The following is a 56,909-nucleotide window of genomic DNA, read 5'->3' on the forward strand; positions in this document are numbered from 1 at the left end:
TTCGACCGCGACGATGCCCGCCTCGTGCAGCACATCGCGCAGCCGTTCCTGCTGCGGGGAGCGCATCCGCACGTAACTGCGGGAATTCTGGTGGATGAAGTCGGCCATCGAGGTGTCGGCGAGCAGTCGGCCCTGGCCGATGACGATCAAGTGTTCGGCGGTGAGCGCCATTTCGCTCATCAGATGCGAGGAGACGAAGATCGTCCGGCCCTCCGCCGCGAGCGTCTTCATCAGATTGCGGATCCAGTGAATTCCCTCGGGGTCCAGACCGTTGACGGGCTCGTCGAACATCAGGATCTCGGGGTCACCGAGCAGCGCGGCCGCGATTCCGAGCCGCTGTCCCATTCCGAGGGAGAACGACTTGGACTTCTTCTTCGCCACCGCGCTCAGACCGACGGTGTCGAGGACTTCCGGGACGCGGCTCTCCGGGATGCGATTGCTCTGCGCGAGACAGAGCAGATTGTTGTACGCGCTGCGTCCCCCGTGCATCGACTTGGCATCGAGCAGCGCACCGATGTGCTTCAGCGGCTCCGACAGCTCACGGTAGTGCTTGCCGTCGATCCGCACCGATCCGCTGGTCGGGTTGTCGAGACCGAGCATCATCCGCATCGTGGTGGACTTGCCCGCCCCGTTCGGGCCCAGAAAACCCGTCACCATTCCAGGTCTGACCTGACAGGAAAGGTGGTCGACGGCAACCTTGTCACCGAAGCGCTTGGTGAGGCCATCAAGCTCGATCATGCGTTCACGCTAGAACGGCCACGCGCCCGGCGCCACCACAAGGGCGGAACCGGGCGCGCAAAGGGTACAGCTGAGGTACCGCGGCGTCAGCGGGTCTGCTGAGCCGGGACCCCACGGGTGACCGGCTCGTCGTCCACCGGCGAACTCGCGGCGGCCACCGCGGCACCGGTCAGCGTCGCCAGCATCTCGCGGACGTTGGTCAGCTGCGCGTTGATGGAGTCGCGGCGGTTGGTGAGCGCCGCCAGCTCGCGCTCCGATTCGCTGCGGATCCGGTCGGCCTTGGCGTTCGCGTCGGCCACGATGTCCTCGGACTGGCGCTGCGCGGTCTCCACGGTCTGACGCGCCCGGCGCTCGGCGTCCGTACGGAGCTTCTCGGCCTCCAGGCGGAGCTGCTCGGCGCGGTGCTCGATCTCGGCGAGGCGCTTCTCGGCCTTGGCCTGACGGGACGCGAGGTCGCGCTCCGACTGGTCGCGGCGCTTGGCCAGGTTGGTCTCGAAGTCCGCGGCGGCCTGGGCGGCCTTGGCGCGAGTCTCCTCGAAGAGGGCGTCGGCCTCCTCGCGCTTCTGTGCCGCGTCCTTCTGGGCCTCGGTACGCAGCGCGTTGGCCTCACCCTTGGCCTTCTCGACGATGCGGACGCCCTCGTCCTCGGCCTTCGCCTTGCGCTCGGCGGCGAACGACTCGGCGTCGTTGCGCACCTGCTGGGCGGCCGACTCGGCGAGTTCGCGGTGCTGCTCGGCGGCCCGACGGGCCTCCTCGCGCAGATCCTTCGCCTCCTCCTCGGCGAGGCGGAGAATCTTCTCCACACGCGCACCGAGACCCGCGTACGACGGCTCCGCGTCGTTCACCTGGGCCTGGGCGTTCTGCGTTTCGAGGTGGAGCTCCTCGATGCGCTTTTCCAGAGACGTGATACGGGTCAGAGCACTATCACGGTCGGCGACGAGCTTGGTAATGCGGTCATCCACCTGACCGCGGTCGTAACCACGCCGTACGAGCTCGAAGCCGAAGGGGGAGGAAGGGTCACTCATGGGGTTCCTGTCGAAGTAAGACCGGTGAGGTGATAGAGGGAATCCTAGGCGCCCGAGCGGCGTGTCATCGAGTGGATGCCCGTTTGATCTGGAGAATGACACCCCTTTTGGGTGGCAAGCCCCCTGAACCCTTGCCACTCGGAGGGTTGAACGTCCCTGTCGAAGCACGTGACACGGTCGGTCGACTACCTCTCGGACGACTTGCCACTCGATCGAGTGCCTGCCGAGGCTCCGGCTTTGACGCCGCCGCTGGACCCACCGCCCGCACCCTTCCCGCCGGCCGTCGGCGCCTCGAAGGACTCCAACGCCTCCAGTACATCCTGGACACGGGAGATCTCCGTGTTGATGTCCTCGCGCCGGCGCACCAGGACGTCGAGCTCGCGCCGCCCCTCGTCGACCGTCCGCTTCGCCTCCTGCTCGGCGTCGGCCCGCAGCTTCTCGGCCTCGCGGACCATGGTGGCCTTCTTCTGCTCGGCCTCCTTCAGCAGCGACTCGGCCCGCTTCACCGCGGCGATCCGGACCTTGCTCGCCTCCGAATTCGCCTCCGCCAGCAGCTCCTTCGCCTTCGCCGCGGCCTCCTCGCGCTGCTCGGTCGCCGCCTTCATCAGCTTGTCGACGCGCTCGCCCGCCGTCCTCATCTGCTCGGAGGTCTCCCGCCGGGCCCGGTCGTGCAGCTGCTCGATCTCGCTCTCCAGACGCGCCCGGAGCTCCTCCGCCCGCTCCCGAATGGCCGTGGCGTCCCGGCGCGCACCGACCAGCAGCTCGTCCGCGTCCGTGCGCGCCCGCTCCACCAGGGTGTTGCCCTCGACGGTCGCCTCGGAGGTGATCCGCACGGCCTCCTTGCGGGCCACGCCGACCATCGTGTCGGCCTGCTCCTCGGCCTCGGTGGCGGCGCGCAGCGCCTCCTCCTGGGCCTTGTTCATGAGCTGGTCGGCCTGCTCGGCTGCGTCCGCACGGCGCTTCGCCGCCGCCTCGCGCGCCTCGTCGAGCAGCCGGTCCGCCTCCGCGCGGGCCTCGCCGCGCAGCTGCTCGGCCGCCGCCTCCGCGTCGGTGCGCACCCGCTCCGACTCCTCGCGGGTGCGTGCCGCGTGCTCCTGCGCGGAGCCGACAGTGGCCGTTGCCTCCGCGCGCAGCCGCTCCGCCTCGTCGGTCGCCTCGCCGAGGAGCTGGTCGGCCCGGGCCGTGGCGTCGCTGACGAGGGTCGTCGCCTGTTGCGTCGTCTCGGTACGGATCCGCTCGCTCTCGCCCGTCGCCTCGCCGATCAGCCGGTCGGCCTGCGCCGCGGCGTCCGAACGCATCCGGTTGGCGTCCTCGCGGGCCTCCGCACGACTGCGGGAGGCGTCCTGCTCGGCCGAGGCCAGCGCGTCCGAAGCCTCGGTGCGCATCCGCTGGCTGTACTCCGCGGTGTCCGCGCGCAGCCGCTCCGACTCGGTGATCGCGTCGCTGACGGTCCGTTCGGCCATTGCCTTGGCGGCCTCGGACTCCTCCCGCGCCTCCTGGCGGATCCGGCTCGCGTCCTCGCTCGCCCGCTCCCGCTCCGCGTACGCGTCGGCGCGGACCCGGTCCGCCTCCTCCTGCGCCTCGGCCTTCGTCCGCTCCGCCACGTGCTCGGCGGTGGAACGCAGCCCGGCGATCTCGGCCTCGGCCTGCTCCTGGAGTCCGGAGACCGCGTCCCGTACCTGCTGGGCCGTCTGCTCGGCCGCGGAGACCATCTCGGTCGCCCGCGCGTCCGCCTCCTCGACCAGCCGGTGCGCCTCGGCCTGCGCCTCCTCGACCCGCTTGCGGGCGGAGGCGAGCAGCTCCTCGCTCTGCTCGCGGGCGCGCTCGCGCTCCAGGTTCGCCTCGGTGCGCGCCGCGTCGAGGGTCTCCTCCGCCTCGCGGCGGCGCCGGTTCGCCTCCTCCTGCGCGGCGGCCAGCGCCTCGGCGGCCTCGGTGCCCACGCGGTCGGCGGCGGCCGCGGCCTCGGCCCGCACCCGGTCGGCGCTGTCCTGGGCCTCGGACTTGAGCCGTTCCGCCTCGGCGGCCGCCTCGCTGCGCAGCCGAACGGCGACGGACTCGCCCTCGGCACGCGACTGCGACGCATCCGCCGCGGCCTCGTCGCGCAGCCGCTCGGCCTCGGCCTCCACCTGCGTCTGCAGGGCGCGCAGCCGCTCGGCGGCCTCCGCGCGCAGCCGCTCGGACTCCTCGTTCGTCTCGAGACGGATCCGCTCCGCCTCGGCGCGCGCCTCCGCCAGCGCCTGTTCGGCGGCGGTGACCCGGGTCTCGGCCTCGGTGTGCAGCCGGGTCAGCTCGTCGGCGGCCTCGGACTGCCGGGCGGCGACCGCACGGTCGGTCTCCTCCCGGAGCTCGGCCGCCGCCTGCTCGGCCGCGGCCGTGGTGGACTCCGCCTGCTCCTCGGACTCGGTACGCAGCCGGTCGGCCTCGGCACGGGCCCGCTCCAGCGCTTCCTCGGCCTGGTTGCGCAGGGCCGTGGCGCGCTCGACGGCCTCGGTACGGACCCGGTCGCTCTCGGTGCTCGCGGCGGTCCGCAGCTCGACGGCGTCCGCCTTCGCCTTGGACAGCAGCTCTTCGGCGGTCTTCGCGCCCTCCTCGATCTGCTGGACGGCCTCGCGGCGGGCCTCGCCCCTGATCCGCTCGCCCTCGGCGACCGCCTCGGAGCGCAGCTGCTCGGCCTCCCCGCGCAGCCTGCGGGCCTCCTCCTGCAGCTCGACGGTCCTGGCCCGGTACTCCTCGGTGTCGTCCTTGGCCGCGCCCTTGAGCTGGTCGGCCTGTTCGGCGGCCTCGCCGCGCAGCCGGTCCGCCTCGGCCTCCGCCTCGCGGCGGATCCGGTCGGCCTCCTCGCTCGCCGCCTTCGTGGTCGACCGTGCGTCCTCGGACGCCTTGGTCAGCACCTCCTCGGCGGTCCTGGCCGCCTTGGCGAGCTGGGCCGCGGTGTCCTCGACCGCCGCCGTGCGGGCCTTCTCCGTCGCCTCGGCCTTGATCCGGTCCGCCTCGGCGCGGGCGTCGGCGAGCGCCTGCTCGGCCTCCGCCTTCAGCGCCTCGGCGTCCTTCGTGGCCTCGCCGACAAGCCGGGCGATCTCCGACTTGGCCGTACGGGTGCGCTGCTCGTTCTGCGACTCGGCGCCGGCCAGCCGCTTGACCGCGGCCTCCTTCGCCTCGGCGAGGACCTTCTCCGCCTCCAGGCGCGCCTCGCGCAGCTGCGTCTCGGCCTCCTGCATGCGCTGCTCGGCGGCCCGGTTCAGCTCGGCGGTCCGCTGCCGGGTCTGCTCGGTCTCCGCGGTCGTCGACGTACGCAGCTGTTCGGCGTGGCTGGTGGCCTCCTGCGCCTGGCTGGAGGCGGCGCCCAGCAGCCGCTCGGCGTCCTTGCGGGCGCGCAGCAGGATCGCTTCGGCCTCGGAACGGGCGGACTCGGCCTCGGAGCCGAGCCGCCGCCGGGTCTCGTCGGCGAGCCGCGCGGTCTCGGCGCGGGCGGCCGCCAGGGACTGCTCGGCCTCGGCCCGGGACTCGTCGAGCAGCCGGCGGGCCTGGGACTCGGTCCTGGCCCGGAGCTGCTCGGCCCAGGCGACGTTCTCGTTGACATGCGACTCGACGGTCTGGCGGCGCTCCGCCAGCTCCTGGTCGAGACGCTGTCGTCGCTGCACGGCCTCGTTGTGCAGCTCGGCCTGCAGCCGTGCCTGGTGCTCGGCGTGCTCCTGCAGGATCCGCTGCGTCTGCGCCCGGGCGTCACGGAGCTCGCGCTCGGCGTCGGCGCGCAGCTGCTCGGCCTGGATCTGGGCATTACGGAGAAGCTGTTCGGCCTGGTAGCCGATGTCCGCGCTGTCGTAGGCGGGACGGGTCGCGAGATTGCGCCGAGCCTCGTGCAGCTTGGCGCGCAAGACCTCGACCTGGTAACCGAGGTCCTCGGCGTGCTGGACGGCCTTCTCCCGGTCGGTCTTCAGCCGGTCCATCTTGGCTTCGAACCGAGAGAGATGGTCGTCTTCAGCTCGGTGGCTCTCCTGGCGTTCGTAGCCCCGCACTGCGCGGTCCCATCCGTCCCCTGGTCGCAACTCTCCAAACGAGTACCGCTCGCCGGCGAACGGTCCCCCGGGGAATGGTGACAGATCAACGGCTGAGGACGCGGCGCGGCCCCGACCCGGCCCCGGCCCGGAACCGCCCACTCTACCGGGCCGGGTATCCGGAGGTCAGTGCTCCGCTGCGGACGTGACCAGTTCGGTGAGAACGCCGTGGCAGTCCTTGGGGTGCAGGAAGGTGATCCGCGACCCCATCGACCCGGTCCTGGGTTCGTCGTACAGCACCCTGACCCCCTTGGAACGGATGTCCGCGGCGTCCGCGTCGACGTCTGCGGTGCCGAAGGCGATGTGGTGGACCCCCTCGCCGTTCTTGGCCAGCCATTTCCCGACCGCCGAGTCCTCGCGGGTGGGTTCCAGGAGCTGGAGGTACGAGGCACCGCCGTCCGAGGTCTCGTTGATCTTGAGCATGGCCTCGCGTACGCCCTGCTCCTCGTTGACCTCGGAGTGGAAGACTTCGAAGCCATAGGTCGAGCGGTAGAACTCGACAGTCCTGTCGAGGTCGGAACAGGCGATCCCGATGTGGTCGATTCGCGTCAGCATGGACAACAGTGGAGCGCTCCACCGATGGTTACGCAACGTGCGCGCGATCACACCCGCTGCAGGATGACGGGCGGGGTACCGCTCAGTACATTCGAGTAAACCCTCGTTCACATCTAATCCAAGGGGCCGTGCCTCATGTCTGGAACGACCGGTACCACCTCAGTGATCGTCGCGGGCGCCCGTACGCCCATGGGCCGTCTTCTCGGCTCCCTGAAGAGCTTCTCCGGAGCCGATCTCGGCGGCTTCGCCATCAGGGCCGCCCTGGACCGGGCCGGCATCGGCGGCGACCAGGTCGACTACGTGATCATGGGTCAGGTGCTCCAGGCCGGGGCGGGGCAGATCCCGGCACGCCAGGCCGCGGTCAAGGCCGGTATCCCGATGAACGTTCCCGCGCTCACCGTCAACAAGGTCTGCCTCTCCGGCCTCGACGCGATCGCCCTGGCCGACCAGTTGATCCGCGCGGGTGAATTCGACGTCGTCGTCGCCGGTGGCCAGGAATCCATGACCAACGCCCCGCACCTGCTCCCGAAGTCCCGCGAGGGCTACAAGTACGGCGCGATCGAGATGCTCGACTCGATGGCGTACGACGGTCTGACCGACGCCTACGAGAACATCCCGATGGGCGAGTCCACCGAGAAGCACAACACCCGCCTCGGTCTGAGCCGCGCCGACCAGGACGAGATCGGCGCCCTGTCCCACCAGCGCGCCGCCGCCGCCCAGAAGAACGGTCTCTTCGAGGCCGAGATCACCCCGGTCGAGATCCCGCAGCGCAAGGGCGACCCGATCCTCTTCTCCAAGGACGAGGGCATCCGCGCCGAGACGACCGTCGAGTCCCTCGGCAAGCTCCGCCCGGCCTTCACCAAGGACGGCACGATCACCGCGGGCACCTCCTCGCAGATCTCCGACGGCGCCGCCGCGGTCGTCGTGATGAGCAAGGCCAAGGCCGAGGAGCTGGGCCTGGACTGGATCGCCGAGATCGGCGCCCACGGCAATGTGGCGGGCCCGGACAACTCGCTCCAGTCGCAGCCGTCCAACGCGATCAAGCACGCGCTGAAGAAGGACGGCCTGAGCGTCGAGGACCTCGACCTCATCGAGATCAACGAGGCGTTCGCGGCCGTCGCCGTCCAGTCGATGAAGGACCTGGGCGTCTCCCCGGAAAAGGTGAACGTCAACGGCGGCGCCATCGCGCTCGGCCACCCGATCGGGATGTCCGGCGCCCGCGTGGTCCTGCACCTGGCGCTGGAGCTGAAGCGGCGCGGGGGCGGCACGGGTGCGGCCGCACTGTGCGGTGGCGGCGGTCAGGGCGACGCGCTGATCATCCGCGTCCCGGGCAAGTAGTCCTCGTAACGTACGCACAGAGCGATTCGAACGGAGCGGTGATGGTGGACGTCCCCACCTTGGTCGAGCAGGCCCGCGAGGGCCGGCCGCGGGCCGTGGCCCGGCTCATCTCCCTGGTGGAGGGGGCGTCGCCGCAGTTGCGCGAGGTGATGGCGGCCCTCGCGCCCCTGGCCGGGAACGCGTACGTCGTCGGGCTCACCGGTTCACCGGGTGTCGGCAAGTCGACCTCGACCTCGGCGCTCGTCTCGGCGTACCGGCGGGCCGGCAAGCGGGTCGGCGTCCTCGCAGTCGATCCGTCGTCGCCGTTCTCCGGCGGCGCGCTCCTCGGCGACCGCGTCCGGATGTCGGAGCATGCCTCCGACCCCGGCGTCTACATCCGCTCCATGGCCACCCGCGGACACCTGGGCGGCCTCGCGTGGTCGGCACCGCAGGCGATCCGGGTGCTGGACGCGGCGGGCTGCGACGTGATCCTGGTGGAGACGGTCGGCGTCGGTCAGTCGGAGGTGGAGATCGCGTCCCAGGCCGACACCTCGGTGGTGCTCCTCGCGCCCGGCATGGGCGACGGCATCCAGGCGGCGAAGGCCGGAATCCTGGAGATCGGCGATGTGTACGTCGTCAACAAGGCCGACCGGGAGGGCGCGGACGCCACCGCGCGCGAGCTCAACCACATGCTCGGGCTCGGGGAGTCCCGCGGCCCCGGCGACTGGCGGCCGCCGATCGTGAAGACGGTCGCCGCCCGGGGCGAGGGCATCGACGAGGTCGTCGAGGCCCTGGAGAAGCACCGGGCGTGGATGGAGGAGCACGGAGTGCTCGCCGAGCGGCGCATGGCCCGCGCGGCCCACGAGGTCGAGACGATCGCCGTCACGCGGCTGCGTGAGCGCATCGGCGATCTGCACGGCGACCGCCACATCGGCGCGCTGGCCGAACGCATCGTGGCGGGCCGCCTGGACCCGTACGCGGCGGCGGACGAGCTGGTGGCGGGGATCACGGGCGAGTCCTGACAGACGGGTACCGACGGGCGGGGGGCGGCGTGCGGGCCGCCCCCCGCCCGCTCGCCCTCGTCAGCCGTTCGGGTGAGTCGTCCGCATCGCTGCCCCGTGCGGGCCGTGATCGGCGCATGGCAGGATGACGTACCAGACGTGTCATGCACACCGGGGGGAAGCGACACATGCTGGGGCCGCTGCGTGGGGACTCGCCCGGACGGATCGGACCGTACGAGATTCGGGCCCGGCTCGGCGCGGGCGGTATGGGAGAAGTCTTCCTCGGAGACCGGGGAGACGGCGGGGATCCCGTCGCCGTCAAGACGGTGCGCCGCGATGTGGCGCGGGATCCCGGCTTCCGTCACCGCTTCCGCCGCGAGATCGCGGTCGCCCGCTCCGTCACCAGCCCCTTCCTCGCCCCGCTGCTCGACGGGGACGCAGACGCCGAAGTCCCCTGGCTGGCCACCGGATATGTGGCCGGACCGACCCTGTCCGCCGCGGTCCGCCGGGACGGTGCGATGGACGAGGGCGAGGTGCGGATGCTCGGCGCCGGGCTGGCCCGCGCGCTCGCGGCGGTCCATGCGGCCGGGGTCGTGCACCGGGATGTGAAGCCCGGCAATGTGATGCTCGCCGAGGACGGTCCGCGGGTCATCGACTTCGGGATCGCGCGGGACGGCAGCGCCGCCCCGCTGACCACCACCGGCCGGATGGTCGGCAGCCCCTCCTTCATGTCCCCGGAACACGTGGCGGGCAGCGGGCGCGTCACCTTCGCCTCCGACGTCTTCTGTCTCGCTTCCGTGCTCTGCTTCGCCGCTACCGGCCGCGATCCCTTCGGCGACGGGCCGGTCGCCGCCGTGCTGTACCGGGTCAAGTACGTCGAGGCCGATCTCGAAGGCGTGCCGGACGCGCTGCGCGCCGTTCTCGCCGACTGCCTGACCGCCGAGCCCGCCGACCGCCCGACCGCCGCCGAACTCGCCGAGCGGCTCGCCCCGGGCGCGGCGCGGCAGTGGCCCGAGACGGTGCGGCAGCACATCGCCGAGTACGGCAGGGAACTGGCCCGGGTCCGCGCCCTCGACGGACCGTTGCTTCCCGGCTGCACGCCGACCGAGGCGGCCACCGGCAGCCGGGCGCTGATCCATCAACTTCCGACCCAGGGAACTGATTTCGCTCCCGGTCTGCATGCCGCGCCTACGCAGGGCCCCGGACTCCCCACGCCGGAACCACCCCGACGCAGCCGCCGCGCCCTGGTGGCCGCTCTGGTGGCACTGGTCCTCGCGGGTGCGGCGACAGGCGCGATCCTGGCCCTGCGCAACAACGACGGTGGCAAGGACACCGCTTCTTCCGGGGTGAGTTCGCCCGCGACCGTCGCCATGGTCGCCGGAGTGGACGAGGACGGTGGACCGGACGGCTCGGGCACGGTTGCGTACGGCCGACAGGTCCGTCCCGCGGGATGGAAGCCCTGGCGGGGGAAGTTCACCAAGGCTCCGCTGGGCTGCACGGCGGGCAACCGCGTGGTCGTGTGCCGGATGGTGGACGGCACCTATGAGGCACTGTCGGCAGCCGACGGCAGGCATGTGTGGTCCCGGGACACGGGGGAGACCGGACTGTCCGCCGGTTACGGGCCGCGCGGCCAGTTCTTCATGCCCGCGGGTGCCACCCGTCCCGCCGTTTTTGGCGACACGGTCGTGATCGTCGCGGCGCAGCGGGTGCAGGTCCTGGACGCCAGGACCGGCAAGGTCCGCTGGGACGCGCGGGCCGGCGGGGCCTATACGCCGGAGAGCAAGCCGCTGGTCGCCGACGGCATGGTCTTCGTCGCGTCGCTGCAACTGCCCGAAGGCACAGAGCTCCTGGCGTACGACCTGCGGACCGGGACCGAGAAGTGGCGTGCACCGCTGGCCAAGAAGGAGCTGGCCTTTTTCGAGAAGCGCAACTACTGGCCGCTCGCCGCCCAGGGCGGGGCGCTCTACGCCCTGACATCGGATGGTGTGAGGGCCTATCGGATCAAGGACGGCACAGTGCTCGGCACGGCCGCCGGACGGACTGCGCAGATCACCGGTGACCGGATTCCCGACAGCGGGTGCGGCTCCGTCAGAGTGCGCGGATCCGCGGTCTTCTGCCCGACCTACGTGTCCACCGGTGAACGCGGCGACTTCCGGGACGACCTGACCCTTCTGCGCCTGAAGGGACCGGGGCTGGGCGAGCCGGACGAATACCGGCTGCCCAAGGAATCCGTCGCCGACACGCTGCTGGGCGCGGTCGCCGACAACGTCGTGACCTTGCGGCGGCAGTCGCTCAAAGCCACCGACAGGGCCGGTGCCGCCCAGCCGGAGTTGATGGTGGTCGGCGGGGCGGACGGGAGCGCCGTCGGCCGGTACCCGCTGAAACTGTCGGCGCCGGGCGGCCGTTCGAACCCCACCTCCGCCCCCATGATCGTGGCGGGCCGGGTGGTGTGGGCGGACAGCTCCGCGCTGTACACCGTGCCGCTCGGCAGGGACGGCAGGCCGGGAGCGGTCCGCCGGACGGTGCTCGACGGGGCGCCGGGCCCGACGGTCGCGCCGGCGTACGACGCCGTCACGAACGGCGTGGACTTCGAGAAGGAGCTGCTCGACCCGGTCCTCCTGCCGGTCGGCGGCGTGGTGCACGTGATCTACGACCAGGGCATGGCGGTCTCCGTGCCGCTGCCCGAATGAGCCGTCCCCGGGTGAAGTGGAGTGCGCGGTGATCGAGCCGCTTCCGGCCGGACAACGCCGGGTGATCGGTCCGTACCAACTGCTCGGGCTGCTGGGCGCGGGCGGCATGGGCGAGGTGTATCTGGCCAGGCCGGTCGTGCCCGAGGAGGGGCGTCTGGTCGCGCTGAAGACCATCCGCGCCGATCTCGACCTCGACGACGGTTTCCGCATCCGTTTCCGCCGCGAGATCGATGCCGCCGGGCTGGTACGCAGTCCGCACACCGCGGCCCTCGTCGGTGGCGACCCGGGCGACCGGCTGCCCTGGCTGGCGACGGAGTACGTCCCCGGTCCCTCGCTCGCCGAAGCGGTCACGCGCAGCGGTCCGCTGCCGGAGCCGGTGGTACGGGCGCTGGGCGCCGGTCTTGCCCGGGCGCTCGCCGACATGCACGCCGTGCGGGTGCTCCACCGCGATCTCAAGCCCGGCAATGTGCTGCTGGGCGCCCACGGGCCGAAGGTGATCGACTTCGGGATCGCCCAGGCCTTCGACGCCACTCAGCTGACCCGGACCGGCGTCGTGGTGGGCAGCCCGGGCTACATCTCGCCCGAGCACGTGGGCGGCTCGCGGGCGCTCGTACCGGCGTCCGATGTGTTCTGCCTCGGCGCGGTCCTCGCCTTCGCGGCGAGCGGACGGGGGCCGTTCGACGACTCCGACATGGCGGCCGTGATCTTCCGGATCTCCCAGGGGGATGCCGAACTGGCCGGTGTGCCGGCGCGGTTGCGTGCGGTGATCGAGCGATGCCTCAGCAGTGGCCCTGCCGACCGCCCGACCCCGCAGGAACTGATCGCCCTGTTGCAGCCGGGGGAAGCGGCGCCGAGGGCATTCGTGTGGACGGACGGGGTGCGGGCGCAGCTCGCCTCGTACGAGGCGGATGCCCGCGCCTGTGCCGACGCGGCTCCACCGGCGTGGGCGGACCGGCCGATGCCCGCGCCTGTGCCCCCTTCCCACACGCCGACCTTCCCCGGGTACGCCCCAGCGGTGGGCACGACCGCGGCGGGGGGTGCATCCCGGAGCAAGCGGCTGCGCAGGGGAGCGGCGGTCGCCGCTGTCGTCGTATGTCTCGTGCTCGGCTTCGTGCTCCTGCCCGGTCTGTTCAAGCCGGACGGAAGCGGCGGTGGTGCGGCGACCGGTGCGGACCCGAGCGAGTCCGCGGCCACGCCCGCCGCGAAACGGCCGACCGGACCGGTCGTCGTTCCCGCCGCGGACGCGGGGCACACCGGAGACTTCGGGAGCGCGGGCGCGGACCGTTCGCTCCGGTCGGCCGACTGGCAGCCCTGGAGCGCGAAAGTCGCGGACGGCGAAGTGGGATGTGTGCTGGCGAGCGCGGCACTGGTCTGCGCCGGTACCGGGGGCGTCACCGCGCTGAATGCCGCGGACGGCTCACAGCTGTGGAAGACGGGTACGGGGACGGGTACGGCGCTGATGGGTGGGGCCGTGAAGGACACGGCCTACGCCTTCGTGGACGGACGCCTTGTCGGGTTCCGCGTCCGGGACGGTCACGAGGTGTGGAGCCTGCCGCTTCCCGCCGGGCAGCGCGCCACCACCGCCGTCGAGAAGGACGGCGTCCTTTTGTACGTCACCCAGGACGAAGGCGCGTCGGCGGGGAAGCTGTATGCCCGTCGACTCACCGGCGACCGCGCGCAGCTGTGGACGCGCCCGGTCGACGGGGGCGACGTCACGCTGGCCGCCGCCGGGGACCGGGTCGTCGTGGTGGGCCGTTCCCTCGACGTTCTGGACGCCGCGAGCGGCCGGCCGACCGGACGAGTCGAGAACGGTGGAGACCGGTGCGGCTCACCGGTGCTCGCCGGGCACGAGCTGCTCTGCACGGCCGACGCCGACGGCCTGAACGTCATCGATGTGAACTCCCCGCAGCGGGGTGGGCGGACGATTGCCGCAGGGATCCATGCCATCAGGCGGCCCGCCGTCTCGGACGACGGCACGGTCGTCGTGACCGCCGAGAACCAGGTGTACGCGTACGGTCTCGCCGACGGCGGACTGAAGTGGACCAGCGGTGACACACTCGGCTTCGACGGCACGCCCCATGTGGTGGGTGACCAGGTCGTTGTCACCACAGAGGAGTCGATGAAGTCGTACGACCTGCACGCGGAGGGGAACAACGGGAGCGGGAGCGGGAAGCGCTACACCGGCTGGCCCGAGAAGAAGACCGAGCCGGTGCTGATCGCGAGCGGCGACATGAACTTTCTGATCTTCGCCACAGGGCTGGTGGTCTCGGGGTACGGCCTCTGATCAGTCGTCGCCGTGGTCGTCCCCGTGGCGGCCGTCGTCCGAGCGGTCCGCGGAGACCGCAGCGGTCTTCGCGTCCACACGCAGCTTGTGATGCTTGCCGTCCTTGCCCTTGATGCCGACCTCCCAGCGCAGCGCGCCGCTGCGGCCGACGGCGTCGTCCAGCTCGATCGAGACGACCGTGCCCGGCGCCGTACGCAGTGCCGCGTCGGCCGCCGCGCCGAGCGGGACCGGCGCCGAGCGGGGGGCGTGCCGGTCGCGGTCGTCGTTGTCGTCGGAGGCGTGCGTGCCGAGCACCTTCGCGCTTCCCGCGTGGACCGTCACGTCGTGCCAGGTCCGGTCGGAGCCGTACACGTCGAGTTCCCAGACGGGCCTGCCGTCCTCGTTGTCCCGCTCGGCCTCGGTGACCGTGCCGGGGACCGCTTTGACGGCCGCCGCGACGGCCTCGTCCAGGCCGACGCGCGCGGTGGCGTCCTGGCTGCCGTCGTCCGGGCCGACGCGGGTGGTGGCGTCCTGGCCGCTGTCGTCGTGGACGGTCCGGCCGTGGTCGTCCCGGCCGTGGTCGTCCGCGAAGGCGACGGCCGTGACGGTCCCGCCGCCCATGAGTACGGCCGCGGCAACGGCGGCGATGGCGATCTTGCGCTTCATGAGGGTTCCTCCCCGATCGGGTGGCCGGTGTGCGATGTCCTCCACACTGCCGGGGTGATGCTGAACGCGGGCTGAAGCCACCTGAAGCCGTCTTCAGGTTCGGTTTGCGACGCTGTGCGTATGCGCCTGTTGATCGTGGAGGACGAGAAGCGGCTGGCGATGTCCCTGGCCGGGGGACTTACCGCCGAGGGCTTCGCCGTCGATGTCGTGCACGACGGCCTCGAAGGGCTGCACCGGGCGGGCGAGGGGGCGTACGACCTCGTGATCCTCGACATCATGCTGCCCGGGATGAACGGCTACCGGGTCTGCGCCGCCCTGCGCGCCGCCGGTCACGAGGTGCCGATCCTGATGCTGACGGCGAAGGACGGGGAGTACGACGAGGCGGAGGGGCTCGACACCGGCGCCGACGACTATCTGACCAAGCCGTTCTCGTACGTGGTGCTGGTCGCCCGGATCCGTGCGCTGCTGCGGCGCCGCGGCGGCGGTTCCGCCTCGCCCGTGATCGCCGTCGGCGCGCTGCGGATGGACACCGCGGCCCGCCGCCTCCTTCTCGGCGAGGACGAAGTCACGCTCACGGCCAAGGAGTTCGCCGTACTTGAGCAACTGGCGCTGCGGCCGGGCCAGGTGGTGAGCAAGGCGGACATCCTGGAGCATGTCTGGGACTTCGCGTACGACGGGGACCCGAACATCGTCGAGGTGTACGTCAGCGCACTGCGGCGCAAGCTCGGCGCAGCGTCCATCCGGACGGTGCGGGGCGTCGGCTATCGGTTGGAGGCGCGGTGAGGTCGGTACGGGCCAGGGCCGCGGCCGGCGCCACGGTGGTGGTCGCCGTCGCGCTGATCGGCGCCGGGATCGCCGTACTCCTCGTGCTGCGCGCCAACTTGACCGACCAGGCCGGACTGCAGGCGGAGGTGGCGGCACGGGAGGTCGCCGGGCAGCTGGCCCTCGATGTGCCGTACGGCCGGCTGGACCTGCCCGACGAGGAGGAGCACCCCGTCCAGGTGACCGACGAGGACGGGCGGCTGGTCGCCGCGTCCAAGGGCCTGGAGGCGGTCTCCGGGACCGGTACGGACCGGGTCACGCCCAACGCGTCGCAGGCGCCGGGAAGTTCCGGCAGTGGCGACGGCACCGACGACGACGGAAGCGGCGACCGCCACGGCGGCGACGACGACCGCGACGACGACGCGAACACCCCCGGCCGCGGTGAGGTGTCCACCGGCGACCCGGACTTCAACAACGGCACCGCCACCGTCGACGGCGACACGGCCGCCTACCGCTTCGCCGCCGTCTCCGCGACCACCAGCACCGGTGTGACCCTGACCGTCCACGCGGGCGCCCCGCTCGCCACCGAACAGAAGGCGGTGGGCAGTGTGCGCGCAGCGATGCTGATCGGGCTGCCCGTCATGCTTCTGGTCGTGGCCGCGGTGACCTGGCTGGTGACGAGGCGCGCGCTGCGGCCCGTCGAGGGCATCCGGGCGGAGATGGCCGCGATCACGGCGTCCGAGGACCTGTCCCGGCGGGTGCCGGAGCCCGGCTCGCGCGACGAGATCGCCCGGCTGGCCCGTACCACCAACGCAACCCTGACCGCGCTGGAGGCCTCCGCCGGCCGGCAGCGCCGCTTCGTCGCGGATGCCTCGCACGAGCTGCGCAGCCCGATCGCCTCGCTGCGCACCCAGCTCGAGGTGGGCGCGGCCCATCCGGAGCTGCTGGACCTGCCCGGCGCGGTCACCGACACCGTACGACTCCAGGCGCTGGCCGCCGATCTGCTGCTGCTGGCCCGGCTCGACGCGGGGGAGCGGCCGGGGAACACCCGGGTGGACCTGGGCGCGCTGGTCCACGAGGAGGTCTCGCAGCGCACCGGCGACCGGATTCCGGTGGCGATGTCGGTGCCGGAGTCGGGAGCCCTCGAAGTCGTTGGCGCGCGCGGGCAGTTGGCACGCGTGATCGGCAACCTGCTGGACAACGCGGAGCGTCACGCCGAGAGTTCGGTGGCTGTGTCGGTCCTCACGGATCGCGGCAGCGTGGTGGTCACGGTCACCGACGACGGGGCGGGCGTCCCGGAATCCGAACGCGAGCGCGTCTTCGAACGCTTCGTCCGCCTCGACGACGCCCGGTCCCGGGACGAGGGCGGCGCGGGTCTGGGACTTGCCATCGCGAGGGACGTGGCCCAACGGCACGGAGGCACCCTGACGGTGACCAGGGCCGCGGAGGGCGGCGCCTGCTTCGCACTGCGCCTGCCCGGACCGGAATCAAGCCCGTGCGGCGATTGAGGTGGGCGCGCTCACCCCGAGCAACGCCGCCCCCGCACGCGCGCTACGGCTTGCCCCGCCGCCCCCGCAAGTGCTCCGCGACCGGCGTCAGCGCCGCGTGCAGGTCCGCCAGTGCCTCCGGCGTCAGCAGGTCCATGAAGTGCTTGCGCACCGATGCGACATGGTGCGGCGCGACCTTCTGCATCGTCTCCGCGCCCGTCTCCGTGAGCACCGCGTACAGACCGCGCCGGTCGGACTCGCAGTTCTCCCGGCGGACCAGCCCCGCCGTCTCCATGCGGGTGATCTGGTGCGAGAGCCTGCTCTTGGACTGCAGTGTGGCCGTGGCCAGGTCGCTCATCCGCATGCGCTGGTCCTCCGACTCCGAGAGGTTCACCAGGATCTCGTAGTCGTTGTTGGTCAGGCCGAACGGCTGGAGGTCCTTCTCCAGCTGGTGCATCAGCAGCCTGCTGACGTCCAGGTGGGTGCGCCAGGCGCACTGCTCCGCGTCGCTCAGCCACTGGGTGGCCGTCTCGGTCTCCATATGTGGATTCTACCTAAGAAGTTGAAAGCTGGACGAAGTGGAGTGCTGTGACGCCGGGCACCGGCCTGGGGCACCGGCCCCGGAAACGGCTCCGGGACCGGTGCCGACGCTGGGCGCAGGCATTCTAGGTCACGCTCCGCAGACTACCGTTCACAGACCGAAGCGACGCTGGAGGTCCCCCAGCTGGCCGGGCAGGCGGGGGGCGGCGCCGGGTTGCCCCGCACCGCCGCCCGGAACCCCTGCCTGCTGCGGCGTCGCCCCCGTCGGCTGCTCCGCCATCAGGACCTCGGTCGACTGGAGCAGCACCGTACCGGCGCCGACGAACTCGAACTGATGCTCCTCGCCCGACGTCCCGCCGATCCCGGTCAGCGACCTGAGCCCGCCCATCACGCCCGTCATATAGCCGTGGTCGTAGTGGTGGCACGGCGAGGGGCAGTCCGCCCAGCCCACCAGCGCCTGCGGATCGACCCGCAGCGGCGGCTCCATGAAGACCACCGGACCGTTGGACGCGGCCACGAACTTCCCCGTGCCGATCAGCGTGAGAAAGCCCGGCACGATCGACTGCTTGAGTGCCAGCGTCGGCTGGTACGCGAGGAGGTTGCCGGAACGGATCGTCAGGTTCCCGTCCTCCAGGTCGTACGAGTTCACGTCGAACGCCCGGTCGGCGAGCAGCATCTTGCCGCTGCCCTCGGCCACCACCCAGTCGCTCGCGTGCAGCGGGGAGTGGAAGCTCGTACGGATCAGCCGCTCGAAGCGGCCGTGGCCGATGCCGTTGAACTCGATCCGCCCGTAGTAGGCGATCATCTTGCCCTTCTGCAGGAACCACTGGCTCCCCTTGAGCTCCACGCAGAAGGTGTAGGCGTTGACGTTGTCGTCCGACGGGAGCGTCATCGGGTCAAAGATCACGGGCGTGCTCACAGCTTCTCCTCCGACGCCTGGACGTACACCGCGCCACTGCCGCTCAGCTCCAGCTGGAACGCCTCGCCGCTGCCGCGCCCCACCATGTCGCGCCAGCCGAGGGCGGTGGAGAGCTTGTTGCGTACGTCGCCGTGGTGGGCGACGTACGCCTGCGGGTCCACATGCACCTCGCGGCCCGGCGTGATGGGCAGCTCGATCACCCCGCCGTGAGCCATCACCGCGACCGCGCCATGACCCTTCAGCGTCGTGGTGAACAGGCCCTGCCCGGTCACCTGGCCGCGCACCATGCCCATGACCCCGCCCTGCGACCCCATGAACATCGTGCCCTGTTGCAGCGTCCCGTCGAAGGCGAGCAGCCGGTCGGCCTCCACGTACAGGGTGTCGCCGGCCAGGTTGATGACCTGGATGTGATGGCCGCCGTGGCCGAACATCACCGTGCCGCTGCCTTCGACCGTCATCAGCGGCGTCGCCTCATCGGCCATCCGCCGGCCGATCATCGACATCACGCCGCCCTGGCCGCCCTGGATGTTCGGGGTGAACGACACCTCGCCGCGGTACGCGAGCATCGCGCCGCGCTGGCTGTACATCTTCTGGCCGGGGATGACCGTCGCCTCGACCATCTTCGAGTTGATCTCACGGAACGGCATCAGACATCGCCCCCGATGGTGTTCCGCTCGCTGGGCTGCACGTAGACGAGCCCCTCGCCCTCGAATCTGATCTGGAACGACTCGCCCGAGCCCTCGCCCATCAGCGTCCGGAAGTTGACCCCGGACTGGAAGTGCTGCTGCAGATTGCCCTGGTGGGCGATGTACGCGCCGGGGTCGACGAACAGCGGGTACTGGGCGGTCACCCGCAGCACCACGGCCGAACCGTCCGACATGATCGCCGCCTGGCCGGTGCCCTCGACGGTGGTGGTGAACAGGCCGTTGCCGGTCGCCCCGCCACGCAGCCCGGTGAAGGTGGTCCCGGTGCGCAGCCCCGCATCGGTGCAGAGCAGGTTGCTCGCCTCCACGTAGAGCTTCTCGCCGCGCAGCGAGACGAGGTTGATCTCGCTCGCGCGGTCGGCGAAGTAGCAGGTGCCCTGCCCGCTCACCTCCATCACGGTCATCTGCTCGCCGGTCAGCCGACGGGTCACCATGCCGCGGATGCCCTCACCGCCGCCGGACATCTTCTTGAACGCCATCCGGCCGTCGTACGCGACCATCGAGCCGTTCTTCGCCTTGACGGCGTCGCCGGTCAGATCGACGGCGAGCGTCTTGCTGCCTTGGAGTCGGAACATTGCCACCCTGTGACGGTAGCGGCAGGGGGCCTGGGCCCGACAGGGTCTCCGGGCCTATCCGGACCCTGAGTCGACCCTGATATGCGCCGATACGTTCCCCGGAGTGTCGACCGGCCCCCGCCCCCGGACCCGGTGGGTGACGATGCCACAATGGGACACGCTTGTGCCTGTATTCACAAGCTGTGACGACCCTCCCACCGAAGGTGCCCTCGTGGACATCAAGACCGCTACCGCCCTGCACCGGCTGCGCCTCATCTCGATTCCCGAGGCGCTCTCCTTCCCGGCGCTGATCATCTTTGGCTCGATCCTCAGCCGCGTCTCGGACATCGACTTCCTGATGATGCCGCTCGGCATGCTGCACGGCGTCCTCTTCGTGACCTACGCCGTCCTGCTGCTGGACGTCTGGTCCAAGACCAAGTGGCCGTTCAAGCGCGTCGCGTTCTTCTTCCTGCTGGCGCTGCTGCCGTTCGGCGGGCTGTACGGCGACAAGGCACTGAAGCGCTACGAGGCCGACGGCGTCATCGCTGCCCGCGCCCGCCGGGAAGGCGTGGTCAGCGCATGATCGTCGCCTTCTCCGTCAGCCCGCTGGGGGTCGGCGAGGACGTCGGCGAGTACGTGGCCGACGCCGTCCGGGTCGTCCGCGAGTCGGGGCTGCCCAACCGCACGGACGCCATGTTCACCTCAATCGAGGGTGAGTGGGACGAGGTCATGGACGTCGTCAAGCGCGCCGTCGCCGCCGTCGAGTCCCGCGCCGGACGCGTCTCCCTCGTCCTGAAGGCCGATATCCGGCCCGGTGTCACCGACGGCCTGACCTCCAAGGTCGAAACGGTCGAGCGGTACCTCGCCGACTGACGCCCCTGCGCTCCCCCCGCAGACCCCTCTCGCCGCACGGCGAGGGGGGTCTCCGTCACCCGGAGTGCGTCTCGGGCTCCACCGCCAGCGCGATCCCGAGCGGAGTCCGCTCGTACAGCACCTGGTGCCCGTACCGCCGCGAGGTCAGCAGCCCGGCCGCCCGCAGCACGGACAGATGCTCCGACACGGAGGACGGCGCGAGGCCGAGCCGGTGGGCGAGTGCACTCGTCCCCGCCGGTTCGTCGAGCATGCACAGGACATCGGCCCGGGCCCGCCCGAGCAGCCGCGCGAGCGTCTGCGGCGTACGGTCGGCGGGTTCCGTCCACAGGCCACCGATCCCGCGCGCCGGATAGATCACCGCGGGCTGGTAGGGCGGCTCGTACCCGCTGACCACATCCGGCCAGGCGAAGACGCTCGGCATCAGGACGAGACCCTGCCCGCCGAGCACCCGGGAGTGCCGGCCCCGCGTCCCGACGAGCGTGAGCGTCGAGTCCGCCCAGCTCAGCTGGGGACTCAGCTCACCGAGCAGCCGCGCGAAGCCGACCGCGGCGAGCCGGCGCGAGTGGTACGCGATGTCCGCCTCCAGCAACGCGCGCAACCGCGGCCAGTCCGGCTCGACCAGGACCCGCCACGCCTGTTCCAGCAGCGCGGACAGCTCCCGCTGCGCGCGGGCGGGGTCGTCGAGCACCGCCCGTCCGGCGGGGGAGTCCAGCGCCCCCGGCACACAGGCGAGCGTCAGAGTCAGATCCTCACGGACGAGCTCGGGGTCGATGGCGCGTACCCCGGCGATCTCCTCCTCGAACGAGGCATACGGCCCGAGCGGTGGCGGGCAAAGAAAGTCCGGATTGTGCCCGCTCTCCGGCATCAGCGACCACAGCGGCCCGAGGTCGAGCCCGGCGGCGGCGCTCCGGATGCGCCGCAGCCACGGCTCGTGGTAGCCGTGGTTCCCGGGGCGCAGGAGGGTGCGGACCGCCTGTTGCGTCTCCCAGAGCGGGGAGAGGGCGAACCTGCAGCGCAGCAGATCGGTCTCGTCGAAATGCAGGTGGAACGGCATCGGCGGCCTCGCGAAGATTCGGTGTCAGCCGAAAGTCTAGGGAGTGCGGGCCCTCCTCCTCCACGCTGCGTCCATGCCGAGCAACAGCCCCGCCCCGGCGGGCAGCCCCCGCGACGCGGTGGACACCCCGAGCGACCCGACGGGCACATCGCCCCACGACCCGTCAGCCGCACACCGCGTGGCGAACGCCCACCCCGCCCGAGCGGCGCAGTCCCCGGCACCGTCCCCGGAGCGCGCCGACCCCATTGACCCGAACCCGTCGCCCGCGCTCCGGGCTCCGGCTTCCGTCCCGGACCCGAGCACGCCCGGCGGTTACCGCGCTGTCTTCGCCGTACGGGAGTTCCGGGCCGTCTTCGCCGCGCATCTGCTCTCCCTCCTCGGCGTCGTCGTCAGCGAGCTCGCGCTCACCGTCCTCGTCTACGACCTCACCGGCTCGCCCCTGCTCAGCGCCCTGACCTTCGCGCTGGGCCTCCTCCCTTACCTGATCGGAGGCACCCTCTTCGCCGGGGTCGCCGACCGCTACCCCGCCCGCCGGGTCCTGGTCACCTGCGATCTGCTCTGTGCGGGCTGCGTCGCCGTCATGGTGCTGCCCGGCACTCCGGTCGGCGGGCTCCTCGCCCTGCGCTGTGTCGTCGCCCTCGTCTCGCCCGTCTTCACCGGGACGCGGACGGCTGCGCTCACCGACATCCTCGGCGAGGGCGACCTCTATGTACTGGGCCGCTCGCTGCTGCGGATCGTCTCGCAGAGCGCACTGCTGATCGGCTTCGGCGTCGGGGGGGTGCTGCTCGCCGCGGTGTCCCCGCGCGGAGCGATCACGATCACCGCCGGGACTTTCCTCTGCTCGGCGGCGCTGCTCCGCTTCGGCACCCGCGACCGGCCCGCCCGGGTCGGCGGCGACGGCGGTGGCGGCGCTCTGTTCAAGGACTCGCTCGCCGGCGCCCGAACCGTCCTCGCCGATCGCAGGATCCGCGCGCTGATGCTGCTCTTCTGGGTGCCGCCGATGTTCGTCGTGGCACCGGAGGCGCTCGCCGCACCGTACGCGGACGAGATCGGCGCCGGCTCGGCCGCGCTCGGGCTGCTGATGTGTGCGATGCCGGCCGGTCACATCGGCGCCGAGCTGTACGCCGGCAGCGTGCTCTCCCCGCGCGCCCGCTCCCGGATCGTGCTGCCGATCGCCGCCGCCGCCCTGCTGCCGCTCCTGCTGTACGCGTTCCGCCCCGGCCTGGTCCTGACACTGGTCGCGCTCGCGCTGGCCGGGGTGGGAGCGGCCTACGTCATCGGCCTCGACCAGTGGTTCGTCGACGACGTCCCGGAGGAGCTGCGCGGCCGGGCCATGACCCTGCTCACCGCCGGGCTGATGACGTTCCAGGGCATCGGGATGGCCCTCGCCGGGCTCGCCGCCGAGTTCGTCCCCGTACATCAGGTGGTCGCCGGGGCCGGTGTGATCGGTACGGTGTGCACGCTCCTGCTCGTCCGCGAGGTAAGGAACACCGAGCCCGCGCACGGTCTTCGGACCGAAGTTCGAGACGGGGCTGACCAGCATATGACCAGTGGGTAAGGTCGATGCCGTGCCGAAGCCGCTCAGTCTCCCGTTCGACCCCATCGCCCGCGCCGACGAACTCTGGCAGCAGCACTGGGGTCCCGTCCCCTCGATGGGGGCGATCACCTCGATCATGCGTGCGCAGCAGATCCTGCTCGCCGAGGTCGACGCGGTCGTCAAACCGTACGGGCTGACCTTCGCGCGGTACGAGGCGCTGGTGCTGCTCACCTTCTCCAAGGAGGGTGAGCTGCCGATGTCCAAGATCGGCGAGCGGCTGATGGTCCACCCCACCTCCGTCACGAACACCGTGGACCGGCTGGTCAGGTCCGGTCTGGTCGACAAGCGCCCCAACCCGAACGACGGCCGCGGCACCCTCGCCTCGATCACCGACAAGGGCCGCGAGGTCGTCGAGGCGGCCACTCGGGACCTGGTGGACATGGAGTTCGGGCTCGGGGTGTACGACGCCGAGGAGTGCGCGGAGATCTTCGCACTGTTGCGCCCGCTGCGGATCGCGGCCAAGGACTTCGAGGAGAAGTAGCACCGCGCGCCCCGGCCCGCTGCAAGATCGCCCCCGGTGCCCCGTTACGCTCCATGTCATGAAACGCAGTGTGTTGACCCGGTACCGGGTGATGGCCTACGTCACCGCCGTCATGTTGCTGGTGCTCTGCACCTGCATGGTCTTCAAGTACGGCTTCGACACCGGTGCGGGGCTGACGCTCGTCGTCTCCCAGATCCACGGTGTGCTGTACATCATCTACCTGATCTTCGCCTTCGACCTGGGCTCCAAGGCGAAGTGGCCGCTCGGCAAGCTCCTGTGGGTGCTGATCTCCGGCACGATCCCGACGGCCGCGTTCTTCGTCGAGCGCAAGGTCGTCCAGGAGGTCGAGCCGCTGATCGCGGACGGCTCCCCGGTGACCGCCAAAGTCTGACCCGCCCCACCCGAACCGCCCCGCGCAAAGCGCCGGGCGGTTGGTCATCGACATTTACTAGGACGTCCTAGTAAATTGGGATCCATGGACGCTGACGCGATCGAGGAAGGCCGCCGACGCTGGCAGGCCCGTTACGACAAGGCCCGCAAGCGTGACGCGGACTTCACCACGCTCTCCGGGGACCCGGTGGAGCCCGCGTACGGGCCCCGCCCCGGGGACACGTACGAGGGGTTCGAGCGGATCGGCTGGCCCGGTGAGTATCCCTTCACCCGGGGTCTCTACCCGACCGGCTACCGCGGCCGCACCTGGACCATCCGCCAGTTCGCCGGCTTCGGCAACGCCGAGCAGACCAACGAGCGGTACAAGATGATCCTCGCCGCGGGCGGCGGCGGGCTCAGTGTCGCCTTCGACATGCCGACGCTGATGGGCCGCGACTCCGACGAGCCGCGCTCGCTCGGCGAGGTCGGGCACTGCGGTGTCGCCATCGACTCCGCCGCCGACATGGAGGTCCTCTTCAAGGACATCCCGCTCGGCGACGTCACGACATCCATGACGATCAGCGGACCCGCCGTCCCCGTCTTCTGCATGTACCTGGTCGCCGCCGAGCGCCAGGGCGTCGACCCGGGGGTGCTCAACGGCACGCTCCAGACCGACATCTTCAAGGAGTACATCGCGCAGAAGGAGTGGCTCTTCCAGCCCGAGCCCCATCTGCGCCTGATCGGCGACCTGATGGAGCACTGCGCGCGCGACATCCCCGCGTACAAGCCGCTCTCGGTCTCCGGCTACCACATCCGCGAGGCGGGGGCGACGGCCGCGCAGGAACTCGCGTACACCCTCGCCGACGGCTTCGGGTACGTGGAGCTCGGCCTCTCCCGGGGGCTCGACGTCGACACCTTCGCCCCCGGTCTCTCCTTCTTCTTCGACGCGCACCTCGACTTCTTCGAGGAGATCGCCAAGTTCCGCGCCGCCCGCCGGATCTGGGCCCGCTGGATGAAGGAGGTGTACGGGGCGAAGACCGACAAGGCGCAGTGGCTCCGCTTCCACACCCAGACCGCCGGGGTCTCCCTGACCGCCCAGCAGCCGTACAACAACGTCGTACGGACCGCGGTCGAGGCGCTGTCCGCCGTCCTCGGCGGCACCAACTCGCTGCACACCAACGCCCTCGACGAGACCCTCGCGCTCCCTTCCGAGCAGGCCGCGGAGATCGCCCTGCGCACCCAGCAGGTGCTGATGGAGGAGACCGGCGTCGCCAACGTCGCCGATCCGCTGGGCGGTTCGTGGTACGTCGAGCAGCTGACCGACCGGATCGAGGCCGACGCCGAGAAGATCTTCGACCGGATCAAGGAGCGCGGCACCAGGGCGCACCCGGACGGGCAGCACCCCATCGGGCCCATGACCTCCGGCATCCTGCGCGGCATCGAGGACGGCTGGTTCACCGGTGAGATCGCCGAATCCGCGTTCCGGTACCAGCAGTCGCTGGAGAAGGGTGACAAGCGCGTCGTCGGCGTCAACGTCCACCACGGCTCGGTCACCGGCGACCTGGAGATCCTGCGGGTCAGCCACGAGGTCGAGCGCGAGCAGGTGCGCGAGCTCGCCGACCGCAAGGCCGCGCGGGACGACGCCCGGGTCCGCGCCTCGCTGGAGGCGATGCTGGCCGCCGCCCGCGACGGCTCGAACATGATCGGGCCGATGCTGGACGCCGTCAGGGCCGAGGCGACGCTCGGTGAGATCTGCGGGGTCCTGCGGGACGAGTGGGGCACGTACACCGAGCCGCCCGGCTTCTGAGGGCCTTCGGGGCCGCCCGCTACGTGGCGGCTGCCGCACCCAGCCCCGCAAGCAGCAGAACGGTGAAGCGCCGGGCCCAGTCCTCGTCGACGGGCTCGGCGCTGACCAGCGTCCGGTGCACGACCGCACCGGCGATCACATCGAAGATCAGGTCGGCGGTCGAGGCCGCCGTCGCCTCGTCCGGTTCGACGGGCAGCTCGCCGCGCTGCTGCGCCCGTCGCCGTCCCAGCAGCACGAGCCGCTTCTGCCGGTCCACGATCGAATCGCGGATCCGGGCCCGCAGCGCGTCGTCACGGGTCGACTCGGCGACCACGGCCATCAGCGCCGTCCTGGTCTCCGGGCGGTCCAGCAGCGCCGCGAACTGCAGCACCACGTTGTGCACATCGGCCGACAGGCTGCCCAGGTCCGGCAGTTCCAGTTCGTCGAAGAGGACCGCGACGGCGTCCACGACCAGTTCGTTCTTGCTCGCCCAGCGCCGGTAGAGCGTCGTCTTGGCGACCCCGGCCCGCGTCGCCACATCACCCATCGTCAGCTTCGACCAGCCGAGGTCGACCAGGGACGCGCGGCAGGCCTCCAGGATCGCCTCGTCGGCCGCGGCACTGCGCGGTCGTCCCGTTCGCGCGGGTTCGGGGTGGCCGGGGCTCAGCATGCCGTGACCATACCCGCCAGTAAGAGGCCGCGCAGACAGGTGGGGTGGCGGCGCCGCCCCTCGGCACGCGACGCCGCCCCACCTGTCTGCGCGGCCTCTAAGGAGAACCGGCCGGTCGCGTTCGCCGTGAGACAGATCACCGGACGCTCCCGTGCGCGAGGGGTGCGGGACAGTTACGCTACGGGTCGTAGCGTAAGGACGACGGCCAGTCCGTTGTCACGCCGTGAGCGAACGACAGCCACACATGCCGGGTGGGGACCCGGCGCCGAAAAACAGGCCCTTCGAGGGTCGTCGAGCCGTGGAGGTCCGCGCGTCCCGCACACCGGCGGGTACCACGGACGGATGCGGTTCCCGGATCGCTTTCCGGAACAGCCTGCCGAGGGGGGAGGATGTACGTATGCAGCCTAGGAACATGTCCATGAGCGGCGTCGTCGACCTCGCCGCGGTGAAGGCGGCCGGCGAGGCCAAGGTGAAGGCGGAGCAGGCCCGTGCCGAGGCCGCCCGGCAGGGTGGCGGCGGCGCCGTCCCCCCGTCCTCCCTGGTGATCGATGTCGATGAGGCGGGCTTCGAGCGCGATGTCCTCCAGCGCTCCGCCGAGGTCCCCGTCGTCATCGACTTCTGGGCCGAGTGGTGCGAGCCGTGCAAGCAACTGGGCCCGCTCCTGGAGCGCCTGGCCCACGAGTACAACGGCCGCTTCGTACTGGCCAAGGTCGACGTCGACGCCAACCAGATGCTGATGCAGCAGTTCGGCATCCAGGGCATCCCGGCGGTCTTCGCCGTCGTCGCCGGGCAGGCCCTCCCGCTCTTCCAGGGCGCGGCCCCCGAGACCCAGATCCGGCAGACGCTGGACCAGCTGATCCAGGTCGGCGAGGAGCGGTTCGGGCTCACCGGGATCGCTGTCGACCAGGAGGCCGCCGGCCCGGACGCCGGGCAGGGACCGGCCGAGGTGCCCGCAGGACCGTACGACGCACTGCTCGAAGCGGCCGTGCAGGCGCTGGACGCCAATGACTTCGGCGGCGCCGTCCAGGCGTACAAGAACGTGCTCGCCGACGACCCGGCCAACACGGAGGCCAAGCTCGGCCTGGCCCAGGCCGAACTGCTCGGCAGGGTGAGGGACATGGACCCGCAGCAGGTCCGCGACGACGCCGCCGAGAAGCCGGCCGATGTGGCGGCGCAGATCGCCGCCGCCGATCTGGATCTGGTCGGCGGTCATGTCGAGGATGCCTTCGGGCGTCTCGTCGAGACCGTCCGCCGGAATTTCGGCGAGGACCGGGACGCGGCGCGGCTGCGGCTGCTGGAGCTGTTCGACGTCATCGGCCCCGACGATCCGCGCGTCGTCGCGGCGCGCACGGCGCTGGCGCGCGTCCTGTTCTGATGTGACAACACGGCCGTGGCGTCCCTGGGGCGTCACGGCCGTTTTCGCGATCGGGCGACAACGGCCGCCCTCGCTTTACCAAATCTTGATAAAAGCACGGGCTGTTACTGCCAGTAAATCGTGCATGGGGTTCTGTCCGCTTTGGGGCCTCAATTCCCCCTTTTCTCCTTGCGTGCGACGCCACCCTGTGTGGCCGGGTGGCGCCGCCTTGTCGTGCCTTGGTTATCGGGCCGTTACTAGCGAGTAACGAACCCCCTTGTGCCGCGGGCGCTAATGCACCACGATCGGCCACGCTCGGTCCAATGACGCCAGCCCGGCCACCAGTCGGCGCGGCGGCCGATTTGGGTCCCCATCGAGTGGGTCGGCGGCAGTGGCGCCGACCGCGGACAGGGGGGTTCCTGCCGTCCGGCAGGGCCTGTCCGAACAGGTTGCGCGAACGCGTGGCCAGTGGTTGTCGCTCGGGGGTGATCGCCAGTGATTCGGACGCGGTTGACGCCTCCGGTTCCGGCGCTCTCCTTTCCGGGGACGTAGCACTTCTCCCATCCCAGGACGGGCTCCGGCCCGGACCGGAGATGTACGTCCGAGAAGGAGGAAAGTCATGGAGTCCCAAGTTCGTGGCGGGACCAGATGGAAGCGGTTCGCTCTCGTCATGGTTCCGAGTGTGGCCGCGACGGCCGCCGTCGGTGTGGCCTTGGCGCAGGGCGCGCTGGCCGCGTCGTTCAGCGTCTCCGGCCAGTCGTTCAAGGTGACGGCGCAGCACCTGGACGGCAAGGGCTTCTCGCAGTACGGCGGCATAGACGTCGGCTACGCGGAGCTCGAGGGTGACAAGAAGACGGTGCACCCTGTCGCGATCTCGTCGTTCAAGTCGGCCGACATCACGGGCATGTGCCAGTCCGTCGTCACGCCGGACATCCCGGTCCTCGGGTCCGTCAGCCTCATGCTGAAGGCCGGCGGCAGCGGTACCCCGGTCCACGCCGAGAACCTGTACCTCGATGTCGCGGATCTGGACGCCGACGCCAAGTTCAAGAACATCGACATCGGTGTTGCGACGAAGGACGCCTCCAAGGGTCCGGCCATCAAGTCCGGCGAGAACGTCAAGGAGAACGGCTTCGCCCAGCAGGCGGACCGCGCGATTCTCGACAACGTGAAGCAGAGGGCGTGGGCCACCACAGCCGGCACCTTCAATCTCAGCGGGCTGAGCATGCGCCTCTACAACGGCGTCAAGGAGTGCTACTAAGCACTCCGTCCGGGCGGGCGGAGGAGCGGCCACGCTGCTCCGCCCGACCGGCTCCCTCTTCTTTTCTTTCACAGCAATACCGGTTCCAGGGAGCTGTTTTCCATGAGCGCCGACTCCACGGGGCAGAACGAGCACTACACCCGCGTCCTTCGGCAGCGTTTCCGTGCCTGGCGGGGCAGCCGGCCGTTCTGGGCGGGCCTGCTCACCGCACTCGGTGGGGCGCCGATCGCGTACTTCCCGTACGCCAATTTCAAGATCGGCCACCTCACGCTGGCCATGGCGACCACCGCGGGCGCGGGCTCACTGATCATCGGTGTACTGCTGGTCACGCTCGGTCTGACCATGTGGTTCCACCAGATCGTCCGGGTGTTCGCCGGTGTCGCCTCGATCCTGCTGGCGCTGGTCTCCATTCCGGTGTCCAACCTCGGCGGTTTCGTGATCGGGTTCCTGCTCGCCATGATCGGTGGCTGCCTCGCCCTTTCCTGGGCACCGGGCACGCCGGTCGCCGGGCAGCCGGCCGGGCCCGAGGCCGGACGTTCCCCGAAGGGCCCGGCAGGGCCCGAGGGCGCGCTGCCGGACGGTGCCGGCCCGCACCACGGTGCCGCGGGGACGTTCAGCCCCGGTCCGGCTCCGTGGAACGACGACAGCACGAACGGCAAAGTCGACGCAGGCGGCGGGAGGAACAGTGCGGGGTGACGAGACGCAGCTGAACTCGACCGGGGGAGAGGATCTCCGGGCGAGAAGCGGGCCGCGCCACGCGGCCCCGAGGAAGTCGCTGCTGACGAAGCTGCACATACCCGCAGGCAAGGCCTTCGCGCTCGCCGCGATGCCGACGGCTGTCTTCGTCGGGATGGGACTCACCCCCAAGCTCGCGCTGGCCGACGACGCGACGGACATCCCGTTCGCGCCGGGCCCCTGCGTGACACGTTCGGACGAGCCGAGCCAGTCGCCGGAACCCTCGGCGTCCGCGTCGGAGACGAAGACACCGTCCCCGTCCGCCAGTGCGTCCACCGGGGCCGCCGACAGCGGTGCGGACCAGAGCGCCGAAGCGACGCCGAAGCCGTCGGCGACCCCGTCGGCGAACGGAGCGGCGGACCAGCAGAGCGTGGCGCCCGCCGCGACGCCGAGCGCCTCCCCGTCGCCCACGGCGACGAACAACCCGCTCGACCCACTGGGCGTCGGCGACGCGCTGGGGGACCTCTTGGGCGGACCGGACCAGGAGACGGCGAGCCCGTCCCCGAGCGCCACCACCGCGTCCCCGAAGCCGTCGGCGTCCGCGACGAGCGAGCCCGCAGCGAAGCCCGTATCCAAGGTGACGGACGCCGCGAAGGACACCGTCGACAAAACCGCCGACGCCATCCGCGGCGCGGCCGACAAGGCGGGCACGTCGGTCGAGGAGCTCGACGAGAGCGCCAAGGGACTCGACCCCAAGAAGGACGACGACATCCCGGACGGCGCCAAGCAGCCGTTCCCGTGCCCCACCGCCGACCCCAAGGCGCTGGCCGCGGCGGACCTGGAGCAGGGCATTCCCAGGGTTCCGAACCAGCCGTGGATCCTGGAGAGTTCGCTGCTCACCCTGAACGGGCTCGACTACAAGGGCATCGTCGAGGTGGAGAAGGGCGACGGCACGACGAAGAAGGTGCTGAAGTTCACCGCGTCGTCCATCGACATCAAGGACCTGCACCAGCTGATCGAGGGTCCGGCCGGCACCACCGGCCACGTCCAGGCGCGGAAGGGTTCGACGTCCACCATCCGCGACGGCACGGTGACGATGTACACGGAGGAGCTGAAGGGCAACCTCTTCGGCCTCATCCCGATCACGTTCAGCCCCGAGACCCCGCCGCCGCTGAACGTGCCGTTCGCGTTCTTCACCAACGTGAAGGTGACCCAGGCCGGCCAGTTCGGCGGCACGCTCACGGTGCCTGGGCTGCACAACTACTTCACCCGCGGCAACAGTTGATGAAGTGACCCAGACCGACCGGCAATTGGGGGGTGGGTGAAGGTGCGTGCCCCAGCCCCGTGACGCCGCCCCCCATTGCCGGTCGGTCTCAAGAACCCGTCAGGGAGCCGCACAAGGCTGTGGCCCGCACCTCCGTCGAAGGGGATGCGGGCCACAGTCGTATGCCGGTGCGGCCGGCTCGTCAGCCGCGGTCGCTGCCGCCCACGTGGTGCACCCGGACCATGTTGGTGGTGCCCGGGACGCCGGGGGGCGAACCGGCCGTGATGACCATCGTGTCGCCGGCGTTGTAGCGGCTCAGCTTGAGCAGCTCCGCGTCGACCATGTCCACCATGGCGTCGGTGTTGTCCACGTGCGGCACGACGTGGGCCTCGACGCCCCAGCTCAGCGCGAGCTGATTACGGGTGGACTCGTCGGTGGTGAAGGCCAGGATCGGCTGCGCGGCGCGGTAGCGGGAGAGCCGGCGGGCCGTGTCACCGGACTTGGTGAAGGCGACCAGCGCCTTGCCGTTCAGGAAGTCCGCGATCTCGCAGGCCGCGCGGGCCACCGAACCACCCTGGGTCCGGGGCTTCTTGCCCGGAACCAGCGGCTGCAGGCCCTTGGAGAGCAGCTCCTCCTCGGCGGCGACGACGATCTTCGACATCGTCTTGACCGTCTCGATCGGGTACGCGCCCACGCTGGACTCGGCGGACAGCATGACCGCGTCGGCCCCGTCCAGGATCGCGTTGGCGACGTCGGACGCCTCGGCGCGGGTCGGCCGCGAGTTGGTGATCATCGACTCCATCATCTGGGTCGCCACGATCACCGGCTTGGCGTTCCGCCGGCAGAGCTCCACGAGGCGCTTCTGCACCATCGGGACCTTCTCCAGGGGGTACTCGACGGCCAGGTCGCCACGGGCGACCATCACACCGTCGAACGCCATGACGACGCCCTCCATGTGCTCGACGGCCTGCGGCTTCTCGACCTTCGCGATGACGGGGACCCGGCGGCCCTCCTCGTCCATGATCTTGTGGACGTCCTTGACGTCGTCGGCGTCGCGCACGAAGGAGAGGGCGACCAGGTCACAGCCCATCCGCAGGGCGAAGCGGAGGTCCTCGACATCCTTCTCGGACAGGGCCGGGACATTGACCGCCGCACCCGGCAGGTTGATCCCCTTGTGGTCGGAGATCACCCCGCCCTCGATGACGATGGTCTTGACCCGGGAGCCCTCGACCTCGACGACCTTCAGCTCGACGTTCCCGTCGTTGATCAGGATCGGGTCGCCCATGTCGACGTCGCCCGGCAGTCCCTTGTACGTCGTACCGCAGATCGACTTGTCACCGGGGACGTCATCGGTGGTGATGGTGAACTCGTCCCCGCGGACCAGTTCGACGGGGCCCTCGGCGAACTTCGCCAGGCGGATCTTCGGGCCCTGGAGGTCGGCGAGTACACCGACCGCCCGGCCGGTCTCGGCGGCGGCCCGGCGGACACGGTCGTAACGGCCCTGGTGTTCCTCGTGGGAGCCGTGGCTGAAGTTGAATCGGGCCACGCTCATGCCGGCCTCGATCAGAGCGACGAGCTGCTCGTGGGAGTCGACGGCGGGACCGAGGGTGCAGACGATTTTGGAACGGCGCATGAGGCGGATCCTATCGGTTTGTTTCACTGCGGAATATTCCGACTGGTGGAAGATACAAAGGGGCGCGGGGGTGCTCAGTTGTCGACCTGTCCGAGCGGTTCGGCCTGCCCGGGCTGCGCGGTCCGTCCGACCTGTTCGACCAGCGCAAAGGTCTGGCCGGCGATCTCCAGCTCCTCGTCCGTCGGCACCACGGCGACCGCGACCCGCGCATGGTCCGGCGAGATCAGCCTCGGTTCACCGGACCGTGCGGCGTTGAGACCGGCGTCCACCGCGAGACCGAACTCTTCGAGACCGGCGATCGCAGCCTCCCGTACGGGCGCCGAGTTCTCCCCGACCCCCGCCGTGAACACCACGGCATCCACCCGCCCGAGGACCGCCGAATAGGCGCCGATGTACTTCTTCAGCCGGTGCACATAGATGTCGAACGCCAGCGCCGCCTGCTCGTCGCCCTCGTCGATCCGGCGCCGGATCTCCCGCATGTCGTTGTCCCCGCAGAGCCCGACCAGACCGCTCTTCTTGTTGAGCAGGACGTCGATCTCGTCGGCCGACATCCCCGCCACCCGCTTCAGATGGAAGGTGACCGCCGGGTCGATGTCCCCGGACCGGGTCCCCATCACCAGCCCCTCCAGCGGGGTCAGTCCCATCGACGTCTCCACGCATCGGCCACCCGCCACGGCCGAGGCCGAGGCGCCGTTGCCCAGGTGCAGCACGATGACGTTGACCTCCTCGGGGGTGCGTCCCAGCAGCTCGGCCGCCTTGCGGGAGACGTACGCGTGCGAGGTGCCGTGGAAACCGTAGCGGCGGATGCGGTGGGCGTCGGCGGTCTCCACGTCGATCGCGTAGCGCGCGGCGTACTCCGGCATCGTCGTGTGGAACGCGGTGTCGAAGACGGCGACCTGGGGCAGGTCGGGGCGGAGCGCCTGCGCGGTACGGATCCCGATGATGTTCGCCGGGTTGTGCAGCGGCGCCACCGGGACGAGCCGCTCGATCTCCGCCAGCACCTCGTCGGTGATCACGGTCGGCTCGGTGAAACGCAGGCCGCCGTGCACCACCCGGTGGCCGATCGCCGCCAGCTCGGGGGAGTCCAGCCCCAGCCCGTCCGCGGCCAGCTCCTCGGCCGCCGCCTTCAGCGCCGCCGTGTGGTCGGCGATCCTGCCCGTCCGCTCGCGTGTCCCGGCGCCTCCCGCCCGTCGCCCACCACCACCCTCAACGGAGGCCCTTCGGGCCCCCTCTTCTGATTCGATCAGCGGGGTGTGCAGCAGGCGAGAGGTGTCCTCGCCGATCCGCTCGACCAGGCCGATCGCGAGCCGGGAGCGGTCGTTCATGTCGAGGAGCTGGTACTTCACCGAGGAGGAGCCGGAGTTGAGGACGAGGACACGACGGGCCTGCACGGCGGCGGAACCTTCCTTCGTGGGGGTGGTCATGCGGATCACTCCTCGCCCTGCGCCTGGATCGCCGTGATCGCCACGGTAGTGACGATGTCCTGGACGAGCGCGCCGCGGGAGAGGTCGTTGACGGGCTTGCGCAGCCCCTGGAGCACCGGGCCGACGGCGATCGCGCCGGCCGAGCGCTGCACGGCCTTGTACGTGTTGTTGCCGGTGTTCAGGTCCGGGAAGATCAGCACGGTCGCCTGCCCCGCCACCTCCGACCCGGGCAGCTTGGTCGCGGCGACGCTCGGCTCGACCGCCGCGTCGTACTGGATCGGACCCTCGATCCTGAGATCCGGCCGGCTCGCGCGCACCCGGTCCGTCGCCTGCCGCACCTTGTCGACATCGGCGCCCGTGCCCGAGGTGCCCGTCGAGTACGAGAGCATCGCGATCCGCGGCTCGACACCGAAGCGGGCGGCGGTGGCGGCGGACTGGACGGCGATGTCCGCGAGCTGCTCCGCGTCCGGGTCCGGGTTGACCGCGCAGTCCCCGTACACCAGGACCTTGTCCGAGAGGCACATGAAGAAGACCGACGAGACGATCGACGCGTCCGCCGTCGTCTTGATGATCTCGAAGGCCGGGCGGATCGTGGCCGCGGTGGAATGCACGGTCCCGGAGACCATGCCGTCGGCCAGGCCCTCCTCGACCATCAGCGTGCCGAAGTAGTTCGCGTCCGAGACGACGTCGTACGCCAGCTCCACCGTGACCCCGCGGTGCGCGCGCAGCTGTGCGTACCGCTCCGCGAACGCCTGGCGCAGCTCCGAGGTCTGCGGGTCGATCAGCTGCGTATCGGCGAGGTCGACGCCGAAGTCGGCGGCCTTCTTTCGGATGGTGTCGACGTCGCCGAGCAGGGTGAGCTCGCAGACGTCGCGGCGCAGCAGCACATCGGCGGCGCGCAGCACCCGCTCCTCGGTGCCCTCCGGCAGCACCACGCGGCGCCGGTCCGAGCGGGCCTGTTCCAGCAGCTCGTGCTCGAACATCATCGGCGTGACGCGGCCGCTGCGGGCCACCGAGATCCGCTCCAGCAGGGCGGCGGTGTCGACATGGCGCTCGAAGAGGCCGAGTGCGGTCTCCGCCTTGCGGGGCGTCGCCGCGTTCAACTTGCCCTCCAGCGCGAAGAGTTCGGCCGCGGTGGGGAAGGATCCGCCGGCCACCGACACGACCGGGGTGCCCGGTGCGAGGCGTGCGGCCAGCTTGAGTATCTCCTCGCCGGGGCGCTCGTTCAGGGTCAGCAGCACACCCGCGATGGGCGGGGTCCCGGCGCTGTGCGCCGCCAGCGAGCCGACGACCAGGTCCGCCCGGTCCCCGGGCGTGACCACGAGACAGCCCGGCGTCAGCGCGTTGAGCAGATTCGGCAGCATCGCCCCACCGAAGACGAAGTCCAGCGCGTCCCTGGCCAGCCCCGCGTCGTCGCCGAGCAGGACCGTTCCGCCGAGCGCCGCGGTGATCTGGGCGACCGTCGGCGCGGAGAGCGACGCGTCGTCCGGCAGCACCGAACAGGGGACGGGCAGCCGCGCCGCCAGCCGCTCGGCGATGACATCGCGGTCCTCGGCGGCCACCCGGTTCACCACCATCGCGAGGACGTCGCAGCCCAGCCCGGCGTAGGCCCGGTAGGCATTGCGGGTCTCGGCCCGCACGGACTCCGCGTCCTGCCCCTTCCCGCCGACCACCGCGATCACGGAGGCGCCGAACTCATTGGCCAGCCGGGCATTGAGCGCCAGCTCGTCGGGGAGCTGGGTGTCAGCGAAGTCCGTGCCGAGGACCAGCACCACCTCGTACGAGCGGGTCACCTGATGGAAGCGGTCGACGAGCCGCGAGACCAGTTCGTCGGTACCCTTCTCCGCCTGCAGCGCGGACGCCTCCGCGTAGTCCAGGCCGTAGACCGTCGACGGGTCCTGGGAGAGCCGGTAGCGGGCCCGCAGCAGCTCGAACAGCCGGTCGGGGCTGTCGTGGACCAGCGGCCGGAACACCCCGACCCGGTCCACCTGACGCGTCAGGAGCTCCATGACTCCCAGATCGACGACCTGGCGGCCGTCTCCCCGGTCGATCCCTGTCACGTACACGCTGCGCGTCACGCGTGCTCTCCCGTCGTTCTGTCCGGTTGAAGCGATATCGCCCTGTTGACGATACCTGCGGGAGCGGATACGCCGCCCGCCGGACGAAAGGCCCTGATCGGGTGCGGGAAGACCCCCGTCGCCGCCGGTGCTCCGCCCGGTGCGGTACCGGAGGAGGAGTCGGAAGCGCGAGGTCCAGACCTGACGTGGGACAATCGTTGTGGCTCACGGTACGGGGGATTCTGTAGTCGCCCCCGGAATGCACGGCACTAGCGAGCAGGAGATACAGCACGATGCGCATCGGAGTTCTCACCGCAGGTGGCGATTGCCCGGGCCTGAACGCAGTGATCCGGTCGGTCGTGCACCGCGCCGTGGTGGGTCATGGCGACGAAGTCATCGGTTTCGAGGACGGGTTCAAGGGACTCCTCGACGGTCACTTCCGCGCCCTCGACCTCAACGCGGTGAGCGGCATCCTCGCCCGCGGCGGCACCATCCTCGGTTCGGCCCGGCTGGAGCGCGACCGGCTCCGCGAAGCGGCCGAGAACTGCGAGGAGCTGAGCCGCCGTTACGGCATCGACGCGCTGATCCCGATCGGCGGCGAGGGCACCCTCACCGCGGCCCGGATGCTGTCGGACGCGGGAATGCCCGTCGTCGGCGTCCCGAAGACCATCGACAACGACATCTCGTCCACCGACCGCACCTTCGGCTTCGACACGGCGGTGGGCGTCGCCACCGAAGCCATAGACCGCCTGAAGACCACGGCCGAGTCGCACCAGCGGGTCATGGTCGTCGAGGTGATGGGCCGGCACGCGGGCTGGATCGCGCTGGAGTCCGGCATGGCGGGCGGTGCGCACGGCATCTGTCTGCCCGAGCGGCCGTTCGAGGTCGCGGACCTGGTCAAGATGGTCGAGGAGCGCTTCGCACGGGGCAAGAAGTTCGCGGTCGTCTGCGTCGCCGAGGGCGCGCACCCGGCCGAGGGCTCGATGCCGTATGCCAAGGGCGAGATCGACCAGTACGGCCACGAGCGCTTCCAGGGCATCGGCAATCGCCTCGCGGTCGAGCTGGAGACCCGGCTCGGCAAGGAGGCCAGGCCGGTCATTCTCGGCCACGTCCAGCGTGGCGGCACGCCGACCGCGTACGACCGGGTGCTCGCCACCCGCTTCGGCTGGCACGCGGTCGAGGCCGCGCACCGGGGTGACTTCGGCCGGATGACGGCGCTGCGCGGCAACGACATCACGATGGTCCCGCTCGCGGACGCGATCACGCAGCTGAAGACGGTGCCGAAGGACCGGATGTACGAGGCGGAGTCGGTGTTCTGACCGGTCCCGGGCACCGGACGGGCCCGTGACGCCCGGCCCCACCGGCCCGCGAGCTCGTCCGCGGCCAGGCCCCGGGCCACCCGCTGCTCCCGCAGGGAGCGGGCGGCGGTCAGCAGGCCGCCCGGCGCGCGCCACGGGACTCCGGCCGGCGCCGTGAGTTCGTACTCGCTGGGCAGCGCGCTCCCGGGCGGCGACGGTGTCCGCGCTGATCCGGAGTCCGTACTGCGCGCCGAGACCGTACGCGACATGGCCGGGCGCCATCCCCAGGGCCTCGCGCAGTCGGTGCGCGGCGGGGGCGTCGAAGGGCGGTGTGGGGTGCACGGCCCACCCGTAGGAGTCAGCACACGGCCCGACTACGGTGTGTTCGGCCGATATCACGGATCGTAGGAACGTCCCAGGTCGCCGGCGTCCCCCGCCGGTGCCCGCTCATCCCTTGACCGCGCCGCCCAGGGCGAACCCCCCGCCCAGTCGGCGCGAGATCAGGACGTACAGCAGCAGCACCGGCGTCGAGTACAGGATCGAGAACGCCGCCAGCTGCCCGTAGACCACCGAGCCGTAATTGCCGAAGAACGTGAAGATCGAGACCGATGCCGGAAGCTGCTCGGGGGAGAGCAGCAGCATGAAGGGGACGAAGAAGTTCCCCCACAGCATGATGAACGTGTAGATCGTCACCACGCCGACCCCCGGTCCCATCAGCGGCAGCACCACCCGGACCAGGGTCTGCATCATCGACGCCCCGTCCGTCCAGGCCGCCTCCTCCAGGACCTTCGGCACACCGTCCATGAAATTCTTCATCAGCCAGATGGCGAAAGGCAATTGGGCGGTGGCGAGGAAAAGCGCCGTCCCGTACATCGTGTCGATCAGATCGACCTGGACGAAGAGTCCGTACACCGGCACCATGATCGCCGTGATCGGGAGACACGTCGTGAACAGGATCGTCAGCAGGTACGGGCGGTTGAACCGCGAACGGTAGCGGGACAGCGGATACGCGGCCAGCGCCGCGCACACCACGGTCAGCAGCGTCGCACCACCGCACAGCAGCAGACTGTTGAGCATCGGTGTGAAGGTGATCTCGTCGGTGAGTACCGCGTCGAAGTTCTCCAGGGTCGGTGAGGACGGTGGCCGGACCCGGAGATCGGCGCCGCTGTCCACGGAGGCGAACAGCAGCCACAGCAGCGGCAGCGCGAACGCCGCCGCGACCAGCAGCAGCGCTCCGTCGGACGCCAGGCGCGCCCGGGTGCGACGGGACGTCATCACACCTCCACCTTCATCAGCCGCAGATAGACGACCGAGAACAGCGAACCGACCAGAAGCAGCAGCAGCGCCACCGCCGTCCCGTAACCGATCAGGCTGTTCACGAAGGCCTGGTCGTACATGAACACCGGCAGCGTCTGGCTGCGGTTGCCAGGACCGCCGCGGGTCATCGCCCAGATCAGCCCGAACACGGAGAGCGTGGACAGGGTGTTGAGCATCAGATTGGTGCCGATGGAGCGGCGGATCATCGGCAGCGTGATGTTCCACAGCCGGCGTGGCCCGCTCGCCCCGTCGACCTGGGCGGCCTCCGTGATGTCCTGCGGGATCTCGGCCAGCGCCGCCGAGTAGATCAGCATCGAGAACGCCGTCCCGCGCCACACATTGGCGAAGGACACCGCCAGGATCGGCAGCGTGAACAGCCAGTTCTGGCCCGGAAGACCGAGCCCGTCCAGGATCGCGTTCAGCGTGCCCTCGCGGCGGAAGAACGCGTAGAGCAGGAAGGCCGCGACGATCTCCGGCAGCACCCAGGCCGTGATGACGAGCGCGCCCGTGACCGTCCGCACCGGACGGGACGCCGCCCGCATCAGGCCGGCGAGCGCCAGCCCCAGCGTGTTCTGCCCGACGATCGACGACAGGAAGGTGAAGACGAGCGTCAGCTGGACGGCGTTACGGAAGTTGTCGTCGGCGAAGGCGCGGCGGAAGTTGGCGAGGCCGACGAAGTCGGAGGAGGACGAACCCGTCAGCTGGGTGTTGGTGAAGGCGATCCAGACGCAGTAGCCGATGGGGCCCGCGAGGAAGAGCAGCAGCAAGGCGGTGGCGGGGGCGATCGGCAGCCACCGCCCCGCACGCCGCCACCGCCACGGCCCGGTTCCCGTCGCGCGGTCGCTCACTTCGTGGTGACCGCGCCGTCGACGATCGTCCCCAGCTGCTCGTCGTACTCCTTCGCCGCCGACTCCGGTGATCCGTCGCCCGTCGTCACCTTCTCCATCGCCTCACCGATGGCCGTCGACACCTGCGGATAGACGGGCAGCGCCGGACGGTAGTGGGTGTACTGGACCAGGCCCGTGAAGAAGTCGATGCCGGGCATCGACTTCAGATATTCCGGATTCCTCGCCACGTCCTTGCGTACCGCGATCTGGGCATCCACCACATCCCACTTCGCCGCGTTCTGCGGAGTCTGCATCGTCTTGATGAACTCCCACGCCAGATCGGCGTTCTTGGCCTTCTGCGGGATCGCCCACGTCCAGCCGCCCGACATGGACACCTTCCCGGGCGCCTGACCGTTCTGGGTGGGCATCGCGGTCTGGGCGAGTTCCGTCTTCCACCCGGGCCATGCCTTCGGTCCGCCGTTGACCCAGTTCTGCCCCATCCAGGAGCCGTCCAGCGAGATCGCCAGCTTGCCCTCGGGGAACCATTCGGTGGCCACCTGCGTGCCGATATTGGGGTCGAGCGCGTCCGACGGATCCGGGCCGAGCTTCTCCCCGTACACCGTCCGTACGAAACCGAGCGCGTCCCGGAACCCCTGCCCACCCGCCACCCACTTCTTCGCGGTGGGGTCGTAGAGCGGGTCCGCGCCCGTGCCGTAGAGCAGCATCTCGAAGCCCTGCATCACGGCAGCCTCGCCGGGGCCCTTGCCCGTGTACACGTTCAGCGGGATGACGCCGGGGACCTTCTTCTTGATCGCGCGGGCCGCCGTCAGGATGTCCGCCCAGCTCTTCGGCTGCCAGTCGGCCGGCAGTCCTGCCCTGGCGAAGATCTTCTTGTTGAACCAGAGCCCGCGGGTGTCGGTGCCGTCCGGGACGCCGTACGTCTTGCCGTCCTCGGCCTTCGCCGCGGCCTTCGCCGTGTCCACGAACTGGTTCCAGGTGTCCCACTCCGCGAGGTACGTGTCGAGCGGACGCAGATAGCCCGCCTTGATGTCGGAGTTGATCCGGAACGTGTCCTCGTAGACCAGGTCCGGAGCCGTCTTCGGCGAGCGCATCATCTGCTGCGCCTTGGTCGCGTAGTCGTTGTCCGGCGCCTGGATCGGAATCAGCTTGATCTTCTTGCCGGGGTGTTCCTTCTCGAACTGCTTCTTCATCGATTCGAGGAAGGCGTCCTTGAACCGGATCTTGTTGTCCGTGGAGCGGTTGTACGCGACCTTCACGGTGTCCGGGTCACTTCCGGAACCGGAGGAGCACGCGGTCAGCGAGCCGGCAGCCAGAACGGTGACTGCGGCGGCGAGGATCAGTGGGGCGGTGGGGCGCACGGGCACGACCTCCTCATAGCCACGAAGGCTGAGACCGTGACCGTAGGACCGGTCCGTCGGCAAGGTCAATGCCCGTGCAGGAAGCGCCTGTTGTGCCTCCACGGGCTTTTCGGATCAGGTCCCAGGGGCGTGGTCGCGGGCCTTCAGCGAGTTTCGGCCACCCACCGGTAGTGCAGCTCCGGTCGTCCGATCTGCCCGTACTGGGGGCTGCGGACGGCGCGTCCCGTCGACACCAGATGCTCCAGATAGCGGCGGGCGGTGATCCGCGAGATGCCCAGCTCCACCGCGGCGGCCGCCGCCGTCACCCCGTCCGGGGAGGCCCGCAGCGCACGCGTCACCGCCTCCAGCGTAGGGCCGCTCAGCCCCTTGGGGAGCCGGACCGGCTGCGGCGCCCGCAGCGCGCCGAGCGCCCGGTCCACCTCGTCCTGCCCGCTCGCCTCACCGGCCGCCGCACGGAACTCGGCGTAGCGGACGAGGCGGTCGCGCAGGGTGGCGAAGGTGAACGGCTTCAGCACGTACTGGACGACACCGAGCGACACCCCCTCCCGGACCACCGCCAGATCACGCGCCGACGTCACGGCGATGACATCCGCCGCGTGCCCGGCCGCGCGCAGCGAACGCAGCAGTTGCAGGCCGTGCCCGTCGGGCAGATACAGATCCAGGAGCAGCAGGTCGATGGGCGTACGGTCCAGCGCCCGTACCGCCTCCGCACGCGAATGAGCGACCGCGGCCACGGTGAACCCGGGGACCCGGCCCACGTACAGCTGATGGGCGTCGGCGGCCACGGGATCGTCCTCGACGACCAGCACCTGGATCATGGGATGGGCTCCTTGGGGGCGTGCGTGGACTCGTGCGGCGTCGGTGCGGGCGGCAGCGGCAGTCGTACGGTGAACTCCGCGCCGCCGTCCGGGCCCCCGCTCAGGGTGACCGTCCCACCGCCCCGGTGCACGGCCTGCTGTACGAGCGCCAGACCGAGCCCGCGACCGGCGCCGTGCGTCGACCAGCCGCGGTCGAACACCTGCGCCACGTCACCGGGATCGACCCCGGCACCGGTGTCGGCGACCCGCAGCAGCAGCTCGCGGTCATCGGCGAGCGCGGTCACGGTGACCCGGGCGCGGACCGGGCGGCCCGCCACACGACCCCGCTGACCGGGAACGCCCCCGGCTGGGGACGGGCCCGTCGCCGCCTCGGACGCCGCATCCACCGCGTTGTCGATCAGATTGCCGAGGATCGTCACCAGATCACGCTGCGACAGCGTTTCGGGAAGCACCCCGTCGTCGATCATGCTGTCGTCCGCGAGCACCAGCTCCACTCCCCGCTCGTTCGCCTGCGCCGCCTTGCCCAGCAGCAGGGCCGCCAGCACCGGTTCGGCGACGGCGCCGACGACCCGGTCGGTGAGGACCTGGGCCAGCTCCAGCTCCGCCGTGGCGAAGCCGACCGCCTCCTCGGCCCGGCCGAGCTCGATCAGCGAGACGACGGTGTGCAACCGGTTCGCCGCCTCGTGCGCCTGCGAGCGCAGCGCCTGGGTGAACCCCCGCTCCGAGTCCAACTCGCCGGACAGCGCCTGAAGTTCCGTGTGGTCGCGGAGGGTCACGACCGTGCCGCGCTGCTCCCCGCCCACCACCGGGCGGGTGTTGACCACGATCACCCGGTCCGCCGTCAGATGCAGCTCGTCGACCCGCTCCTCGGAGGCGAGCAGTGCCCCGGTCAGCGGCGGCGGGAGCTCCAGATCGGCGACCCGGCGCCCGACCGCGCCCGGCGGCAGCCCGAGCAGCTCCCGGCCCGCGTCGTTGATCAGCGCGATCCTGCGCCGCCCGTCGAGCATCAGCAGCCCCTCGCGCACCGCGTGCAGCGTGGCCTGGTGGTAGTCGTGCATCCGGCTCAGCTCGGCGGCGTTCATGCCGTGCGTGTGGCGCCGCAGCCGGGCGTTGATCACATACGTACCGACGCCGCCGAGGGCGAGCGCCCCGCCCGCCGCCAGCCCCAGCGCACCGAGCTGCGCCCGCACCTGCGAGGAGACCCGCTCGACCGTGATGCCCGCGCTGACAAGGCCGGTGATCCTGCCGCCGTCCCGGACCGGGGTCACGACCCGGATCGACGGGCCGAGTGTGCCGGTGTACGTCTCCGTGAACGTCTCGCCGCGCAGCGCCTGCGCGGTGTGCCCGAGGAACTTCTCGCCGATCCGGTCGGTGTCGGGGTGCGTCCAGCGGACCAGGTCCGGGCTCATGATGGTGACGAAGGCGATGCCGGTGTCCCTGCGGACCTTCTCCGCGTACGGCTGCAGCGCGGTGGAGGGGTCCGGGGTGCGGATCGCCTCCCGTACCGACGGAGAATCGGCCACCGCCAGCGCCGCCGCCCGGACCTGCCGGACCGCGGTCTGCTCCGCCTGCGCTCTCCCGGAGACGTACGCGAAGAAGGCGCATCCGGCCACCACGGCCGCCACCAGCACCACCTGCATGGCGAAGAGCTGACCGGCCAGGCTGCGCGGACGGGTGCGGGGGATACGCATGGCCCCAGTGTGCCTGGCCGAAAACATATGAACGAAATGTACGTAAGGGTGACCGCCGTCACAGGGGACGGGATATTCGCCGAGACCCCCAGGGACGGGGGACGGATCGGGACGAGCCGAGGAGAACCCTGTGGGAGTGCCAGCCGCTAAGCGGGACCGTACGCATTATCTGTATCTCGCCGTGATCGGCGCTGTGGCACTCGGCATCCTGGTGGGCTTCGTGGCCCCCGGGGTCGCCGTGGAGCTCAAGCCGATCGGTACCGGCTTCGTGAGCCTCATCAAGATGATGATCGCGCCGATCATCTTCTGCACGATCGTGCTGGGCGTCGGCTCGGTCCGCAAGGCCGCCAAGATCGGCAAGGTGGGGGGCCTCGCGCTCGGCTACTTCCTGGCCATGTCGGTGGTCGCGCTGGCGATCGGCCTGGTCGTCGGCAATGTGCTGCACCCCGGCGAAGGCATGCACCTCACGCAGTCGGTGAAGGATGTCGGTCACACGGCGGCGAGCGACGCCGCCGAAGGGCCGGTCGACTTCCTGCTCGGCATCATCCCGACCACCTTCGTGTCGGCCTTCACCGGTGGCTCGGTGCTCCAGACCCTGCTGGTCGCGCTGCTCGTCGGCTTCGCGCTGCAGGCCATGGGCACGGCCGGTGAGCCGGTGCTGCGCGGGGTCGAGCACATCCAGAAGCTGGTCTTCCGCGTCCTGGCCATGATCATGTGGGCGGCCCCGGTGGGCGCGTTCGGCGCGATGGCCGCCGTCATCGGTGAGACCGGCGTGGACGCGCTCAAGGCGCTCGCCACGATCATGCTGGGCTTCTACGTCACCTGCATCCTGTTCGTGGTCCTGGTGCTCGGCACCCTGCTCCGCCTGGTGACCGGGGTGAACCTCTTCCACCTCTTCAAGTACCTGGGCCGCGAGTTCCTGCTGATCCTCTCCACGTCCTCCTCCGAGTCGGCGCTGCCGCGCCTCATCGCGAAGATGGAACACCTGGGTGTCAGCCGCCCGGTCGTCGGCATCACCGTGCCCACCGGGTACTCGTTCAACCTCGACGGCACGATGATCTACCTGACCATGGCGTCGCTGTTCATCGCCGACGCGATGGGCCAGCCGCTGGCGCTGGGCCAGCAGGTCTCGCTCCTCCTCTTCATGATGATCGCCTCCAAGGGCGCGGCCGGTGTCTCCGGTTCCGGCATCGCCGTGCTGGCGAGCGGGCTCCAGTCGCACAAGCCCGCCCTGGTCGACGGCGTCGGCCTGATCATCGGCATCGACCGCTTCATGAGCGAGGCCCGCGCCCTCACCAACTTCGCGGGCAACGCCGTCGCCACGCTGCTCATCGGCACCTGGACCAAGGAGATCGACCGGGAAAGGGTCGAGCAGGTGCTGGCCGGCGCCATCCCGTTCGACGAGAAGACGCTCACCCATAACGCGGAGCACGGCGACGGCGCGGACAACGTTCCGGAGCCGCGGGACGGTGGCCAGGAGCCCGCCGTGGCGAAGGTCTAGGCGCCGAACACCCAGCACACCGACAGGGCCGTCGCGGGAGCTCCCGCGACGGCCCTTCACGCTTGCCCTGACGTCCGCGTACTTGCCTTGACGTCCGCGTAAAGGTCTACCGTCGCAGACATGCGAATCGGGGAGCTGGCCGAGCGGGCCGGGACGACCACGCGGACTCTGCGGTACTACGAGTCACGCGGACTGCTGCCTGCGCGGCGGGCCGGAAACGGGTACCGGGCGTACGACGAGGACGATCTGCGTCTGGTCCAGCAGATCAGGACCCTCCAGGACTTCGGCTTCGAACTGGAGGAGACCCGGCCGTTCGTCGAGTGCCTGCGCGCCGGCCACCCGGCCGGTGACGCCTGCCCCGCCTCGCTCGCCGTCTACCGGCGCAAGCTCGGCGAGCTCGACTCGCTGATCGAGCAGCTCCAGGCGGTACGCGTCCAGGTGGGCGCGCAGCTCGCGAGGGCGGAGCTGGAGGCCGCGGCAGAGCTTCCTGGCGGCCCGGAACCACGTTGTGAACTGGGAGGATGACAGATGATTCATGCAGAGGGTGTGGCCGAGGTCACCGACACCACCTTCGACGGGGAGGTGCTGGGGGCCGAGCTCCCCGTCCTGGTCGAGTTCACCGCCGACTGGTGCGGACCGTGCCGCCAGCTCGCCCCCGTGCTCAGCGCCATCGCGGCCGAGGAGGCCGACCGCATCAAGGTCGTCCAGCTCGATGTCGACCACAACCCGGGGATCGCGAGCCGGTACGGGGTGCTGTCGATGCCGACGCTGATGGTGTTCCGGTCCGGCGAACCGGTGAAGTCGATGGTGGGCGCCCGGCCCAAGCGCCGGCTGCTCCAGGAGCTGGAGGACGTGTTCGAGACGGTGTGACGCGGGGCGTACGTATCTCTCCAGGCGGCCGTCCGCGCGGTGCCTGTGCAGCCCGACGCGTTCAGGGGGTTTTCATCAGGTCGCGGAGGGTGCCGACCAGTGCGTGGATGTCACGTGCGACGGGCGGGTCGGCGGGGGCTGTCGGGGCTTGGCCCAGGGCGGGTGTGCGGCAGGGGCGGCAGAGGCCGTCGGGGAGTGCCTCGGATGGGCCGGGTGTGCCGCATTCGGTGCATTCCACCATCAGGCGGCGGACGGGAGTGCCTGGTGTGGCCGGTGTCGGGGTGGTGGGCAGGTGGGGTGGGATCTTGTCGGTGAGGCGGCGACGTACGAAGCCGATGGGGGAGCCGACCTGGTCGGGGAGGCCGGAGGTGAGGGCATGGGTGAGGTAGTCGGCGTCCACGCCCCGGGCGAACCACTGCGCGGCCAGTGACTCCAGGACGCTGCAGTCGGTGGCGGAGAGGGCCAGGCGCGGTTCGATTCGGCCCAGTCGGGCCAGGGCGAGGTACGCGGGCGAGGAGTGCCCCGGGGCCGGTTCGGGGGCCCGCTGCTGCGGTACGACGGGTACGGGAGCGGGCGAGGCGGGCTGCGTTGCGGGCTCGGCCGGTGTCACGGGGGCCGGGGCCTGCGATTCATCCCCGGCTCGGGGAGCGTTTGCTTCTTGGGTGGCCCGGTTGTTCTCGGCGTCCAGGAAGGCGCCCCACCATTCGTTGTCGCGAGCGGTGCGGGACCAGAAGGTGCGGGTGACCCAGCGGACCTGGCCGCGCTCCTCGACCCGGCACTGGGCGTACCGCAGGTGACCGGCTACTCCCAGTGCCCTGAGGGCGCTGCCGACGGCCATCTGTCCGTACAGGGGGATGCTCCTGGCCAGCGACTTGATGTCCATGGCCGCACCGTCCGGCAGGTGGTCGACGTACCCGGCGATGTAGCGCTCCCGCTCGGGCAGCAGCATGAAGTCATCGGCGCGCACGGGGCGTTGGTCCGGTGCGGATCGCTTGCCGTAGCCGGGGCTGGCCTTCGGGTACGGGCGTGAGGATGCGGGCGTGCGCAGGGCAGGGCTAAAGTTCTCGGTAGCCACAGGATCGCCTTTTCCGATCTTGAGGTGAGACCCCGGCCCGGTGCGCTAACACCGTGTCGGGGTCGTTTCGTTGGGGGCACCGTAAGCAGCCGCGATGGCGCGCCGCAAGCTGGTCACGATTAGTCATACTTGCTGGCCGTGACGGGTCAGGGAGGACGGAGAGGTTTCCCCAACCCCCTTCTTTCACCTACTGGTTAACCAAGAGCGCTCGAACCCCGGAGCCCGGATCCCGCCGCCCGGATCCCGAAGCTCAAGCGTCGGGCCCAGCCCCTCCCCTCGTACCACGAAAGAGCGAACCAGCCGGTCCCGGAGCTCGAACCCCGACCCTCGAAACCCGGATCTCGAAGCCCGGATCTCGAAGCCCGGAACTCGGGAAGTCACGACACGGCCCCACCAGTCCCGACACCGCAATTGGCCTCGCCGTGGTTCTGGCCGACGGTCAGCGTGAAGAGAGATCCAGCAGCATGGCGTGAAAGAGCGGCGCGTTCGGGATGAGTGGGCGTAGATCGCCCAGTGTCTTCCAGCCCCATGACCCGTAGAGCGCCCGGACTCTGGGGTGGTCCTGGACTACCAGGAGTGTGGCGCGCTGCTCGGGCTGTGGGGCGAGCAGCGCGTCGTGGAGCTGGCGGGCGGTGCCGGTCTTCCGCCACGGCGTGCGGACCATCAGCTCGCTGAGGGCGTAAGTGCGTGTGCCGGTCTCGCTGATGGTGTCGGGGGGTACGTCGGTGAGCAGTCCGCCCCACCAGCGGCTGCCGGGGAGAAGCGGGGCCCCGTACGCGTAGCCGACGGGCTGTCCGTCGTCGTAACCGATGACGCAGCTCCAGCCTGGCCGGGCGGACCAGTTGTCGAGTCCTTCGGCGAACCGGTCGACGGCACAGAACGGGTCGCTCTGCGCAGCCTCGGCGTAGACCTCGGCATACACCCCCAGCAGGAGCGGGCGCAGGCGGGCGGCATGGCGGGTGGTGTAGCGGCGGAGTTCTATGCCGACGGTCACTGCGGCGGTTCTCCTATGCGGTGGAGAGGGCGTGGTGGACAGCGGCGAGCCGACCGGTGATGCTCTGGCTGCTGACTTGCGAGGTGTCGACTGCCGCCGCGGTTGTTCTGGCGCCGGTGGTGTTGCCCTGGGCGATCTGGAGCTCGGCGAGTTGGACGCTGTAGTACGCGCGGCTGCGACGCAGGCCGGGTTCGAGGAGCGTGAGGGCCTGAGAGGTGGCGGTCTCGGCGTTGGCGAGGTGTCCCATGGCTTGGTGGGTGATGGCGGCGAGTCCGCTGACCTCGGCGGTGGTGAGGAAGTTCAGCCATCGGGGTGCGGGTTCGGTCGGGTCGATGCGGTCGTGTGCGGTCTGGGCGGCGAGGAGGGCGCGGGCGGCGGCCGGGCGGTTGCCGGTGCGGGCGTGGCCGATGGCCAGCCGGGATTGCAGCAGGGCCGCGTAGCGTGGGTCCTGGCGGGCTTCGCGGCTGGTCAGGGCGGTCTGGCTGATGCGCAGGGCTTCGCGGTGGTGGCCGCCGCGGCGGGCGTGAACTGCAAGATCGGACCACGCACGGGCCTGGGCCCGGTGGCTGGCTCCGAGGATGGCTCTCTGCAGCGCGGTGGTGCGCCACCGGTGCGCTGCGTCCAGGTCCCCGGCGTCGTCGGCGGCCCATCCGGCGGAGCTGGACAGGGCGGCGATCGCGGTGTGGAGTGCCTGTTCGACGCGGGGCCCATAGGTGCAGTGGTCGGCTGCGGCGGTCAGGCGGTCCAGGTAGGCGGTCGCGACGGCCAGGAGAGGTGCGCCGCCGATTGCGCTGAAGTGGGCGTCGAGGCGGTCGATCCGCTCGTGGGCACGAGCAATGTCGCTCATCGACAGACGGCCGCTCAGGGGAGTTTCGTCGATGTTGAGGGCGAGGGCGACCGTCGCGGCGGCGGACGCGGTGATGAAGCGGCGGCGGCGCACAGGCGCCTCCTTCGTCGGTGCGGGAAACTGCGGCGGGGCGGGCAGATTCGCGCTGTGCCTTCCCCTCGGGATGAACCCGAGCGCCGGCGCCGGACGGTCGAAGAGCTGTTCCAAGGCCTGAAGGTAGCGGGTCCAGGGCCAGTGGACTTCGCCGCTGATCCAGCGCCTGACATGGCGGTCGGTGCAATTGTGAGGGTGGTTCTCTCCGAAGATCTGCGCGGTGATCCGGTTGATCTCGTCGGCCAAGCCCTGGTGCGTGAGGCCGTACTCGGCCATCAGTGCTTCGAGCCGGGCGTTTCGCTGTCTGCCCATCAGGTCCCCCGCATGTGCCGGTCGTGGCGTAGACGGTAGTCCTGCCGCTTTTCTCCTGTTGGTAAAACTGTCCGGTCCCTGCCCCGGTGATGCCCGGAATCTGGCCTGAGCCCACCCGAACGTGTCGCGGTTGTCTAGGAGTACACCGACAAACGTCTCGGGGAGGCTCCTATGCCGAACTCATCCAGCCGCAACAACACCGCCCGGCTCTTACCGTCGAAGGTACGCAGGAGGGTTACGGCCCGCCAAGCCCCGACAGCGGGTGAAGCCACCGTCGCCCAGGTCATCACGGTTGCGCTGTACGCCGTGGTCCCGGTGCCGGGCGTGGAGAACCTGGTGCTGGCGCCCCTGGCCGCGCACGCGGACGCGCGGGGCTGGGCCGTCCCAGCCGACTGTGCGGTGAGTGACACCGGGCCACTCGATCAGGAGACCGACCTGCGGGCAGGCTGGACACGGATCCGCGAAGCGGCAGACGACGGCCGGATCACCGGGATCATCGCCCCCTCATTCGCGCACATCGCCTACCGCTGGAACGACTGGAACGCGCAACGGTCCTGGCTGTTGCAGCGAGGACTGTTCGTCATCGCCACCGACCCCACCGACCTGGCCATGGGCCTGGAACCGGAGGAGTCGCAGTCGTGAGCCACACCGTGCTGTACGACCCCGAAGCAGTCCTGACTGAGGAGTTGCCGCTCGACCGCGCACCGATCACGGCGCTGGCCGACGCGATGCTGGCCCGGAAAGACGCGAGCGGCCTGCGGGCGGGCGACTGCGCGCAGATCGCCCTGGTGCTCACCGGGCACGCTCGAATCGTTGCCGCCGAAGTCAGCCGGCAATTCGAGGCCCTGCCCACAGACAGTGAGCTGCGGCCGGTGACCGAGCAGGTCCTCCAGGAGGCGGAGCGCCGCCTGTCGGTGGTTTGCCAGACCACCCTCGCACACGCGCAACAGCGAGCCCGGCTGGTGAGAGTGCTGTACCGAGCATTGGACCAGCTCGATGGAACGCGGCCGGTCCCGGGCCCCTGGCCGCCTGTGGCCCTGCCCGTGACTCAGACACAGGAAGGCGCTCAACTCGCTGCCCTCAACGCCGAATCCAGGCGTGGAGTATGAGCAGGCCCCGTGCCATCGTGAGGCACGTCCAGTGGACCCTCGCGCCGAACCAGGAACCGGATGCCGAACCGCAGACGTACGCCATGCTGTGCGTCGTCTGCGGAGAAACCTCGGCCACAGCGGAGGACTGGGACGCCCCGCAGGAATGGGCTCTCTCGCACTCTGGGCGTAACCCCTCCCACCACACGTACCGAGAGCTGATCACCCGGCCCTGGCGAACGTGGATGAACTTCTGACGAGGATCACTGCCCTGCTCGCTGCGCCGCCGGACGTCGCCGAACCGGCAGTGGAAGAGCGGCGCATTACACGGTGTTGCCGGTCCTGTACGGCGCGATAGCCTGCCGCTGTCCGCCACATCAAGACCTGGGACGCGCGAGGGGGATCGTGGAGCGGCGCGATGTACAAGGGCACTATGAAGAACTGGCCGCCGAGTACGACGAGCACTGGGTATACGGGCCGGACTACATCCCCTGGATGTCGGCCCGCATCGCCGAAGCGCTGAGGCTCACCGCCAACGACCGCATCGCCGACATCGGTTGCGGCACAGGGCTGTTCGCGCGCGAAGTGGCGAAGTCCGTCCGGCCGAGCCGTCCCGTTCTCTGCGCCGATCCGTCTGAGGCGATGCTTCGTCAGATCGGGATGCCGCCCCCGCCCGGTCTGGCACCGGTTCTTGCCTCAGCCGAAGATATCGCCGAGGGGAATGTCGACCTGCCCTGTGGCCGGCTCGATGCGATGTGGCTGAAGGAATCGGTGCACCACCTCCCGGATCCGGCCCGGACGTTGCGCGGCCTGGCGGGGCGGCTGACGTCCGGTGGGCGCCTGCTCGTGGTCATGCTCCCGGCCACGATCCAGTACCCGTTGTTCGATAGAGCTCTCAGCCGCTTCGAAGAGCTGCAACCCGACCCCGCTGGCATCGTGGAGCACCTGACAGCGGCTGGGATGGAGGCAGGTCTCTCCCACGTCGAGCACGAGTTGCGCATCGACCGGGACAGGTACTTCGGCATGGTGCGCGCTCGCTACATGTCCTTGCTCTCCACCTTCAGCGACCATGAGATCGAGAAGGGGATCGAGGAGATGCGTGCCGCCCACCCCGAGCCCGTCCTTGTGTTTCCCGACCGGTTCGCCTTTGTCCTCGGGGAACTGCCGGATCAACGAGGTGAGGGCGAGTGAGTACCGTGGTCGATGAGCGGCTGCGTCGGCTCCGGGGTGAACTGGACGATCACGCACGGATCGCGGACCGTCTCGGGCTCGACCTCGAGCGTCCTCTGCGTTCCCTCGACGACGGCTATCCCGAGAACGCTGTCGCGCTTGTCGGCAAACTGACCGAGAAGCTGCTCAAGGAGTTATGGCGCCACCACAACATCGAAGGTGATCCTTCGACCAAGGCGCTGAACGACCTCGTCAAGCGCTGCCGTCCACACATCCGAAGCAGCACCGTGATGGACGCTCTGGACGACATCCGCCGCCTTCGTAATCGTTCCACGCACGACGGCTACGACATCAGCGACGAGGACGGGCTGCTGGCCGTGCGCCGCCTCGTCGATGTGCTGGTCTGGTTCACGAACACGGGGAGCCCCGCGCTCCTCGGCGGAGAGCCGGACCTGGCTCCCGAGGTGGCCCGCCGCTGTGAGTTCCTCGCAGGTCTGTACGTCACCCTCGGCTATCGGCAGGCCAAACGCTTCGTTCTCAGTCCCGACACTGTCTACCAGCTGTTCTGCCGTGAATCGGGCATGCGGCTCGAGTACGTGGAGCTCATGCTCTCCCGGGACGCCGACGATCTGAGCACGGTCCTCGCCTCCAGCGGTGGTGAGTTGTTGCGTACCCGATTGCCCAAGCTCACCAGGTTCGTCGTCCTGGAGGACGACAACGACAGTGCGGCATCCGGGGCGCTCCACCAGATGCTTGGACTGGACTTCCGGATCGTCCGCTACGACGGCTTCGTCGACACTCTCGTCAACCTCGAAACACACCTCGGCGCCGTATCCTCCATGGCCGCACCCGCAGAGCCCCGCGTGGCGATCACCGCCGCCGTGCTGTCCAACGACCCGCACACCGGGGAGCCCCGGACAACGGAGTCCGCCGACGCTGCGGAGCTGCTCACCCGTCTTGTCCGGGGCAGCGCGAACGTACTGGTCACCGGTCGCCCCGGGAGTGGTAAGAGCACGCTTCTACGCTCTCTGGCCGTCAACCCGGACACTCGCCGTTTCCGCTTCTACTTCGACCTCGGACTCAAGCCCAAGGACGAACCCTTCTCGGAGTACGCCGCGCGACTCCTGGCACCGTCCATGGCTTCGGACCGCTCCCGCGCCTACGACCTCTTTCTCTATTTGATCCGCTCAGGCACCGCACTCTGCGTGCTCGACGCCGTCGACGAGGGCGTCGATGAGGCGAGCCCCGCCGGTTTCCTGCGCCTGTTCGTGGATCTGGCGGCCGTGCTCTCGGCGGAGTCCGCCGTGGTCATGAGCTCGCGCGTGTCCTTCCTTGCCGACTCGCCGCAGGTCCGCCAGCTGCTGGACAGCGGCGCAGGCCGTTCCGAACAGCTCGTCGAGCAGATGTATGCCAATGGAGTCGACCCGGCCAGGGTCCCGCACTTTCACCTCGTACGCCTCGCCGAACCTGACGCAACACCGTTGGAAACGAGACTCACCGCGTCGCTCGGGCTGTCTCCGGGGCGTTCCCTCGCCGACATCCTCGGAACGCACATCACCCGGACCCTGGCCGATCGCGGACAGGCCGGCATCGAGCAGCGTCTGCCCGACTGCTTCGGGCACGCCTTTCTCGCCGACCGGACGGTGTTCTCCCTCCTCGACCTGCACCGGTCGCTGGGGACAGGCGTGTTCACCGACGGACGCCTTGAGCTCGACGCCTGTGTGCTCTCACCCTTGCTGCGTCCGGCAGGGCCCGATCAGGTCGCCTTCGTGCACACTGCGTACCAGGAACTGCTTGCGGCGCGGTATCTGGCCGAGGCCGGAAACCAGGACGCGGCAGTGGACGTGCCGGGCGGCGCCTTCCTCACCGAGCAGGTTCGGGCCTTCCTCGCCGGCCTTCCCAGTGCTCCCGCGACCGACGACTGCGTACTGCCCGCCGGGACGTATCTGGTCGGCCCGGCCGAACGACTACTGCTCCGTCGAGTCCCGCGATCCGTACGATTCGACCGCCACGCCGTGACGGTGCAGCGATACCGGCGCTTCCTCCAAGCGCTCAACAGCGATGGCACCTCGAGCTGGGACCATCCCGACCAGCCGGCCAACGTTACGCACCACCCCTGGATCGACAGGTTGCGCGAATCCGACTACTACGCCGACGCGCGCTACGACTCGTACCCGGCCGTCTGCGTCAACTGGTGGAGCGCGTACGCCTTCGCCGGGTTCGAGGGCAAGAGGCTGCCTACCTCCCTGGAGTGGGAAGCCGCTGCGCGTGGTACGAACGGCCGCCTGTTTCCCTGGGGCGACGAGCCCCGGGACGGACTGATCAACTGTGCGGACTCGTGGGTCGGGCGCCCTGTCGTCACCTACCAGGCGTGGTACGAGGAGTTCGCAGGCGACGCCGTCCGCCGGGCATGGGTGACGCCATCGGACGAACGGCCCGGAAACCGCTCTCCGTTCGGCATCGGCGACATGGTGGGCAACTGCTGGGAATGGACGTCGACCAGCCTCGGTGATCCGGGTGAGGCTGTCATTTGCGGCGGCAGCTATGACAACCCGATGCGTGCTGTACAGGCAAGCAGTAAGGGTCTCTACCGGAAACGCGGGGGAAGCAACGCGGTTGGCTTCCGCTGCGTGGAGGACATCACCGATACCGAGGAGACGGTGGCATGAGTGGCGAACCGCGTCACGGCACGATTGTCGACAGGCGTTCGAGTGGCGGGGGAGTGAACGGCACGCTCGGTTCGTACATCGTCCGAGACGACGAGGACCAGCGGTATTATGGATTCGATTACCGGCAGATCGTGACTGAAGGCTTCCGCACCATCCGTACCGGTGAGCGTGTCCGCTTCCATGTCTCGGCGAGCCCCGACCGGGCCGAGTTCGTCATCCGCCTCGACCAGCCTGATCCGTCCGAGTACTACGGATGACTGCCGTGTCCCCCTCACTCGAAACCATCACCGGTGTGCGCCAGGAGCTGACAGTTGTCGTCCCGGTGCGTCTGCTGCGGACTCCCGACTGGGCCGAGGGGCCGTTCCCCTTCGAGCTGGGCAGCCGTCGCACCGATACTGCGACCCGGGCAACCTATTTCGCTCCGGCCTCCGCGAGAGTCCTATACGGCGCGCCTGGCCGGCCCCGACGCTGGTACCGGTCGGCGTCGGTCGTTCATAACGGCCTGCACCTCATCGGTATGGAGCTTCTCCGTACGGCCACCGCCCGTAATCCTGAACACGCTCTCGCAGTGCTCCACTTCACGGTGCACAGGCCGCTGTTGCCTGTGGTGCGCGCGATAGCGGGACGAGTGATCACCGACGGCGACGCCGCGACGCTCACAGGCCCGCTGGATTCCGGCGAGCTTCTCGCGGGTATCGCGGAAGTCACCAGCGGTACAGGCACATTCGCCATAGCCCGCCCTTACACCATTGCCTTTCTCACTCCCGAGGCCGAGCACACTCCAGCGCTGCGCGCAGGCCACGAAGGGCCACTGCCGGCCACGGCCGACCGCTGGCTCTGGCAGCTGGCGTCACGCTCGAACCCGGCCGACTTCCCGCTTGCCCCGGAGACCGCCGCGGCAGAGCTCAGCAGCGCCGTGCGTATCTCGGCGGACTGGAGCGCCCTGGTGCTCCGGCAGGGCGCCGCGTTCCTCGGCCATCGTGCCGATGCGGGGGACGGTGACTTCTACGCGTTCGGCGCCCTGCACTCGCGCACCGTATACCTCGACGCCCTGCTGCTCGGGTCCCTCCAGCGCGACCACATCGACGAGCTGACCGACGAACTTTCGGACGTCTTCGACACCACGCATCTGGCGCGCAGAGTCGCAATGCTGGAGCGGAACATCGCGGTCTTCCGCAGCACCTACTGGCGTCAGCACCTGACCGCCCACGGTCCGGCCAACGAACTGCTGCTCGCCTTCCAGCGGCAGCATCGACTACCGGACCGCTTCGGCGAAATCTTGGCCGAGGCAGCCGACTACAGCCGACTCGTGCAGACTCAGGAGAGCCAGCAGATCAGCGGCGCCCTGGGGATCCTCACGATTCTGGGCCTGCCGCTCGGCACCGCGCTCGGCATACTCCAGGTCATCGGCGACGAGTCGCTCTCGCACCTGCTCGTCGCTCTCGGGCTCTCCGTCGCCGCAACGGCAACCGCGCTCGCGACGCCTTACGGGCGACTGGTTCTGTCCTCGCTACGCAGGGGCAGCAGGCTGTAGACGGGCGCTCCTCAGCCTTTCGCGCAACGATGCAGCTTCCTCAGTGCTCAGTAGTTGCCGCCACCGCAGCTGCTGCCACCGCCGCAACTGTGGTGGTGACCCCCTCCGTCGTGCGAGGGGCCGTGCGAGGCGCCGGCTCCGTAGGAGCCGTGGCCGCTGTCGCTCCCGTAGGTGTCCGCGTTCTCGTGGTCGGAGTCCGAATCCAGTGCCTTCCCGTACTTGATCAGCATCCGTCCCACCGACGGCAGCCGCCCCCCGCCCCCGTCCCACCGCCGAGAGCGTCGGCGCTCGCCCGGCAGCCCGCTCCGCCCGTCGAACACCACGGTTCCGAGCGTGGCCGACGCCCACGGCTCGGCGGCGCGTATCGCTGTGAGGCGGCGTCGGCCCGCCGGGGTCAGCAGGCCCGGTGCCGGGCACAGCATCCGCACGGCCAGGCAGCAGGCGCCCACCACGACGAACGGCGCCGTCTGTCGCAGCCCCTGCGGGACGGCGAAGGCGGCCAGGACCACCGTTCCGCACACCACGGCGACCAGGACCCGCGCGGCGAACAGCCGGGCCCGGGCGCGGGACGGGGTCAGCAGCAGACCGTACGGGACGAGCCGGTCGCCGATCTCGCGTACGGCCCCGGCCCGCACCGCCCGTACCCGCAGCAGCGTCGGGGTCGTGGAGCCCGAGGTCCGCCACTTGTCGATCACGACCCGCTCCACCGGATGCTCGGGTTCCGTCCAGGGCTCGGGCAACCGCAGCCGCCCACCCGACCCGATCACGACGTTGTTGTCACTGCCCCACAGGGTGTGGAGCGCCGCCTCCACCACCCGCTCGGGCCCGCCCGCCAGGAAAGCCGCATCGTACGGACCCAGCTCGGAAGCGCGCGCCCGCCGCCGCCACGGCAGCAACCGCCGCCCGGACAGGGCCAGGCAGGCGGCGGCGGTGAGCAGCGCCGCCGCGGAGTCGATGAGCGTGAGTGCGGTCCACATGGCAGCCCCCGATCCGGACATGCTCCGGATGAATGTGCGTATGCGAGGGATATCTCCGCCTGACGCCCGCCCAACCCGAAGAAGCCCGATACCAGAGCTTGTTCTGAGCTTTCTCCCCGTTTCTCCGAGAGCTGTTGCTTACCTTCCGGTGCGTATCCGACGTGAAAGTCGGTTCTTGTGGGCCCGGGTCATGGCGATGAGCATGATGCGCATGACACCTTCTGCGATGACAAAGACGCCTGCGCCTGCCCCCGTCACGGTGATCGGCCTGGGCGCGATGGGCCGGGCACTCGCCGGCGCCTTTCTGGACGCCGGCCATCCCACCACCGTCTGGAACCGTTCCACCGACAAGGGTGAGGAGCTCGTCGCCCGGGGCGCGGTCCGCGCTCCATCGGCCGAAGAGGCGGTACGCGCGAGCGAGTTGGTGGTTGTCTGTGTCGTCGACCACGATGCGGCGCACACGATCCTCGCCCCGCTGACGGACGCGCTCGCCGGACGCGTCCTGGTCAATCTCACCTCGGACACCCCGGACCGCGCCCGTACCGCCGCCGCCTGGGCGGACGCGCACTCCCTCGACTACCTGGAGGGCGCGATCATGGTGCCGATCGAGGTGATCGGCACCCAGGATGCGCTGATCTTCTACGCAGGCTCGCAGCGCGCGTACGACACGTACGGGAC

51 protein-coding genes and 1 pseudogene (2 of these 52 only partly in view) are annotated in these 56,909 nt (G+C 70.2%); 28 read left to right on the plus strand and 24 right to left on the minus strand.

Going from position 1 to position 56,909, the window contains the following annotated elements; translation table 11 throughout:
* The 4 genes from AB0I23_RS01345 to mce all read right to left on the minus strand — a co-directional run.
* Positions 1-738, minus strand: the 5' portion of a protein-coding gene (locus AB0I23_RS01345) for an ABC transporter ATP-binding protein (RefSeq protein ID WP_359105722.1). The gene continues 276 nt to the left of window position 1, outside the view; the window shows 738 of its 1,014 coding nt (coding positions 1-738); its start codon is at positions 736-738; its stop codon lies beyond the left edge, outside the window.
* Between the two features lie 86 nt (positions 739-824).
* A complete protein-coding gene (locus tag AB0I23_RS01350; RefSeq protein WP_359105725.1) occupies positions 825-1,763 on the minus strand; it encodes a cellulose-binding protein in 939 nt (312 codons plus the stop codon).
* Positions 1,764-1,948: 185 nt separating this feature from the next.
* On the minus strand, positions 1,949-5,779 hold the full coding sequence (scy, locus tag AB0I23_RS01355; protein WP_359105728.1) for a polarized growth protein Scy: 3,831 nt from the start codon (positions 5,777-5,779) through the stop codon (positions 1,949-1,951).
* A gap of 165 nt (positions 5,780-5,944) precedes the next feature.
* Positions 5,945-6,373 (minus strand): methylmalonyl-CoA epimerase, encoded by a 429-nt coding sequence (gene mce / locus AB0I23_RS01360; RefSeq protein WP_359105730.1) that lies wholly within the window; start codon positions 6,371-6,373, stop codon positions 5,945-5,947.
* A 135-nt stretch (positions 6,374-6,508) separates the two neighbouring features.
* On the opposite strand from mce, the gene AB0I23_RS01365 reads away from it, so the two are divergent.
* The 4 genes from AB0I23_RS01365 (at position 6,509) to AB0I23_RS01380 (ending at position 13,665) form a co-directional block, all read left to right on the plus strand.
* Positions 6,509-7,711: an acetyl-CoA C-acetyltransferase gene (locus AB0I23_RS01365; protein ID WP_359105732.1), complete on the plus strand. Its 1,203-nt coding sequence runs from the start codon at positions 6,509-6,511 to the stop codon at positions 7,709-7,711.
* Between the two features lie 41 nt (positions 7,712-7,752).
* Positions 7,753-8,712, plus strand: coding sequence for a methylmalonyl Co-A mutase-associated GTPase MeaB (gene meaB / locus AB0I23_RS01370; RefSeq protein ID WP_359105735.1), 960 nt, complete (start codon positions 7,753-7,755; stop codon positions 8,710-8,712).
* A 167-nt stretch (positions 8,713-8,879) separates the two neighbouring features.
* Positions 8,880-11,381: a protein kinase domain-containing protein gene (locus AB0I23_RS01375; protein WP_359105738.1), complete on the plus strand. Its 2,502-nt coding sequence runs from the start codon at positions 8,880-8,882 to the stop codon at positions 11,379-11,381.
* Between the two features lie 28 nt (positions 11,382-11,409).
* Positions 11,410-13,665 (plus strand): protein kinase domain-containing protein, encoded by a 2,256-nt coding sequence (locus AB0I23_RS01380; protein WP_359105740.1) that lies wholly within the window; start codon positions 11,410-11,412, stop codon positions 13,663-13,665.
* Here AB0I23_RS01380 and AB0I23_RS01385 read toward each other — a convergent pair whose 3' ends face one another.
* Complete coding sequence (locus AB0I23_RS01385; protein ID WP_359105743.1) at positions 13,666-14,310, minus strand: PepSY domain-containing protein; 645 nt, start codon at positions 14,308-14,310, stop codon at positions 13,666-13,668.
* A 120-nt stretch (positions 14,311-14,430) separates the two neighbouring features.
* Here AB0I23_RS01385 and AB0I23_RS01390 point away from each other — a divergent pair, with 120 nt between their 5' ends.
* Entirely contained in the window at positions 14,431-15,093 is a 663-nt protein-coding gene (locus AB0I23_RS01390) for a response regulator transcription factor (protein WP_359105746.1), read from the plus strand.
* The gene (locus tag AB0I23_RS01395) at positions 15,090-16,580 is read left to right on the plus strand and encodes a sensor histidine kinase (protein ID WP_359105748.1); all 1,491 of its coding nucleotides are present in this window, start codon (positions 15,090-15,092) and stop codon (positions 16,578-16,580) included. The genes AB0I23_RS01390 and AB0I23_RS01395 overlap by 4 nt, the downstream gene beginning before the upstream one ends.
* A 43-nt stretch (positions 16,581-16,623) precedes the next feature.
* On the opposite strand, the gene AB0I23_RS01400 is transcribed toward AB0I23_RS01395, so the two are convergent.
* From AB0I23_RS01400 to AB0I23_RS01415, 4 genes are all read right to left on the minus strand, one after another.
* The gene (locus AB0I23_RS01400; RefSeq protein WP_358857444.1) at positions 16,624-17,100 is read right to left on the minus strand and encodes a MarR family winged helix-turn-helix transcriptional regulator; all 477 of its coding nucleotides are present in this window, start codon (positions 17,098-17,100) and stop codon (positions 16,624-16,626) included.
* 150 nt (positions 17,101-17,250) lie between these two features.
* Positions 17,251-18,018, minus strand: a complete 768-nt coding sequence (locus AB0I23_RS01405) for an AIM24 family protein (RefSeq protein WP_359105751.1) — start codon at positions 18,016-18,018, stop codon at positions 17,251-17,253.
* On the minus strand, positions 18,015-18,665 hold the full coding sequence (locus AB0I23_RS01410; RefSeq protein ID WP_359105754.1) for an AIM24 family protein: 651 nt from the start codon (positions 18,663-18,665) through the stop codon (positions 18,015-18,017). Before AB0I23_RS01410 ends, AB0I23_RS01405 begins: the two co-directional genes overlap by 4 nt.
* Entirely contained in the window at positions 18,665-19,297 is a 633-nt protein-coding gene (locus AB0I23_RS01415) for an AIM24 family protein (RefSeq protein WP_266990470.1), read from the minus strand. Before AB0I23_RS01415 ends, AB0I23_RS01410 begins: the two co-directional genes overlap by 1 nt.
* A 211-nt stretch (positions 19,298-19,508) precedes the next feature.
* On the opposite strand from AB0I23_RS01415, the gene AB0I23_RS01420 reads away from it, so the two are divergent.
* Both AB0I23_RS01420 and AB0I23_RS01425 read left to right on the plus strand, forming a co-directional pair.
* Positions 19,509-19,859, plus strand: coding sequence for a DUF3817 domain-containing protein (locus AB0I23_RS01420; RefSeq protein WP_359105757.1), 351 nt, complete (start codon positions 19,509-19,511; stop codon positions 19,857-19,859).
* A complete protein-coding gene (locus AB0I23_RS01425; protein WP_359105759.1) occupies positions 19,856-20,149 on the plus strand; it encodes an MTH1187 family thiamine-binding protein in 294 nt (97 codons plus the stop codon). Before AB0I23_RS01420 ends, AB0I23_RS01425 begins: the two co-directional genes overlap by 4 nt.
* A 55-nt stretch (positions 20,150-20,204) precedes the next feature.
* Here AB0I23_RS01425 and AB0I23_RS01430 read toward each other — a convergent pair whose 3' ends face one another.
* Positions 20,205-21,203, minus strand: coding sequence for an ArsR/SmtB family transcription factor (locus AB0I23_RS01430; RefSeq protein ID WP_359105762.1), 999 nt, complete (start codon positions 21,201-21,203; stop codon positions 20,205-20,207).
* Between the two features lie 73 nt (positions 21,204-21,276).
* On the opposite strand from AB0I23_RS01430, the gene AB0I23_RS01435 reads away from it, so the two are divergent.
* From AB0I23_RS01435 to AB0I23_RS01450, 4 genes are all read left to right on the plus strand, one after another.
* Positions 21,277-22,761, plus strand: coding sequence for an MFS transporter (locus tag AB0I23_RS01435; protein ID WP_359105764.1), 1,485 nt, complete (start codon positions 21,277-21,279; stop codon positions 22,759-22,761).
* 10 nt (positions 22,762-22,771) lie between these two features.
* Positions 22,772-23,281 carry a MarR family winged helix-turn-helix transcriptional regulator gene (locus AB0I23_RS01440; protein ID WP_359105767.1) on the plus strand — a complete coding sequence of 170 codons (510 nt, stop codon included), beginning with the start codon at positions 22,772-22,774 and terminating at the stop codon, positions 23,279-23,281.
* Between the two features lie 58 nt (positions 23,282-23,339).
* Positions 23,340-23,672, plus strand: a complete 333-nt coding sequence (locus AB0I23_RS01445) for a DUF3817 domain-containing protein (RefSeq protein ID WP_037689368.1) — start codon at positions 23,340-23,342, stop codon at positions 23,670-23,672.
* Between the two features lie 84 nt (positions 23,673-23,756).
* Positions 23,757-25,457: an acyl-CoA mutase large subunit family protein gene (locus AB0I23_RS01450; RefSeq protein WP_359105771.1), complete on the plus strand. Its 1,701-nt coding sequence runs from the start codon at positions 23,757-23,759 to the stop codon at positions 25,455-25,457.
* 19 nt (positions 25,458-25,476) lie between these two features.
* On the opposite strand, the gene AB0I23_RS01455 is transcribed toward AB0I23_RS01450, so the two are convergent.
* Complete coding sequence (locus AB0I23_RS01455) at positions 25,477-26,106, minus strand: TetR/AcrR family transcriptional regulator (protein WP_359105774.1); 630 nt, start codon at positions 26,104-26,106, stop codon at positions 25,477-25,479.
* A gap of 397 nt (positions 26,107-26,503) precedes the next feature.
* Here AB0I23_RS01455 and AB0I23_RS01460 point away from each other — a divergent pair, with 397 nt between their 5' ends.
* From AB0I23_RS01460 to AB0I23_RS01475, 4 genes are all read left to right on the plus strand, one after another.
* Complete coding sequence (locus tag AB0I23_RS01460) at positions 26,504-27,481, plus strand: tetratricopeptide repeat protein (protein ID WP_359105777.1); 978 nt, start codon at positions 26,504-26,506, stop codon at positions 27,479-27,481.
* A gap of 598 nt (positions 27,482-28,079) precedes the next feature.
* Complete coding sequence (locus tag AB0I23_RS01465; RefSeq protein WP_359105780.1) at positions 28,080-28,718, plus strand: DUF6230 family protein; 639 nt, start codon at positions 28,080-28,082, stop codon at positions 28,716-28,718.
* A gap of 102 nt (positions 28,719-28,820) precedes the next feature.
* The gene (locus tag AB0I23_RS01470) at positions 28,821-29,414 is read left to right on the plus strand and encodes a DUF6114 domain-containing protein (RefSeq protein WP_359105783.1); all 594 of its coding nucleotides are present in this window, start codon (positions 28,821-28,823) and stop codon (positions 29,412-29,414) included.
* Positions 29,404-30,678: a hypothetical protein gene (locus AB0I23_RS01475; protein WP_359105786.1), complete on the plus strand. Its 1,275-nt coding sequence runs from the start codon at positions 29,404-29,406 to the stop codon at positions 30,676-30,678. The genes AB0I23_RS01470 and AB0I23_RS01475 overlap by 11 nt, the downstream gene beginning before the upstream one ends.
* 181 nt (positions 30,679-30,859) lie before the next feature.
* Here AB0I23_RS01475 and pyk read toward each other — a convergent pair whose 3' ends face one another.
* The 3 genes from pyk to pta all read right to left on the minus strand — a co-directional run bounded on the left by pyk (position 30,860) and on the right by pta (position 35,792).
* The gene (gene pyk / locus AB0I23_RS01480) at positions 30,860-32,290 is read right to left on the minus strand and encodes a pyruvate kinase (RefSeq protein WP_359105788.1); all 1,431 of its coding nucleotides are present in this window, start codon (positions 32,288-32,290) and stop codon (positions 30,860-30,862) included.
* Between the two features lie 74 nt (positions 32,291-32,364).
* The gene (locus tag AB0I23_RS01485; RefSeq protein WP_359105791.1) at positions 32,365-33,714 is read right to left on the minus strand and encodes an acetate kinase; all 1,350 of its coding nucleotides are present in this window, start codon (positions 33,712-33,714) and stop codon (positions 32,365-32,367) included.
* 5 nt (positions 33,715-33,719) lie between these two features.
* Positions 33,720-35,792 (minus strand): phosphate acetyltransferase, encoded by a 2,073-nt coding sequence (gene pta / locus AB0I23_RS01490; protein ID WP_359105794.1) that lies wholly within the window; start codon positions 35,790-35,792, stop codon positions 33,720-33,722.
* Between the two features lie 272 nt (positions 35,793-36,064).
* On the opposite strand from pta, the gene AB0I23_RS01495 reads away from it, so the two are divergent.
* Positions 36,065-37,090: an ATP-dependent 6-phosphofructokinase gene (locus AB0I23_RS01495; protein WP_359105797.1), complete on the plus strand. Its 1,026-nt coding sequence runs from the start codon at positions 36,065-36,067 to the stop codon at positions 37,088-37,090.
* Positions 37,091-37,125: 35 nt separating this feature from the next.
* Here the strand turns inward: AB0I23_RS01495 and AB0I23_RS01500 are convergent.
* The 6 genes and pseudogenes from AB0I23_RS01500 to AB0I23_RS01525 form a co-directional block, all read right to left on the minus strand.
* Positions 37,126-37,351: pseudogene (locus tag AB0I23_RS01500) on the minus strand (XRE family transcriptional regulator); the annotation flags it as partial.
* Between the two features lie 165 nt (positions 37,352-37,516).
* Entirely contained in the window at positions 37,517-38,344 is an 828-nt protein-coding gene (locus tag AB0I23_RS01505) for a carbohydrate ABC transporter permease (protein WP_359105800.1), read from the minus strand.
* A complete protein-coding gene (locus AB0I23_RS01510) occupies positions 38,344-39,234 on the minus strand; it encodes a carbohydrate ABC transporter permease (RefSeq protein ID WP_359105803.1) in 891 nt (296 codons plus the stop codon). The genes AB0I23_RS01505 and AB0I23_RS01510 overlap by 1 nt, the downstream gene beginning before the upstream one ends.
* Positions 39,231-40,592, minus strand: a complete 1,362-nt coding sequence (locus AB0I23_RS01515; protein ID WP_359105805.1) for an extracellular solute-binding protein — start codon at positions 40,590-40,592, stop codon at positions 39,231-39,233. Before AB0I23_RS01515 ends, AB0I23_RS01510 begins: the two co-directional genes overlap by 4 nt.
* 143 nt (positions 40,593-40,735) lie before the next feature.
* Positions 40,736-41,410 (minus strand): response regulator, encoded by a 675-nt coding sequence (locus AB0I23_RS01520; RefSeq protein WP_359105808.1) that lies wholly within the window; start codon positions 41,408-41,410, stop codon positions 40,736-40,738.
* Complete coding sequence (locus AB0I23_RS01525; protein WP_359105811.1) at positions 41,407-43,101, minus strand: sensor histidine kinase; 1,695 nt, start codon at positions 43,099-43,101, stop codon at positions 41,407-41,409. The genes AB0I23_RS01520 and AB0I23_RS01525 overlap by 4 nt, the downstream gene beginning before the upstream one ends.
* A 130-nt stretch (positions 43,102-43,231) precedes the next feature.
* Between AB0I23_RS01525 and AB0I23_RS01530 the strand changes: the two genes are divergently transcribed.
* The 3 genes from AB0I23_RS01530 to trxA all read left to right on the plus strand — a co-directional run bounded on the left by AB0I23_RS01530 (position 43,232) and on the right by trxA (position 45,472).
* Positions 43,232-44,602 (plus strand): cation:dicarboxylate symporter family transporter, encoded by a 1,371-nt coding sequence (locus tag AB0I23_RS01530; RefSeq protein WP_359105814.1) that lies wholly within the window; start codon positions 43,232-43,234, stop codon positions 44,600-44,602.
* A gap of 120 nt (positions 44,603-44,722) precedes the next feature.
* Entirely contained in the window at positions 44,723-45,127 is a 405-nt protein-coding gene (locus AB0I23_RS01535; protein WP_351206573.1) for a MerR family transcriptional regulator, read from the plus strand.
* Positions 45,128-45,130: 3 nt separating this feature from the next.
* The gene (gene trxA, locus AB0I23_RS01540) at positions 45,131-45,472 is read left to right on the plus strand and encodes a thioredoxin (RefSeq protein WP_359105816.1); all 342 of its coding nucleotides are present in this window, start codon (positions 45,131-45,133) and stop codon (positions 45,470-45,472) included.
* Positions 45,473-45,533: 61 nt separating this feature from the next.
* Here trxA and AB0I23_RS01545 read toward each other — a convergent pair whose 3' ends face one another.
* From AB0I23_RS01545 to AB0I23_RS01555, 3 genes are all read right to left on the minus strand, one after another.
* A complete protein-coding gene (locus AB0I23_RS01545; RefSeq protein ID WP_359105818.1) occupies positions 45,534-46,547 on the minus strand; it encodes a MarR family transcriptional regulator in 1,014 nt (337 codons plus the stop codon).
* A 439-nt stretch (positions 46,548-46,986) separates the two neighbouring features.
* Positions 46,987-47,541, minus strand: coding sequence for a GNAT family N-acetyltransferase (locus AB0I23_RS01550; protein WP_359105820.1), 555 nt, complete (start codon positions 47,539-47,541; stop codon positions 46,987-46,989).
* Between the two features lie 13 nt (positions 47,542-47,554).
* Positions 47,555-48,793: a hypothetical protein gene (locus tag AB0I23_RS01555; protein ID WP_359105823.1), complete on the minus strand. Its 1,239-nt coding sequence runs from the start codon at positions 48,791-48,793 to the stop codon at positions 47,555-47,557.
* A gap of 171 nt (positions 48,794-48,964) precedes the next feature.
* Between AB0I23_RS01555 and AB0I23_RS01560 the strand changes: the two genes are divergently transcribed.
* The 7 genes from AB0I23_RS01560 to AB0I23_RS01590 all read left to right on the plus strand — a co-directional run bounded on the left by AB0I23_RS01560 (position 48,965) and on the right by AB0I23_RS01590 (position 55,254).
* Entirely contained in the window at positions 48,965-49,435 is a 471-nt protein-coding gene (locus AB0I23_RS01560; protein ID WP_359105825.1) for a hypothetical protein, read from the plus strand.
* Entirely contained in the window at positions 49,432-49,902 is a 471-nt protein-coding gene (locus AB0I23_RS01565; protein ID WP_359105828.1) for a restriction endonuclease, read from the plus strand. Before AB0I23_RS01560 ends, AB0I23_RS01565 begins: the two co-directional genes overlap by 4 nt.
* Complete coding sequence (locus AB0I23_RS01570) at positions 49,899-50,138, plus strand: DUF7848 domain-containing protein (RefSeq protein WP_359105831.1); 240 nt, start codon at positions 49,899-49,901, stop codon at positions 50,136-50,138. The genes AB0I23_RS01565 and AB0I23_RS01570 overlap by 4 nt, the downstream gene beginning before the upstream one ends.
* 148 nt (positions 50,139-50,286) lie before the next feature.
* A complete protein-coding gene (locus AB0I23_RS01575) occupies positions 50,287-51,072 on the plus strand; it encodes a class I SAM-dependent methyltransferase (protein ID WP_359105833.1) in 786 nt (261 codons plus the stop codon).
* Positions 51,069-53,720 carry an SUMF1/EgtB/PvdO family nonheme iron enzyme gene (locus tag AB0I23_RS01580; protein WP_359105836.1) on the plus strand — a complete coding sequence of 884 codons (2,652 nt, stop codon included), beginning with the start codon at positions 51,069-51,071 and terminating at the stop codon, positions 53,718-53,720. The genes AB0I23_RS01575 and AB0I23_RS01580 overlap by 4 nt, the downstream gene beginning before the upstream one ends.
* On the plus strand, positions 53,717-53,977 hold the full coding sequence (locus tag AB0I23_RS01585) for a hypothetical protein (RefSeq protein ID WP_114246738.1): 261 nt from the start codon (positions 53,717-53,719) through the stop codon (positions 53,975-53,977). Before AB0I23_RS01580 ends, AB0I23_RS01585 begins: the two co-directional genes overlap by 4 nt.
* Positions 53,974-55,254 carry a hypothetical protein gene (locus tag AB0I23_RS01590; RefSeq protein ID WP_359105838.1) on the plus strand — a complete coding sequence of 427 codons (1,281 nt, stop codon included), beginning with the start codon at positions 53,974-53,976 and terminating at the stop codon, positions 55,252-55,254. The genes AB0I23_RS01585 and AB0I23_RS01590 overlap by 4 nt, the downstream gene beginning before the upstream one ends.
* Positions 55,255-55,301: 47 nt before the next feature.
* On the opposite strand, the gene AB0I23_RS01595 is transcribed toward AB0I23_RS01590, so the two are convergent.
* The gene (locus AB0I23_RS01595) at positions 55,302-56,252 is read right to left on the minus strand and encodes a TIGR04222 domain-containing membrane protein (protein ID WP_359105840.1); all 951 of its coding nucleotides are present in this window, start codon (positions 56,250-56,252) and stop codon (positions 55,302-55,304) included.
* 205 nt (positions 56,253-56,457) lie between these two features.
* On the opposite strand from AB0I23_RS01595, the gene AB0I23_RS01600 reads away from it, so the two are divergent.
* On the plus strand, positions 56,458-56,909 hold the 5' portion of the coding sequence (locus tag AB0I23_RS01600) for an NAD(P)-dependent oxidoreductase (RefSeq protein ID WP_359105843.1). The gene runs 427 nt beyond the window's last position; the window shows 452 of its 879 coding nt (coding positions 1-452); its start codon is at positions 56,458-56,460; the stop codon falls past the right edge of the window.

It is taken from the genome of Streptomyces atratus (genome assembly GCF_040655115.1).
GTDB classification, from domain to species: domain Bacteria; phylum Actinomycetota; class Actinomycetes; order Streptomycetales; family Streptomycetaceae; genus Streptomyces; species Streptomyces atratus_D.

Excerpts from the sequence above, each read along its gene's own strand:
- AB0I23_RS01535 (WP_351206573.1), top strand. The coding sequence starts at position 44,723 with ATGCGAATCGGGGAGCTGGCCGAGCGGGCCGGGACGACCACGCGGACT.
- AB0I23_RS01590 (WP_359105838.1), top strand. The coding sequence starts at position 53,974 with ATGACTGCCGTGTCCCCCTCACTCGAAACCATCACCGGTGTGCGCCAG.
- AB0I23_RS01350 (WP_359105725.1), bottom strand. The coding sequence starts at position 1,763 with ATGAGTGACCCTTCCTCCCCCTTCGGCTTCGAGCTCGTACGGCGTGGT.
- AB0I23_RS01375 (WP_359105738.1), top strand. The coding sequence starts at position 8,880 with ATGCTGGGGCCGCTGCGTGGGGACTCGCCCGGACGGATCGGACCGTAC.
- AB0I23_RS01455 (WP_359105774.1), bottom strand. The coding sequence starts at position 26,106 with ATGCTGAGCCCCGGCCACCCCGAACCCGCGCGAACGGGACGACCGCGC.
- AB0I23_RS01425 (WP_359105759.1), top strand. The coding sequence starts at position 19,856 with ATGATCGTCGCCTTCTCCGTCAGCCCGCTGGGGGTCGGCGAGGACGTC.
- AB0I23_RS01505 (WP_359105800.1), bottom strand. The coding sequence starts at position 38,344 with ATGACGTCCCGTCGCACCCGGGCGCGCCTGGCGTCCGACGGAGCGCTG.
- AB0I23_RS01520 (WP_359105808.1), bottom strand. The coding sequence starts at position 41,410 with ATGATCCAGGTGCTGGTCGTCGAGGACGATCCCGTGGCCGCCGACGCC.
- AB0I23_RS01400 (WP_358857444.1), bottom strand. The coding sequence starts at position 17,100 with ATGGAGACCGAGACGGCCACCCAGTGGCTGAGCGACGCGGAGCAGTGC.
- trxA (WP_359105816.1), top strand. The coding sequence starts at position 45,131 with ATGATTCATGCAGAGGGTGTGGCCGAGGTCACCGACACCACCTTCGAC.
- AB0I23_RS01365 (WP_359105732.1), top strand. The coding sequence starts at position 6,509 with ATGTCTGGAACGACCGGTACCACCTCAGTGATCGTCGCGGGCGCCCGT.
- AB0I23_RS01570 (WP_359105831.1), top strand. The coding sequence starts at position 49,899 with ATGAGCAGGCCCCGTGCCATCGTGAGGCACGTCCAGTGGACCCTCGCG.
- AB0I23_RS01485 (WP_359105791.1), bottom strand. The coding sequence starts at position 33,714 with ATGACCACCCCCACGAAGGAAGGTTCCGCCGCCGTGCAGGCCCGTCGT.
- AB0I23_RS01555 (WP_359105823.1), bottom strand. The coding sequence starts at position 48,793 with ATGGGCAGACAGCGAAACGCCCGGCTCGAAGCACTGATGGCCGAGTAC.
- AB0I23_RS01445 (WP_037689368.1), top strand. The coding sequence starts at position 23,340 with ATGAAACGCAGTGTGTTGACCCGGTACCGGGTGATGGCCTACGTCACC.
- pyk (WP_359105788.1), bottom strand. The coding sequence starts at position 32,290 with ATGCGCCGTTCCAAAATCGTCTGCACCCTCGGTCCCGCCGTCGACTCC.
- AB0I23_RS01560 (WP_359105825.1), top strand. The coding sequence starts at position 48,965 with ATGCCGAACTCATCCAGCCGCAACAACACCGCCCGGCTCTTACCGTCG.
- AB0I23_RS01525 (WP_359105811.1), bottom strand. The coding sequence starts at position 43,101 with ATGCGTATCCCCCGCACCCGTCCGCGCAGCCTGGCCGGTCAGCTCTTC.
- mce (WP_359105730.1), bottom strand. The coding sequence starts at position 6,373 with ATGCTGACGCGAATCGACCACATCGGGATCGCCTGTTCCGACCTCGAC.
- meaB (WP_359105735.1), top strand. The coding sequence starts at position 7,753 with ATGGTGGACGTCCCCACCTTGGTCGAGCAGGCCCGCGAGGGCCGGCCG.
- AB0I23_RS01595 (WP_359105840.1), bottom strand. The coding sequence starts at position 56,252 with ATGTCCGGATCGGGGGCTGCCATGTGGACCGCACTCACGCTCATCGAC.
- AB0I23_RS01385 (WP_359105743.1), bottom strand. The coding sequence starts at position 14,310 with ATGAAGCGCAAGATCGCCATCGCCGCCGTTGCCGCGGCCGTACTCATG.
- AB0I23_RS01415 (WP_266990470.1), bottom strand. The coding sequence starts at position 19,297 with ATGTTCCGACTCCAAGGCAGCAAGACGCTCGCCGTCGATCTGACCGGC.
- AB0I23_RS01435 (WP_359105764.1), top strand. The coding sequence starts at position 21,277 with ATGCCGAGCAACAGCCCCGCCCCGGCGGGCAGCCCCCGCGACGCGGTG.
- AB0I23_RS01495 (WP_359105797.1), top strand. The coding sequence starts at position 36,065 with ATGCGCATCGGAGTTCTCACCGCAGGTGGCGATTGCCCGGGCCTGAAC.
- AB0I23_RS01450 (WP_359105771.1), top strand. The coding sequence starts at position 23,757 with ATGGACGCTGACGCGATCGAGGAAGGCCGCCGACGCTGGCAGGCCCGT.
- AB0I23_RS01460 (WP_359105777.1), top strand. The coding sequence starts at position 26,504 with ATGCAGCCTAGGAACATGTCCATGAGCGGCGTCGTCGACCTCGCCGCG.
- AB0I23_RS01465 (WP_359105780.1), top strand. The coding sequence starts at position 28,080 with ATGGAGTCCCAAGTTCGTGGCGGGACCAGATGGAAGCGGTTCGCTCTC.
- AB0I23_RS01470 (WP_359105783.1), top strand. The coding sequence starts at position 28,821 with ATGAGCGCCGACTCCACGGGGCAGAACGAGCACTACACCCGCGTCCTT.
- AB0I23_RS01390 (WP_359105746.1), top strand. The coding sequence starts at position 14,431 with ATGCGCCTGTTGATCGTGGAGGACGAGAAGCGGCTGGCGATGTCCCTG.
- AB0I23_RS01430 (WP_359105762.1), bottom strand. The coding sequence starts at position 21,203 with ATGCCGTTCCACCTGCATTTCGACGAGACCGATCTGCTGCGCTGCAGG.
- AB0I23_RS01410 (WP_359105754.1), bottom strand. The coding sequence starts at position 18,665 with ATGCCGTTCCGTGAGATCAACTCGAAGATGGTCGAGGCGACGGTCATC.
- AB0I23_RS01585 (WP_114246738.1), top strand. The coding sequence starts at position 53,717 with ATGAGTGGCGAACCGCGTCACGGCACGATTGTCGACAGGCGTTCGAGT.